This window comes from Helicobacter sp. CaF467b (assembly GCF_022664765.1).
GTDB classification, from domain to species: domain Bacteria; phylum Campylobacterota; class Campylobacteria; order Campylobacterales; family Helicobacteraceae; genus Helicobacter_D; species Helicobacter_D colisuis.
The window spans coordinates 687,768-745,438 of the sequence record NZ_JALAIY010000001.1; the positions used below are offsets into that span (position 1 = coordinate 687,768).

A 57,671-nucleotide genomic window follows, 5' to 3' on the forward strand; every position below is an offset into this window, starting at 1 on the left:
TAATGATCACCAAAGAAGCTCCAAATTACCATATTAGCAATTAATTTAGTGTGATTCTAGTTTATTTTAATAGACTAGAATCTTTTATCTCCCAAAACTTATCTTTATTTCAGAATGGATTACTTGTGCAATAAAAGGTAAAGTTAAGATTCTTGCTTTTATCATTCAATTTTCTTCTCTTTTGAAATATACAATAAATTCACTTCCAACACCTATCTGACTTTTGACTGATATTTGTGCATTATTGTATTTTAAGGCTGATTTGACAATAGATAGCCCAAGCCCACTCCCACCAATTTTTTTGCTTCTACTTTTATCTACACAAAAAAATCTCTCAAAAATTCTTGATAAATATTCCTCAGGGATTCCTATGCCACTATCTTTGATGCTTAGCAAAATCTTATCTTCTTCATTTTGTAAGATAATTTCTACAAATCCTCCCCTTTTATTATATTTAATAGCATTATCACAGAGATTAAAAATACAATTTTCTAAAAGCTCATTTACTCCAAAAATATAACAATCTTCAAGATTACTGAGTATCTTTATTTCATTTTTATTTGCGATAAATTGTAATCTTTTGATTGTGCTTAGCACAATATTTTTTAGATTAATTTTGGTTTTTTTAAAATATTCTTCTTTACATTCATCTAAAAAAGAAATCATTAGAATTTCATCAATCATCTCTAAGAGTCTTTTGGATTCAAGAGCAATCCTATTAATAAAATCCATCAAATCTTCTTTAGCTACCAAATGATTTTTAATCATCTCGCTACTCGCTAAAATAGAAGTAAGTGGGGTTTTAAGTTCGTGGGTTACATTCGCACTGAATTCTTTACGCAAATTTTGTGCAAGCTTTTTTTCTGTGATATTCCGCAAAACAATCACCATACCCTTAAGCTTTTTATTTTTTGAAAAAACAGGTGAAATTACCACTTCACATTCGTATTTTGCAAGTTGTATTTGTAAAATTTGATTATCCAAGTTTTTGCTTTTTTTAAACTCTTTCAAAGATTCTAAAATCATTTTTAAAAATCTTGAATCTTCTAGTTGATAAATACTGCTAATATTTTCAAGGTTTGTAAAATAAGTTTGTGCGCTTTTATTAGTATTTAAAATGTTTCCATAACGATTGAGTAAAATCAAGCCATCACTCATATTTTCTGTTAATAAAAGCATTTCTTGTTGCTTTTGGCGTAGATGCTTGAATTGATTCTTGATAGTTTTATTTTGTGTTTTAATTTTTTTAACAAAGCTATGTAATTCGCTATATAAAGAATCTTCATTCAAATGTTCCAAATCAATCTCTAAAATTGGTTTTAAAATTGTTTTTGTAAGAATATGTGCTAAAAAATATAAAACTACAAGTAAAATAAGAATTTCTAATACAAAATAGGGCACGAATTCTATTAATAATCCCATAATGTAACTTTGTGTGCTTGATAGACGCAAAACAAGATTCTGTTCTTTTAAAAAAAGTGCAAAATATAGTGTCTTTTCTCCTAAAGTATTTGAATGGCGAATTTCCTTAGATATGCCATTTTGAATTGCTTGTTTTATTTCTTCTCTCTTAGCGTGGTTATCCATTTTTAAAATATCAGCTTGATTGTCGTATAAAACTTTTCCTTTTATATCAATTAAACTTAAACGATAAGGATTTTTTCCAAGAAAATCTAAGAAAATTCGCGAATCTTTTTGTAATCCTTTTTGTAAATAGGGCTCTAATTTTTTTGCTTGCCTTTCTAGCTCTACAAACATTTCTTTTTGTAAAAATTGTTCTAAAGCTATTACAAAAAAGATATTCACCAAAATAAGCAAACAAAAACAAGTGCTAAAAATAGAGTAAAAAATCTTTTTTTGCATAGAATCTAAACTTCCCGCACGAATTGATAACCCAAGCCACGAATCGTCTTGATATGATCCCCCCAATCCCCTAATTTTTGCCTCAAAGTTTTGATGTGAATATCCACTCTGCGACTTTCTGAGCTAAAACTATCCCCCCACAAAATCTCTAGAATCTCATCTCGACTAAAAGCGCGTTCTATATTCTTAAGTAATAATCCTAAAATCTCAAATTCCTTTAGGGTTAAAACAATTTTTTTACCTTTTAGCTTTACGCTGTGTTTAGAATAAGAATATTCTAAATCCCCCAAAATAATTTCATCCTTGCCATTTTCTTTTCTGCGCAATAAAGCTCGAATTCTCGCTAGAAGCTCCATTATGCCAAAAGGCTTGGTAATATAATCATCTGCACCAAAATCCAAGCCTTTTACTTTATCTAATTCACCATTTAAAGCACTAAGCATTAAAACTGCAATCTCTTTTGTATTTTTATTTTTTTTGATTTCTTTTAAGATTTCAAATCCACTCATACAAGGCAACATTACATCTAAAATCAGGATTTGTGGTATTTCTTGTTTTAGAGCCTCTTGTAATGCTAATGGCTCACTAAATCCTTTAGCTTTCAAATTTTGGGATTTTAACGCATACAAAACTAATTCCAAAATAGAATTATCATCTTCTAGCACATAAATCATCTCTTTTATTTACCTTATTTTTAAAACAAAATTTTAACATATTATCCAAATCTTCCGCTTACATAATCTTGTGTTTTTTTGTTTTTTGGTTTGTTGAAAATCTTATTAGTATCATCATATTCTATCACTTCGCCAAGCAAGAAAAAAGCTGTTTTATCAGAGATTCTAGCTGCTTGCTGCATATTATGTGTAACAATTATAATGGTGTATTCTTTTTTAAGTCGCATAATTAGTTCTTCAATCTTTAAAGTTGAGATAGGATCTAACGCACTTGTTGGCTCATCCATCAAAATAACTTCCGGATTCACCGCAAGTGTCCTAGCAATACACAGCCTCTGTTGCTGCCCTCCACTAAGCTCTAAGGCACTTTTATCAAGCCTGTCTTTTAAATCGTCCCATAAAGCTGCGTCTTTTAAAGATTGCTCCACGATTTCATCTAGCTTGGATTTTTTTTTAATCCCATGTGTTTTTGGTCCAAAGGTAATATTGTCATAAATGCTCATCGGAAAGGGATTTGGCTTTTGAAATACCATTCCAACGCGTTTGCGTAAGATATTAACATCGTAATCTTTATAAATATTTTTGCCATCAAAAAGTATTTTTCCTTCAATCTTGCAATCCTCTATCAAATCATTCATACGATTAAGACTTTTAATAAAAGTTGATTTTCCACAACCACTAGGACCAATAAAAGCCGTAACTTTCCCTTTATTGATTTGCATATTAATATTTTTTAGGGCTAAAAAATTCCCATAATATAAATTCATTTTTTTAATATCAAAACATTCTTCTTTCATCATTATCCCTTTGTTAGTTTTTTGGCTATTAGATTTGATAGCGCATTAATCACAAGAACAATTAAAATCAAAACCATTGCCGTGCTATAAGCTTGATTGATATGTTGGCCTTCGCTTGAAATTGCATACATATGCACACTCAAGGTTCTCCCAGATTCCATAATTCCAGCGACTTTTGCTACACTTCCTGAAGTATAAAGTAGTGCTGCACTCTCGCCTACGATTCTGCCAATACTTAAAATTACACCTGCTAAGATTCCTGGGATTGCTGCAGGGATGATAATGGCAAAAATTACTCTAAGCTTATCTGCCCCTAGGGCAAAACTTGCCTCCCTAAAACTCATAGGAACACCTTTTAATGCTTCCTCAGAACTTCGCAAAATCAAAGGTAAAATCATAATAGACAAGGTCAAAACTCCAGCTAAAAAACTTGTCCTAAAGCCAAAATAAATTACAAATGCCAAATACCCAAAAAGTCCATACACGATGCTAGGAATCCCAACTAAAGTATCTGAAGCGATTCGCACTAAGTTTAAAATCTTGCTTTTTTTATTCCCATATTCGCTTAAAAAAATAGCTCCAAAAATTCCCAAAGGTAAGGCAAGCACCAAGGATAAAAGCACCATATTAATCGTATTGATAATTGCTGGCATCATAGAAACATTGGTGCTAGTGTATTCCCATTCAAAAAGATCCCAAGACAAATACATAATGCCTTTATAACAAATAAATCCTATTAAAATAAAAAATACAAATAAAACGCTAAATATTGAAATCTTAAGCAACCACGATAAACAAATAGAGAGATAATCCACTCTTTTGGATTTTTTCATCTTGTCTTCCTTTTTAGTGCATTAAAACAAGCATTGATTAATAAAATAAACACAAATAAAACCACCGCATTTGCTATTAAAACTTCTTTGTGTAAATCTGTTGCATAGCCCATTTCAAGCACAATATTTGTGGTTAATGTCCTAACCCCATCAAGCACACTTTCTGGAATTTGCACTTGGTTACCTGCAACCATAATCACTGCCATTGCCTCGCCAATAGCCCTCCCAACACCCAAAATAATCGATGAGAGGATTCCGCTTTTTGCAGCAGGAAGACTAGTAAAAAAAACGCTTCTCTCTTTGCTTGCACCAAGTGCTAATGCACCCTCACAATAACTTTTTGGAACAGAATCTAAAGCGGCTTTTGAGACTAGAATAATCGTTGGGAGAATCATAATTGCCAAAATAATAGAAGCTGCCAAAACACTTTTGCCTGGAATCCCGCTAAAAATATTTGCCAAAATCGGAACAATAACAACTAATCCAAAAAATCCATAAACAACAGAAGGAATCGCGCCCAATAATTCTACTGCTGGGATAATAATTTTCTTAAGTGTTCTGGGGCAAAATGCAGAGATATAAATAGCACTTAAAACACCTATAGGCACTCCAATAAAGATTGCTAAAGCCGTCACATAAAAACTCCCTATAATGATAGGGAAGATTCCAAAAATCTCCTCTGTTGGATACCAATCCATTCCAAAAACAAAATAAATAAATCCAATCTCATGGATTGTGGGGATTGCATTAGCAAACAAAAACAAACAAATCATTCCCACTGCTAGAGTAGAAATGATTGCACAAAAGGCAAAAACTCCTTTAAAAATCTTTTCTTTTAAATACATTATTTAATTTGTTCCCAAGAAGTAATTTCGCCTAAAAATATTTTTTGCACCTCTTCTTTTTTGAGATTATCAATCGGATTTTCCTTATTCACAATCACAGCTAGACCATCAATAGCCAAAACTTGTGCGTCAATCCCCTTTTTAAACTCGCTTTTTTTAATCTCGCGTGAAGCCATACCAATATCTGCAATTCCCTCGACTACAGAATTTACTCCTGTGGTTGAATCAGATTGTTGGATTTCGATTTCTGCATTTGGATTGATTTTTTCATAAGATTCTTTGAGCTTTTCCATCAATGGTGTTACAGAGCTAGAACCTGCAATGATGATTTTCCCACTAGGTTTTATGCTAGTATAGGAATCTTTTGCTATTGAAATATATCCTGCTTTTTCTACAATGCCCTTTGCCTCCAAGGAAAGACTATATTTTAAAAAATCATCAATTAAAGGATTAGTGGCTTTAGTTACGACATTAAAAGGGCGTGAGATTGCATATGTTTTGTTGTTGATATTTTGCACACTAGGAGATACCCCATTGATTTTTACAGCTTTAATTGTGTTATTTAGAGAACCAAGGGAAATATAGCCAATGGAATTTTTAGAATTTGCAATAGTTGTTATCATCACTCCTGTTGAGTTTGTAACCTCTGCTTTTTTGGTGGTTGCATCGATTTTTTTATTTCCCACTTCCTTATGAATTTCAAAAATCTCCACAAAAGCTCCTCTTGTCCCAGAACCCATTTCTCTTGAAATAGGAAAAATATTTTGCGCCATTAATACACCACTTAGTGCACAGCTTACCAATATCCCTAATAAATGCTTTTTCATTTTATACTCCTAAATAAAAATATTTAGAAGTATAAATTAGTATTGTAAAATCTAATTTTTAAGAATGTAAAGATTTTGTAAAGTTTAAGATTTATACTACAATATCTATATTTATTTTTATAAACATTCATACTCAAATGAATATCCTGTATGGTTTTTGCGTAATAACAATCTACATATTAAAGGTAATTAGGGTAATGCTTTAATTTTTAAGGCTTTAAAAGATATTATCAAACAAAGAAGTTTTAAAAATTATTTCGTAAAATTGCAAAGGAGAAATTATTCCTATCAAAAATAAATAGTATAATTTTATTTTAATAAATTTAAGGATTTTTTTATGGTTCAAATTACTGGACTTTCAATGCATTATGCAACTAAAAAATTATTTGAAAATGTCAATTTAAAACTAGACAAAGGGAAGCGCTATGGGCTTATAGGTGCTAATGGTGCTGGTAAATCTACTTTTTTGAAGATTCTAAGTGGTGAAATTGAGCCTAGTAGCGGGGATATTGCCTTTAATACCGGTGCTAGGCTCGGGGTTTTGGGACAAAATCAGTTTGCTTTTGAGGATTTTAGCATTAAAGATTGTGTGCTTTATGGAAATAAACGCCTTTATGAAGCTATTAAAGAAAAAGAAAAGCTTTATGAAGCGGGAGACTTTAGCGATGAGGTTAATGAGCGTTTAGGTGAATTAGAGATTATCTGCGCTGAAGAAGATCCTACTTATGAATATGATGTGCAGATTGAAAAGATTTTAGAAGACTTAGGATTTCCTGCTAAGATTCACAATGATCTTATGAAGACGCTCACAGGTGGAGATAAGTTTAAAGTGCTTTTAGCGCAAGTCTTATTCCCTAAGCCTGACATTTTATTTTTAGATGAGCCAACTAACAATCTTGATTTAAGAGCCATTAGCTATCTTGAAGAGCAGTTAAAACGCCACGAAGGGACTTTAGTGGTTATTAGCCATGATAGGCATTTTTTGAATAGTGTTTGCACTCATATTTTGGATTTAGATTTTAGAAATGTTAGGGAATTTAGTGGGAATTATGATGATTGGTATATTGCATCAACTTTGATTGCCAAACAACAAGAAATGGAGCGAAATAAAAAGCTCAAAGAAAAAGAGGAATTAGAATCTTTTATTGCAAGATTTTCAGCTAATGCTTCTAAAGCCAAACAAGCTACAAGCCGTCAAAAACAGCTAGAAAAGCTAGATATTCAAGCCCTAGAAGTCTCTAGTCGCAGAGACCCAAGCATTGTCTTTAAGGTGAATCGTCAAATTGGTAATGAAGCCTTAAATATAGAGAAACTTCAATTTAGCTATGGTGATTTGTGCGTGTTGAAGGATTTATCGCTTGATATTTTACCCGGTGATAAAATTGCTTTAATTGGCAGAAATGGGATTGGAAAAAGCACCTTTTGTGATCTCATTTGTGAAAAACTCAAACCTCAAAGTGGTGTGATTAAATGGGGAGCAACAATTGAGAGAGGATATTTCCCTCAAAATACTACCGAAGTGATTGGAGGAGAAGAAACGCTTTATGAATATTTGCGTGGATTTGATAAAAAAAGAGAAGCTACAGAGATTCGCAATGCCTTGGGGCGAATGCTATTTAGCGGTGAAGAGCAAGAAAAAAGCGTAGGATCGCTAAGTGGTGGTGAGAAACATCGCATTATGCTTAGTAAATTAATGCTTGAGGGGGGAAACTTTTTAGTTCTCGATGAGCCAACAAACCATTTGGATTTGGAGGCGATTATTGCTTTGGGTGAAGCGCTTTATAAGTATAGTGGCAATGTGATTTGTGTTAGCCACGATAGAGAGCTTATTGATGCGTTTGCAAATCGTATTATTGAATTTAAAGAAAACAATGAGGTGGTGGATTTCCGTGGAAGTTATGAAGAATATCTTGCTTCACAAGGCTTAGCATAAGGGAAGTTTATGGATAATTTGTCTCAAGTCTTAAAAGAATCGTTTCAAAAAAATTCTAATAATATTGCCCTAGAAGTAGAAAAAACAAAGATAACTTATAAGGAATTATATTCTGAAGCTACAATTCTCGCTTCATTGATTTGTAATGTGCGGGAGGGGGGTGGGACTTTAGCAAATGATTCTAGAATCTTAATTTTTGCTTCTAGAAGCATTTTGGTTTATACTTCTATTCTTGCTTGTGTTTTAGCTTATCAAACCTATGTCCCATTAAATCCAAAATTTCCAAGCCAAAGACTTTTGTCTATGATAAGGCGAAGTGAAGCTTCGGTAATGTTTTTGGGAAAGGAATGCTATGATTCTTTTATTGTGATTGCAAAAGAGCTAGAATCAATGGTGATTTTGGTAGAGGAGTTAGGAGATTTACCCAAGAGATTTCCCAAATTACATTTTATAGCCATTCCTAAAGCCCTAAAAAAACAATTAAATATATTTGAAAAATTAAATTTTAACAACGATTCTAGTATTACTGCATACCTGCTTTTTACTTCAGGTAGCACTGGAGAGCCAAAGGGTGTTATGGTAAGCCGTGATAATCTTTTTGTTTATACCATGAGAATGCTTGAAAAATATTGTTTTAATAGCAATGATAGAATCTCTAATTTTTTTGATATTACTTTTGATTTATCAATGCACGATATTTTTTGCGCCTTTTTAAGCGGAGCGACTTTGTGTGTGATTCCCAAGCAATCTTTGTTGAATCCTATCAGGTTTATTGTTCAAAAAAATTTGAGTGTATTCTTTGCTGTGCCCTCTCTTATTTCTTACCTTGTGAAGTTTAAGGCTCTTAAGCCAAATAGTATGCCAAACCTTAGATTGTCTCTTTTTTGTGGTGAGGAGTTTCCAAACTTAAATGCAAAACTTTGGAGCGAAGCTTGTCCAAAAAGTGTAGTAGAAAATCTTTATGGTCCAACAGAAGCAACAATAGCCTTTATGTCTTATAATTATAGAGATTGTAAAGAATCTATTGTTCCTTTAGGGATTCCTTTTAGTGGGCTTTATGCGAGTTTAAGAGATAAAGAGGGTAAAGAGGTGCCAAAGGGACAGAAGGGGGAGATTTGGCTTGGTGGGAATCAAATTGCACAAGGTTATTTAAATGATGCTCAAAAAACTAGGCAGAAATTTGTGTATGAAGAAGGTATTTGGTGGTATAAAACAGGTGATTTAGGGATTTTAAAAAAAGTTTGCGATAAGGAAGTGTATTGCTTTTTGGGTCGTGTTGATTTTCAAGTGAAGATTCAAGGCTTTCGTGTAGAGCTTTTGGAGATTGACAATGTTTTAAGAGAGGCTAGTAAAAATCAAAGTGTGAGCGTGGTAATCAAAAAAGATGGACTTACAAATATTGTGGGTGTAATAGAATCAAATTTAGCAGAAAGTCAAAAAATATTGGATTTTTGTAAAGAAAAACTTCCAAATTATATGATTCCAGTCAAAATTATTGGTCTTGAAAAATTTCCCCTTAATAGCAATGGGAAAATAGATAGAGAGCAAATTAGAAGTCAAGTTGAAGTTATTTTAAGCACAGATCAAAAAAGCATGGAAGCTAAGAATTGCAAACTAAAAGGGCAAAATCTACATCAATCCATCAATCAAAAAGATTTGCAATGTAAGAATAATGAGAATTTAGAGTTTGGAGATCTAATGTATGGGTTTGCTTGCGATATTTTTAAGATTCCGCGATCTTTGAGTGGGAATGGAAATAGAGAGACTTTAAAAGAGGTTAATAAAATTTTAAATGGGAAGTTAAAAGTTTATGAGATTCCAAGTGGAACTAAAGCTTTTGATTGGGAGATTCCAAAGGAATGGAATGTAAAAGAAGCTTATATTGTAACTCCAAATGGAGATAAAATTTGTGATTTCAAAGAAAACAATTTGCATTTAGTTGGGTATTCAATTCCAGTGAGAAAGTATTTGAATTTTAGGGAGTTAGATTTACATTTACACAGCCTAAAGAATCAAAGAGGAGCTATCCCTTATGTTACTTCTTATTATAAAGAATATTGGGGATTTTGCTTGAGTGATGAGCTAAGAGAAGAGTTAGAAAATAAATTTGGCGATTCTAAAGAGAAATTTGAAGTAGTGATTGATTCTGCCTTGGAGGTTGGATCTATGAGTTATGGAGAAGTAGTAATAAAAGGAAAAAGTGAGAAAGAAATTGTGCTTAGCACTTATATCTGTCATCCACAAATGGCAAATAACGAACTCTCTGGAATTTGTGTGGCGACTTATTTGGCAAAATATTTAAATCAGATTCAAAATTACTATACTTATCGCATTTTATTTTTGCCAGAAACTATTGGTGCTATTTATTATTTAAGCCAACATTTAGAAGCATTAAAGAAAAAATGTATAGCAGGATTTGTCTTGACTTGTATAGGTGATGAAGGCGATTATTCTTATCTTGAATCAAGAGAAGGTAATAATTTAGCAGACAGATCAGCAAAGCATTTTTTAAAAACAAAATACCCAAATTATAAACATTATTCTTATTTGCAAAGAGGTAGTGATGAGAGGCAATATTGTGCTCCAGGTGTGGATTTGCCTTTTTGCACTCTAATGCGGAGTAAGTTTGGGGAATACCCTCAATACCATACTTCTCTAGATGATTTATCTTTTATTAGTTCTAAAGGATTGCAGGGTGGATTTGAGATGGTTAGGGATATTTTGAAGCTTATTGAGCTTAATGGTGTTTATAAAAATACTATTTTATGCGAACCCCAACTTGGCAAAAGGGGGCTTTATCCAAATCTTTCCACCAAAGAAACTTTTAATACAATTAAGGATATGAGGAATTTATTGATGTATTGTGATGGTAAGCTAGATTTGATAGAGATTGCTGAAAAATGTGGTTTTTATCTTTTGGATATGGAAGATTGGATTTGTAAATTTGTAGAGAATGGATTGATAAAAAAGGATTAAAATGGAAATAAAGCAAATTGTTTTGGAGTTTTTAAAAGAATGTGATAGAAAATGCGAAGATGGGAAGCTTTTTGGTAATGAAGGACTTGATTCTATTGGGTTTTTAGAGTTACTTGAATTTTTGGAAGAGAGGATTGGAATTGACTTGGATTTAAGTGAATATGAACCAGAAGAATTTAGTAGTCTTGATGGGTTTTGTGAAATTGTCAGAAATATTAAAGAGGCAAAATAATGGAAATTAATTGGAATAGTATTTATAGCAAAGATTTTGTTTCTTTTAAAGATTGTTATTTGACTTGCGATGGTTATTGCTGTAAGAATTTTTTTGGAGATTATTTTAAGTTGCTTCATAAGAAAGCTGTAATATTGCCTATGCTTGAGGGTGAATTTTTATATTACAAAAGTCAAGGTGGGATACAGAATATTACACAAAAATATAGAAAAGAAGAGTTTAGTTTTGGAGATAAGAAATTAGTTTTGTATTATCTTTCTTGTGAGTGTGGGGGGTTGTGTAACCCACATTACTTGAGACCTTTGATTTGTAGAATTTATCCTTATTTTCCTATAGTAAATATTTATGGAGATATTTTAGATTTTTATCCTGCTAGCCTAATGGATTTATTTTTTAGCTCTAGTGCTAACCATCGATGCACTTTAGTTCGCGAGTATCAAGATGATTTAAAAAAACAGTTGAGTGAAAGTTTAAAAGAGCTTTTGTGCTATCCCTTGTTTATATTTATTTTTCAACTTATGGAAATCTTGGCAAGATCTTTGCGCGATTCATTAAATCATCAATGCATTGATCTATTAAGTGAAAAAGAAAAAGTTGATTTCTTAAAAAAAATAGAGTGGAATTTATTGAGCAGAAAGCCTTGGAAGCAATTAAAATTCAAAGAAGAAACTTATCGGATCTATAAAGAAATAGTAGCACATTATGGAGAGTTTTTGTGAGAAAATATACTCAAAATGAAATAAGGCAATTATCTCAGGATTTGTTATTGAATAATAAAATTATTCTTTGTCATAGCGCCTTGCAAAATCTTGGAAAATTAGAGGGAGAAAATTTTAGAGATATACCAAGAATTTGGCTTAATATTTTAAGCGAATATTCAAATAATTTAATAATGCCTTGTTTTAATTATAGTTTTCCAAAAACTAAATTTGCAGATTTAAGGACACTAAAAAGCGAGGTTGGAATCTTGAGTGAAACTTTTAGAAGCCATGGTGTTACAAGAAGCACTCATCCAATGTTTGGTTTTTGTGGCATGGGTCAAGATATACAAGAGATACTTATGCCAAATGAAATAGAAAATAATCCTTTTTGCAAAAATAGCGTTTATGGAAGACTTTTGGAGCAAAATGCGTTGATGATGTTTTTGGGAATAGATATTAGGGTTTGCACTTTTATGGTATTTGTTGAAGCGATATTTGGGGTAAAATATAGATATTTTAAGCCTTTTTTTGGAAAAGTTATTGGGAATTTTGGGGAGGTAGAGGATAGTTTTTATCATTTTTGCCTTCCTTTGGGCGAAACATTAAAGGTAAATTTTTTTCGCGTTCAAGATGAAATGATTGCTAAGGGCATTATTAAAGTGATTGATTTTGGGGGTGGAAAAATTTATCATTTTTATGCGCAACCTTTTTTTGAATATATTACACAAAGGCTTTTAGAATCGCCTTATATTTTACTTCAGAATGCGCCTAGAAGAAATTATGTTTTTAAAGATGGTAAAGAAGTAATTTTGGCGGAAGTGGATTGATTTATCTATGAAGTAATTCATTGGATAAAGATTAAAAGAAATAAAAGCAAAAATGGAGAGCTAAATTATTTTAGGCTCTCCACATAAGCACCGACATCTTCCATATCTTTTTTGGTGTATCTTTGGGCGATTTGATTTTTAATAAAGCGAGATTGTCCTTGGAAGTCTTGATTTTGATAGCTTTTGATTTCATCAGCTATATCTTGTGCGCTCCAAGTGTTAATAGGAGTTTTTTTAGCAACTGCAATTTCTCCTTTTTCTCCATGACAACTAGCACAATCGCGATTATAAAGTTTTTTGCCATTTTCAAGATCATTTTTTTGGTTAGAGGAGGCGACTTCACCTGTCCCAATAAGACTCTCTAAAAAGCTTTTTTCTTGAATGGTTAAATCCGCATCTTCTCTGATAACTTGAATATCTTTAGATCCTAAATTTTTGGAATATTTTTTTAAAATCGCTTTGATTTCTTCCCCAAATTCCCCTTTTAGTTCAAAACATACACATTCATTTGCATTAAGTAAGCTAAGACTTAAAAGGGTAGAAGCAAAAATTTTTTTTATCATAATATTCTCCTAAGATTTTAGTTAAGGTATTGTGCCAAAAAAATACTAATTTTGCAGTTAATTGTTAAAAATTAAAAGCTACTTTTAGCTAGGATGTTTTATAATTTTATTGCCTGAGTGGAACGCGATTTATTTTTTTGGAGTCCAACACATCAAATATTGCTAGTTGTATAGATTCTTTTGTGTGATGGTGTTTTCGCTATTAGTCTCTTAAGTTGAGACGAGAATCTGCCGCCTAATAAAGAACTTATGGCTAGAATCCTTAAATTTTTTAGGGCTTACACAATTATAAGCGCCCACTTGGGTTTTTGCTTTTTATAATTCCTAAGTTTTTAGGTATTGTAAAAATCAAATTCTAAGGGTTGTAAAAGATGGAAATCGTTATTGTTGGAAGTGGTGGCAGAGAGTATTCTATTGGTTTAGCGTTGCAGAGAGAATGTCGAATCGATGGGATTTATTTTTATCCGGGAAATGGAGCGACAAGTAAGCTTGGCAAAAATATTGATTTTAAAGATGATGATGAGTTTGTTGAATTTGCAATTACGCAGAAAATTGGTTTGGTGATTATTGGACCTGAAGCGCCTTTAGTGGAGGGGTTGGCAGATAAATTGCGAGAGAATGGAATCTTAACCTTTGGTCCAAGTCAAGCAGCTGCTAGATTGGAGGGTTCTAAAGCTTATATGAAAGAGTTTGCAAAAAAATATGAAATCCCAACAGCGCAATTTATCCAAACGCAAGACTATGAGGAAGCGTGTGATTTTATTGATTCTTTAAATTTGCCTATTGTTGTAAAAGCAGATGGCTTGTGTGCAGGAAAAGGTGTGGTAATCGCACAAAGTTATGAGGAAGCCAAAAGTGTAGTGCAAGATATGCTTGAGGGCAAGAGTTTTGGAGATTCTGGCAAAAAGGTGGTGATTGAGGAATTTTTAGATGGTTTTGAGTTATCGGTTTTTGCAATGTGTGATGGCAAGGATTTTATTGTTTTGCCTGCTGCGCAAGATCACAAGAGATTATTAGATGGAGATAAAGGTCCAAATACTGGTGGAATGGGGGCTTATGCACCTTCTCCACTTGCTAGTTCTGAATTAATTAAAGCAGTAAAAGAGAGCATTATTTTACCAACTTTAGCAGGAATGGAAAAGGAGGGAAATCCTTTTAGTGGTGCTTTGTTTTGTGGGATTATGGTAGTTAAAGATAAGCCTTATTTGTTAGAATTTAATGTTCGTTTTGGCGATCCTGAGTGTGAAGTGCTAATGCCACTTTTTAAAAGTGGTTTGCTAGATTGCTTTTTGGGTTGTGCAAGTGGGGATTTAAAATCTGTCCATTATGAATTAGAAGATAGTGTTTGTGTGGGGGTTGTGGTGGCTTCTAAAGATTATCCTTATAAAAGCTCTAAAAAAGCAAAAATTACGATTTTAGAAAATCATTCCAAAGATTCTCTTATTTCTTTTGCAGGAGTGAATAGTGAGAATGGAGAGCTTATTGCTAGTGGTGGGAGAGTTTTGGTTTGTGTAGGAAAGGGTCAAAGTGTCCAAGAAGCAGTAAAGAATGCCTATGTTAAAGTAAGTGAAGTTCATTTTGAGGGTATGCAATATCGTAAAGATATTGCATATCAAGTGTTAGGAAAGTAATGGATATTGAAAAAATTGAAGAAACACTTGCAAGAGAAGAGATAAAGCTTGCGCCCTTGTGGAAAAGATTTGTTGCCTTTATGGTTGATGATTTATTGGTTTCTATGATTCTTATAGGGATTAATTGGGATAGAATCGCACAAAATGCGCAAGACACAGAGGCAATGTTAAGTATTGTTTCAAGCTCTTGGATGGCGCTGTATCTCATTAAACTTCTTTATCAATGGTTTTTTGTGCATTTTTATGGAGCTACCATAGGAAAAATAGTAGTAAGAATCCGCGTTATAGAAGTTGAATTGCTGGATAATCCTAAGATGAAACAAGCCTTTATTAGATCATTTTTTAGGCTTTTGAGTGAAATTTTAATGTATTTACCCTTTTTGTTGATTTTTGAAAACAGAATCAGACAAGCTTTGCACGATAAGGTTGCAAAAACTATTGTAGTTAGTCTCTAAAGTATGTTAATGATAATAAAAAAGGAAATTTTTGCATTGAGTTTGGTTGCCGCTCTTGCTTTGATTTCAAGTGATGTGGAAGCAAGGGCGGCTATCAAACAATTTAATAATAAACAAGAATCAATTTTTGAATTTTTAGCCGATGATATGGAATATAGCAAAACGGAAATTATCGGTAAAGGGCATGTAACTATTATCAATCTTGATTATTTTGTTACGGCAAATAAGGCTGTTTATGATACACAAAATCAAGAAATTATTTTAAGTGGGAATGTTAATGCTTATAAAGGAAATTCACTTTATCTAAAATCTGAAGAAGTTAAAATTAAACTCCAAGAAGATTATTCGTTTTTAGAGCCTTTTTATTTGCAGGATTCTGAGAGTGGTTTGTGGGTGGATTCTCAAAGTGCGGAATTTAATAACAATGTCTATCAAATTAAAGAGGCTAATGTTTCTACTTGTAGCGTGAATAATCCCATATGGAAAATCAAGGCAAAAGAGGGAGAATATGATGCCAATCAAGAATGGCTAACAATTTGGCATCCATACCTTTGCGTTTATGATGTGCCTGTGCTTTATTTTCCTTATTTGTCTTTTTCGCTAGGCTATAAAAGAAAATCAGGTTTGCTTTATCCTATTGTTGGGAATTCTAGTGATGATGGATTGATTTATTCGCAACCTGTTTTCATAGCCCCAGATGATAATTGGGATATGACTTTTGCGCCACAGATTCGAACTAAAAGGGGTGGTGGATTTTATAATGAATTTCGTATTATTGATGATAAAGATGAGATTTTATGGGCTAATTTAGGGTTTTTTGCTAATAGTAAATCTTATCAACAAACCTATGATTTAGAGAATCGTGAGCATTATGGATTTCAATTAAAATATGGTCGCGAGAAACTTTTTTCTAAAGAATCTGATTATTTTTATGAAGATGGGTTATATCTTGATATTTCACAGATTTCAGATATTGATTATTTTAGATTGCAAGATAAGAATGCTCAAAATACAGCGGATTTACAAGGAAATTTACTCACTTCTAGAATGAATTATTATCTTAAAAGCAGTGAAGATTATTTGGGATTTTCTGCGAGATATTATTCGGATTTGGAGCAAACAAGTAATGCTAGAACTCTGCAAACTTTACCGCAGATTCAATATCATCGCCAAATTGAAAATGTTTTAATAGATAATTTATACTACACTTTTGATTACAAAGCAAATCATTTTACGCGTCCTATTGGTTATCGTGCTATCCAGCAAGAAGCCAAGTTGCCTATTATTTACACACAGAGTTTGTGGAATGATTTTGCTAATTTTTCGCTTTCACCTACTTTTTATGGCACGAGTGTGGATTATTCTAATGTGGGAAATGGGTTGCATTTAAAAGATGGCAGGTATTTAAGTCAATATTATCAAATCAAACTCAATACAGATTTGGTTAAAAAATACGATCATTTTGGGCACACGCTTAGCTTGGAGGCAGAATATATTTTGCCTGGATTTGAAAATAAGGCAGGTGATTTTACAAACTTTTTTACTTTGCCTGGGGAGAGACAAGAGCTAAGAGTAAGTGGAAAGCAGCATTTTTATACTTTAGATAATTCTTTGATTTTATCTCACAAGATGGAGCAATATTTTTATTTGAAAGATGGTGGAGAAAAATTAGGAGAACTAGAAAATGAAGTTCAGTATTTTTTAGATTATCAATGGAGCTTTTTAAGTGATATTTTTTATTCGCACAAAAAGGGAAGAATCTCTGAAGCAACACATCAAATAAACTATGAAAGTGATTATGTTAATGTAAGTTTTGGACACTTTATGCGAGAGGATTTTGCGCATGAGGATTTGTTAAATGGCAGGTTTGGAGAGGCAAATTATATTAATGCAAACTTTAGAAAAGAATTTGAAAGTTTTGATTTGTTTGCAGGTGCTGGTTATGACTATAAAGAACGCTATTTTAAAACTTGGCAGGTTGGAATTGATACGCAAATTCGGTGCTTTTCCTTTGGAATAAAATATGTGAGTGAAATTTATCCTGTGCTAACCTCAAGGGGGGTTGAAGCAAGAGATGATAAATATGTTCTCTTAACTATCAAATTTGTTCCGCTCTTAAGCAGTGATGTGAAATTAGGAAATTAGCTAGTAATGGAGAAATTATGGGCGGTATGACACATTCTTTAATGCGCAAGGCATTGTTTGAAAATCGCAATGATGCATTGCAAAAATTACTCAATAATATGCCACTTAGCTTTTTTGAAAATCAAGATTGTATTGTGGTTGGAATCTCTTTTAATGGAATCTTGTTGGCAAACTCCTTAGCACAAGCTATCAAAGCACCTTTGGCATTTCTCTTTACTGCTCCAATTCTTGCTCCTAATAATCCTGAGTGTGAAATTGCTATGGCAACAGAAACTCACGATGTTGTTATTAGTGAAGCATTAGTGCGTTCTTTTGGGATTAGTTTGGACTATATTTATGGGGAAGTGCAACGGCAATATGAAGATAAAATGCTTCCACTTATCTATCAATATCGCAAGGGAAATCCGCTTATTTCACTTAAAAATAAGCGCGTTTTGTTAGTAGATGATGGGATTGATAGTGGTTTAACAGCACTTTCTGCAATAAAATCTGTTACGACTTTACAAGCAAAAACAATTTATTTTGCAACACCAGTGGCACCCTATGAAGTTGCTAAGGCAATGGAGGAAGTAACTGATGGGGTATTTTGTCTTTATAAAACAAAAACATTTGTAGATATTGACTATTACTACAAGGATTATCCGCCTGTTAAACCAAGTATGATAGAAGAAATTTTTTCAAAAATACAATCATAAGCCTAAGGAGTAAAAATGGGACAAGTAACTTTATCGTTTTTAGAAAAAGAAGAAAAATATATTTTTGATAAGTTTGCAAAACAATGCAGTGGTAGTGTTTATTTGCAAAGTGGAAATAATGTTGTATTGGCAACTATAGCCATTGACACGCAAGAAGTTATAGAAGAAGATTTTTTGCCCTTAACAGTTCAATACATTGAAAAAGCTTATGCAGCAGGGAAGTTTCCTGGTGGTTACATCAAAAGAGAAGCTAAGCCTGGTGATTTTGAAACTTTGAGTGCTAGAATTGTAGATCGAAGTTTAAGACCGCTTTTCCCAAAAGATTATTGTTATCCTACACAAATTACCCTTATGGTTTTGAGTGCTGATGAAGATGCGGATTTACAGCTTTTAGCGCTAAATGCTGCAAGTGCAGCACTTTATGTGAGTGAGATTCCGCTAAGTTTTCCTGTGAGTGCTGTGAGGATTGGGAGAATAGGGGGCGAGTTTGTGATAAATCCTAGCTTAAAAGAGCTAGAAGAGAGCACATTAGATTTATTTGTAAGTGGCGTTAGAGAAGAATTATTGATGATTGAAATGAGAAGTTTTGGGGGAGTTGCTATTCATCGAGAGAATGCAGAGTTTAGTGCTAATGAATTGAGCGAAGAAGAAATGATTGAAGTTTTGGAAATGGCTAAAAAGGCAATTTCTCAAAGAAGTCAAGCGCTTGAGGAATCTTTTAAAGAATTTGTGAAAACTCCAATAGTTTTAGAAAATAAAAGAAAAAGTTTTGTTTCAAGTGAGATTGTGGGATACATTAAAGAATCACATTTAGAAGAACTAAAAAGTATTATTCAAAGTCTCTCTAAGACAGAACGCAATAGCCTTTTACACGCTTTTGCCAAAAAAATCCAAAAAGAATGGGAAGAGAAGAATCTAAAAGAGATAGAATCGCTTGAAAAATGTGTGTTAGAGAGTGTGTTAAAAATTAAGCGAGAGATTATTAGGGCAATGATTTTAGAAGAATCCAAAAGGGCTGATGGGAGAGGATTAAAAGAAGTGCGTCCAATTAGTATTGAAACAAATTTTCTGCCTAATGCGCATTCAAGTGCGCTTTTTACGCGTGGGCAAACACAGGCTTTGGTAGTGGCTACTTTGGGTGGAGAAATGGATGCACAAAGTTATGAATTACTTACGGATAAAGCACCACTAAAAGAGCGTTTTATGGTGCATTATAACTTCCCGCCCTTTAGCGTTGGGGAGGCAAGTAGTATTTCTGCGCCTGGTAGAAGAGAGCTAGGACACGGGAATCTTGCTAAAAGAGCCTTGGAAGCAAGTGTGATTAATGGAGATTTAAAGACGATTCGCCTTGTTTCTGAAATTTTAGAATCCAATGGTTCTTCATCTATGGCAACAGTTTGTGGTGGATCTTTAGCGTTAGCTGCTGCTGGGATTAAATGCACAAGTTTAATTGCCGGAGTGGCAATGGGACTTGTATGTGAGAATGATAAATATGCGATTTTAACTGATATTATGGGTTTAGAAGATCACGATGGTGATATGGACTTTAAGATTGCTGGTTCTAGGAGAGGAATCACAGCAATGCAAATGGATATTAAGATAGGTGGGCTTAAGAGTGAAATTTTGCAAAAGGCATTAACACAAGCCAAAGAAGCGCGGAATCATATTTTGGATTTAATGGAAGAGGCAAAAGAAAAAATCGTACTTAATGAATCGGTTTTGCCAAGCTTGCAAATTTTTTCAATTGAGCCTAGTAAAATTATTGATGTGATTGGACAAGCAGGGAGAACGATTAAAGAAATTATTGAAAAATTTAGCGTTGCAGTGGATTTGAATCGTGAAAATGGTGAAGTAAAAGTCAGTGGAAGCAATAAAGAAAAAGTAGAAGCGGCTAAAATGCACATTTTAAAAATCATAAAAAATCCTCAAGAGCTTTATAAGATTGGTGATATTTATCAAGGTAAAGTGAAAAAGATTGTGGAGTTTGGTGCATTTGTGGAGTTACCAAAAGGCTATGATGGACTATTGCATATTTCAAAAATCACGAATAATCGCGAACAAAAAGTTTCTGATGTTTTAAAAGAGGGCGATAATGTGGAAGTTGAAGTGTTATCGCTTAGTAAAAACAAAGTGGAGTTAAAACTATTGCAGATTCTAGCCTAATTTCATTTTGGGCTTAGATAATATATTCACAATCCATTTTTGTAAATTTATCCAAAAATTGCCTAGCCCTTTGTGTTTTGGGTTTTGTAAAAAATTCTTCGGGAGTTGCATCTTCTAGAATCTCCCCATCAGCCATAAAGAGGATTCTATCTGCTATTTTCCTTGCAAAATTAAGCTCGTGCGTTACTAGAATCATTGTTTTGTTTTGAATCATTTTGATAACATTTAAGACTTCATCTACAAGCTCAGGATCAAGTGCGGAAGTTGGCTCATCAAAGAGTATAACCTCAGGATTAAAAGCTAAAGCTCTAGCTATGCCTATTCTTTGTTGCTGTCCTCCACTTAGCATACTAGGATAGCGATTAGCTTTATCTTCTAAACCAACCATTTTTAAATATCCATAAGCAATATTTTCTGCTTCAGCCTTGCTGTATTGATGCACTGTGATTAGAGATTGTGTGATATTTTGGAGTGCAGTTTTGTTAGCAAAAAGATTGTAATTTTGAAAAACCATTCCCGTATTTTTTCTAATTTTAATTAAGTCCTGCTTTTTGATTTTATGGGAGAAGTCAATTTTAATATTATTTAAAAGCATAGTTCCACTATCAGCGCATTCAAGGAGATTGATACATCTTAAAAGTGTGCTTTTTCCCGATCCACTAGGTCCTAAAATAGCATAAGTTTTATTTTTTTGGATATTTAAAGAAATATCTTTTAAAACTAAATGACTATGAAAGCTCTTAGTTAAATTCTGAATGCTTATCATGATTTCCCCATAACTTTTTTATAAGAGATGAGTTTTGCTTCAAGTATGGCAAAGCTTTTTTCCAAAACAATGCTAATAACCCAATAAATAAGTGCAGCTATGATATAGACTTCCAAAAATTTAGAACTTCTATCAGCTTCTAATGTTGCTATGCCCATTATTTCTGGAACTGAAGCAGCAAATACCAACGAAGTTTCTTTGATAAGCATAATAAAAAAATTTAAAATATTAGGCAAGGCTAAAAGCATACTTTGTGGTAGAATAATAATAAATAATGCTTGGGTGGTGCTCATTCCAACGCTATAAGCGGCTTCTAATTGTCCTTTGTCTATGCTTAAGATGGAGCTTCTAAAAATCTCACTAAGGTATGCAGAACAATATAACGCATACACAAGATACATAAAATAAATAGCATCGATACCCGAAATATCAATGTTTAAATTATATTGATAATTAAAATACCTAAGCACTAAGGGGATACCATAATAGGCTAGAAAGATTTGAACTAAGACAGGAATTCCCCTAAAAAAAGAAATATAAAGTGTTGCCAATTGAAATAAAATAGGAATTCTATAAATTCTTATTAAACTTAAGATTAATCCTAAAATAGCACCCAATATAAAGCCAACAATGGCGATGGCTAAGGAGATTGGAACTCCTTTTAATAAAGTGGGAATGGCACTTAGAGCATAGTCGAAGTCAAATAATTGCATTTTACTGACTTTGATCTACCCCAAAGTATTTTATGGAAAGATCGTGTAGTTTTCCTGATTCTTTTGCTTTTGTTAGCGCAGCATCTACTTTTTCAATGAGCTCTTTGGATTGATTCTCTTTTCTGAAAGTGAGATAAACTGGACTTTGAGAGATACGCTCATCAAGCACTTTAAGATTCAATTTTTGTTCTTTGATGATATCAGCAATAGAGGCAGGATCATTTAAATGAATATCTATGCGCTTATTAACTAAATCTTGTAGAAGTGGTATTAAATCTTTGTAATATCGTATTTCTAAGACATTTCCATTTTTATTATTCCATTCTTCAAGGATTTTTGTGTGTGCAGATCCTACAACGCATCCTGCAATCTTTCCTTTTAAATCTGAGGTTGTGTTAATATCTGTATTATCAGCTTTAGCAACAAATTGCGAAGTGCTTACAAAATAGCTCTCTTTACTAAAGAGGTATTTTTCTTCTCTTTCTTGTGTTTTGATGATTTGGTTAGCAAGCATATCAAATCTAGCAGAATCTAAGCCTAAAAATAGAGCATTCCAAGGTGCATAATTAAAACTAAAATTCAAAGATGGATCAATTTCTTGTAAGATTCTAACAACTTCAACATCATAGCCTGTTATTTTTCCATCTTTATCCACATAAGAAAAGGGTTTATAAGCGCCCTCACTACCTACTTTTATGCTTTGTTGGTTTTCTGTATTAGAACAAGCATTTAAAAGAAATGCGATTAATGCTATTAGTAATAATTTAATTTTCATAAAATTCCTTTAAATTTTATTTAATGCAAAGTCTAGGGCTGATATTAAATCCTCTTCCTCTTCTAATCCCACTGAGAATCTTAGGAGATTTTTAGTAATATTCATTTGCTTTTTGATATTTTCATCAACACTACCATGACTCATATAATAAGGGCAACCAAAAAGACTCTCAACGCCACCCAAACTTTCTGCTAGAATAAATAAATCTAGGTTTTGAGCAAAACGCTTCATTCCTTCTTCATCTGTATCCAAATAGGCACTTACGACAGCACCAAATAAGCCATTCATTTGCTCTTTAGCCAAAGCATGTTGAGGGTGAGAATCTAAGCCTGGATATAAAACTTTTTTAATTTTTTTATGTTTCTCCAAGAAACTAGCCACAGCAAAGGCATTCTCACATTGTTTTTGCACACGCAATTTTAAAGTTTTAACACCCCTTGCATTGAGATAAGAATCAAAAGGGCTTAAAATCATTCCTGTGCTGTTTGAAACAAAGCGAAGTTTTTCATAAAGTTTTTCATCATTAAGACAAATAGCACCGGCAATGCTATCGCTATGCCCATTGATATATTTGGTCAAGCTATGCAAAACTACATCAGCGCCAAGATCTAATGGTCGTTGTAAAAATGGTGTAGCAAAGGTATTATCAACTATGCTTAAGACATTGTGTTCTTTTGCAAGATTGCAAATTGCTTTAATATCGCATATTTGCAAGAGCGGATTTGTAGGCGATTCAAGCCAAATGGCTTTAGTGTTTGCATTTATAGCGTTTTTGATATTTTCTATCTTTGTCATATCGACATAAGTTACCTTAATGCCAAAATGATTAAACACAAAACTAAGCAATCTTCTAGTTCCGCCATAAATATCATTAAAGCAAATGACTTCATCGCCACTTTTAAGAAAACTAAGAATAGCTACACTTTCTGCAGCTTGACCACTAGCATAGGCGATACAATGTTTTGCATTTTCTAAAGCCGCCACCTTTTTTTCTAAGACTTCTCTTGTTGGGTTTGTTAGTCTGGAGTAGCTAAAGCCTTTAATATTATTTTCATAATCAGGTTTTGCAAAAGTGCTAGAGAGATGTATGGGAGAAATAACATCGCTTGAAGTGTGTCCGCTTAGATTTGGATTTTCAGCTGTAGTAATAGCTTTGGTACTAAAGTTCATAAAAAACCTTTTGTTTATAATCTATAATGTTTAAAATAGACTGAAATTATATTAATAGAAAATAAATATAAACTTAAATTTAAGATTCAATTAAATATAAAAGGTATTGCGTGATAATATTGCTTAGTTATTTTTCAGATTAAAACTAAGAACAAAAAGTTTCTGATGTTTTAAAAGAGGGCGATAATGTGGAAGTTGAAGTGTTCGCTTAGTAAAAACAAAGTGGAGTTAAAACTATTGCAGATTCTAGCCTAAAATTTTTAGGCTTGTTTTGTGAATCTGCCTAGAAATGCTTAAAAAAGGTATTTTTTCAATACCTCTTGTTTTTGAGATTGTAAAAGCGGAAGTGCAGAATCTAAAAAAGAAATTTGAGATTGGATTGTCTCGATGCTTTGTGTGATTTTGGTTTGAATCTCAAGCGGTGGAAGGGGGATTTGTATATTGGCTATATTTTCATTGTAGAGTCTTTCTATTACGCTTCCACTTGTTTTGTATTGTTGCCAGTCTATCTTTTGATAAACTACAAAAAGATAGTTATTTAATGCTTTGGTTTCATTATTGCTAATCCACACAATGTTCGAATCTTGGAAATATGCCGATTCTCCATTATAGATGACTGATTTACCAAGAGTTCCAGCTGCAGAAATTAGCACCTCACCTTTTTTGGGATATGGGTATTTTTGTTTATAGTTTTCAAATTTCTCTTTATCTATGTAAGTGGTTGCCTTACCGCCGAAAGTTCCTATTTTGTAGAATGGTATGCCATCAACTTCGTTTGTTTCGTGCTTAAAAATTCTTTTGCACATACTTATCTTTCCGATACTTCCCAATTTTACTTTTTCCCATCCATTGCTTGGTGGAGTTGGGAGAGTGTTTAGGGTATTTGTTAGATTCTGCAAAAATGCTTTAGAATCTTGTTTTGTCTTTCCTAAAAGCTCAAAGTCAAGTTTGGATTCTAACTCTGCTAAAGACATTAGGATAGAATCAAAATCTTTTGTAGATTCTGTAGTAATCCCACAATGCCAAAGAATTGCTTTAATGAGTTCTTGGTATGCCTTGATACTTTGCTCTATTGTGTTGCATTGTGATTCTAGGCTTTCACATTCTGCAACGATTTGTGTTTGAATCTCAAGCGGTGGAAGCGGGATTTTAATGTTTTCTTTCAAGATTGTGCTGTTTAAACTTTTTCCAAAGGCATTATTGCCTCTTATTAAATTTAGATTTAATATTTTGCTTTGAAAAAAATATAAAAGATATTTATCAAGAATCTTTTCTTCGTGTATCGGAATAAGTCCAGCTATGGCTTCATTTGTATATAAATCTTTTCCTGCTATTGCAGTTTTTCCGATGCTTAATTTAAAGCTCAATAATGTTGTATTTTTTGGTATGAGCTTAACATTTGATTTTTTGATAGCTTCATCTGTAATTTTTTCTTTGGTATCTAAAATAATTTGTCCATTCATTTCTGCAATGGAAACCCAAAGATTATTGCCCTTAAAATAGTCAGGATTGCTTCTAGAAGGAGTTCCACCTATTAAAATATTGCATACTTCCCCTAACTTCACCAACTCATACTTAGAGTTTTCAAAAGGATTTTGTGCCTTGCCCTCACCTTGTGAATTGATAGGATTTAAACTTATCGCCTTATTAAACTCCACTTTGCTAAAATCTATCATATCAATTAGTCTTGCCTTTGTGGCGTAGGGTTGCAATTCTTGTGGGATAGAATCAAGCGTATTGTCAAAAGATTTGCGTATCAAGGTGTTTAGTTTAAAATCATTGTGTGGATTGTCGCGTTCAAAAAGTGGGCTTTCATAAGGGCTTGATAATTCTTTTAAGCCCTCATCGCCTTTGCGATTACTCCATTCATAGCCTAAGAATCGCTTTTGTTCTTTTATATCGCTTGGGGCTTTGATGATAAGCACTTCTTGATTGAGACTTAGAGAGAAATAAAGCAATTTGTCTTTTTCAATCTTTTGGGCGTAGGATATAAAATATGTGCGTTCTAGGGAGATTTTGTCTTCATCTTTAGAATCTCTATAAGTTTTAGATTCGGTAAGTTTTTTGTATTCACTTGTTTGCTTAAACGCATTGAGATATTCTTTGAAAGTATCAAGCTTTAGAATCTCATCATTAAGATTTCCCTCCAAAAAGCTTAAAAAATGCTCTTTGTTAAACTCTCTAAAATCACAATATGCACTTAGATAATTTTGATAAAAATCATCATTGTCTTGTAGATTTTCTGATTCTAAGCGTTCTTTTATAAGGCTGTAGTCTTGGGAGACAACGCTTTCTTCTTGTCTAAAAGTTTCTTTTTTGCGTAAAAATAAAATAATAGTGTTTGTGCCTGTTGCACCAAAGGTTTGGCTTCCAAGCTCTGCAATAGCGATAAAATCAAAGTTTTGGAAAAGTATTTCTCGTGTGGATTTGTAGATAGAATCTTTGTTTAAAATGGAGCTTGGCAAAATGATAGCGGCTTTTGCATTGTCTTTTAGAATCTGTTTGGCTCTCTCGATAAAAAAGCATTCAATGGAATTGTTAGATTCTATATTGATGTCGGCATTAAAAAGCTCATAGGTTTTTCTGGATTTTGGGCTTAGCGTTTCTAGGAAGCCTTTGACAGAATAGGGTGGATTGGCGATGAGTACATCAAAGCTGTGGTTGTCAATTTGTGGCTTTTGCTTGTTGCCTTTATCTGTTTTTGGATTTTCTAGTTCATAGGTGGCAAGGGCATCGGCGTAGAGGATATTGATTTCATTTTGCCCATACATAGCACTTGAGACTTTGGAAACCTTGCTTAGGCGATATTCTTTTTCGATTCCATAGATGTTTTTGTAATGCTCTTTTAAATCTTGTGTATTGATGTAGCGTTTAATCTCATTGGCATAAGTGTTTAGAAAATGTCCTGCACCACACGCATAGTCAATGACTTTTAGAGGTTTTGTGCTTAGCATAGAATCTAAGGGGAGAGAATACACGATAAATTCGCAAATTTGCATAGGGGTGAAAAACTGCCCCTCATCTTGCTTCATACCTTTTTGTAAAAACAATTCAAAGAGATTGCCTAAAAATTGATTGGTAGAGTTTTGTGTGAGTTTGTAGGGTGCAAAAAGCTCAACGATTTCTTTTAAAACAAGGGCATTTTTTAAAAATAATTCTTTGTTATGCACTTCAAGGAATGCAAAGTCGTTGTTAGAGTAGAATTTTAGTTCTTTGATGTAGTTTTGCATTGTTGCTTTGAGGGCTTTGACTTTGAGTTTTTTGAAGTCTTTTTCTATGTCTTCATTAGAGACAAAAGTGATTTTTTCGCCCAAAAATTCTCTCATTGCTTCTTTGTAAAGCCACATTAACCTATCTTGCATACTCGCATAAGTATCTGCCATTACGCCGCGATAGCCAAATTTTAGATTGTCTTTATAAAAACTCTCATCATAAATTTTGCAAAGAAAAATATTGACTAGCTTATCAAAGGCATTTTCTTTGCCTGAAATATTGTGTTTGCGTAAGATTTTAGCAAATTCGTGGTATTTGCCCTCTTCTTTGAGCTCTTTGAGGTTTTCAAAGGTTGGGGTTGTTTGTAGAATCTTATAAGCGTTGATATTGTTTTCAAAAATACCTTGCTTTTCGTGGTGAAATTCATAGCTTTCTTTCCATACAGAAAAAAGTTCAAGATTGTTGGTTGCTTTTGTATAGGATTTTTCTAATTCTTTTTCGTTTAGGTATTCTTGGTTATCAAAGGCTTGTATGATGTAGTTTTGATATTTGAGAGTATCATCTATAAAGTCGCTTGTGTAGAGACATAGATATTTCACGCCTCTTTCTTGTTGAAAATAGGAGAAAAGTTGTCCGCCATTTTCTAGCATTTTTGCCCATTCTTTGGCAAACTCGCTATTTTTAGAATCTGTGGTTTTGCACTCGATGAGTAAATAAGGACTGCCTTGATGATCTCGCACCAAAATATCTGCTTTCCCACCTTTTGCCTCTCGCCCTAGATTCCACCTTGGCTCTAGCTCTAAGTGTTCTGGCTTATAACCCTTTTGTAATAGCCTATGCACACATTCAAAAACGACGAAATTTTCTGGGTGAGAAAAGTTTGAGGTGGTTTTGTCGTGGATTGTGATTTGCGTGGGGTAGATGATTTCTTGTTTGGCACAATCTACCCCTATGGTTATATCGCCTATGGTTTTTGTATAAACCTTGTCATTTTGTATAAATCCTAGAGAATCTAAAAGTGATTCTATATTTTGTTTTGTAATCATTTCGCACCTTTTGCATTCACCGCATAAAGTGTTAATTCTAACTTTTTGTTGCTTAGAAAAGAGATTCTTTTGGTGTAAATAGATGAATATTTGTATTTTGCTTTAAAGCACAAATTTAATGCGAGAATCTTTTTGTAAATCTGCAAAGATTTTATCTCTTTCTTCTTTGGTTTCTACATTAATTTCTAAGTTGATACTATGGTATTTTCCACCGCTACTTTCTTTGCCTAGAGTGTGAATGAATTCTTTTTCAATGATTTCAAAAGCAGCTTCTATGAGTTCTTCTTTGCTGTTACCGATGATTCGATAATGCCAAGCGCAAGGGTATTGAATTTCGTTTTTGTTTTCCATAAAATTTCCTAGTGTGAGATTTGAAAGATTTCTTTTGCCCATTGTGGAATCTTAGTGATTCTTTGAGTGGTGGTTTCAAGACAAACAAGCGTGATAATGGCGGCAAAAATAGGCTTAGAATCTAATTTTTCAAGGCTATTTTTTTGCAAAGAATCTCTAAAGATAGTCTGTTTTAGAGTAATAGAGGCGTTTTTTTGCTCTAGAATCTCGGTGTGAATTGTTAGTAAATCTCCAAGTTTGGCTGGAGAAAGAAACTCTAAAGCCATATTTTTTACTACAAATCCGATATTGTTTTGTTGTGGCAAAATGCCTTGAGAAAAAAACCATTCACTCCTTGCTCTTTCGCAATATTTAAGGTAGTTTGAGTGATAGACAATTCCGCCACAATCTGTGTCTTCATAATAGATTCTTGTTTGATACATTTGGCTTCCTTCCATTTTGTAAAGGGTATTTTATCTTTTTGGTTGTTTAAAAGCAAATTGAGAAGTTTGAAAACTAGAAAGTTTGAAAATGGATTTTAAAAGTTTGGGGCTTAAAATAAAGATGGTGCGGAAAAGAGGACTTGAACCTCCATGCCTTGCGGCGCCAGATCCTAAGTCTGGTGCGTCTGCCAGTTTCGCCATTTCCGCAATTGAGAGAATGAAATTCTATCTAAAATAACTTAATCTAAAATGAAAAGCCAAAAAATTATTGAAATTTTTTGAGCGCTTCATAATTTAGAGTGCCTTTTGGGAATTGCATAGAAATGCAATGGAGGCTTCCGTGTTGTCGGATTAGGACAGAACAATCAATGGGGATAATTTTATGCTTTGGAAGTGCTTTTTGGAGAATCTTAATTGCCTTGTTGTCATTTTTGTCGTGATAAATTGGCAATAAAACGGCACCATTTAAAAATAAGAAATTAGCATAGGTTGCAGGAAGTCGCTCATTATGAAAATACTTAGCCTCACAAAAGGGTAAAGAGACAAGTTTAAAGGGCTTTTGATTGAGATTTTTTAGTTTTTTTAGTTCTTTTTCCATTTTGGCTAAGGCTTGATAATGTTCATCATTTTTGTCTTCACATTTGAGATAAGCAATGGTGTTTTTATCAATAAATCTAGCTAAGGTATCGATATGGCTATCGGTGTCATCTCCTGCTAAATAGCCGTAGTTAAGCCATAGAATCTTTTTGGCTCCAAAATCTTTTTTAAGGATTTTTTCAATCTTGTTTTGGGAATAGGCTGGATTGCGATTTGATTCTAAGAGACATTGAGTGTTTGTAAGTATGATTCCCTCGCCATTTGATTCGATGCTTCCACCCTCTAAGATGATTTTTTTGGTTTTAATTTGTTTAAAAATCCCTAGTTTATGGAGTTGTTTGGTGATGTTGTTGTCATAATTGGCTGCAAATTTTAATCCCCAACCATTAAACCCATAATCTAGTACAAGATTTTGCCCTTGATAGTTAATGGTGATTCCCCCAAAATCTCTAGCCCAAGTATCATTAGTTGGTATCTCTATAAGATAGAGATTTTTTAAATATTTAAGATTCCATTGAGAGTTTTTGGCATAACTTTTGATAATTTGCTTTACTTCTTCTTTGTTTTGACATAAAACAAGACAGGATTGGATTTGAATGATTTCATAAATGATTTGACAATAAACTTCCCTAACTTCTGCCAAATATTCTCTCCAATCAGAATCTTGATGAGGGAAAGCTAGGAGAATACCATCTTGTTTAGTCCATTCGGCATAAAATTTTTTCATTGTTGCTCTTTTTTAAAAAAATGTCGATATTATTATATACAAATTTTTGGTCAAGGAGGACAATATGTCAATACAATCTCTTAAAAGTGGTGTTGATTATACGCAAGAATTACAATCAGCAATGAGTTCTAGTCCGCTATCAAAGGAAACTTCTAGCGCAGAAGAGAGACAAAAAAAGATTCAAGAAGTCGCTTCAAAGGTTGATGCAAAATCAGTAATGACTGGCTATATTGTGCAATTTCAAATGGAAATAAGCATAGTAGCTAAAAATAATTTTGGTGCGCAAGGCGCTACTGGGTTTATGGGGACAAGTGCCTCTGAAGATCCTGCTAAGCTCAATAGCATTTTAAGTGGATTAGATTTAGAGGAGATTGGCTATGATGGGAAGGCATTGCAAGATTTAACGACGCAGGAAGCCAAAGATTTAATTAGTGAAGAGGGATTTTTTGGGGTTAGTCAAACTTCAGAGAGAATTGCTGATTTTGTTTTGGCGGGTGCAGGTGATGATGTCAAAAAACTTCAAGCGGGGAGAGAGGGAATTATACGCGGTTATGAACAAGCAGAAAAGACTTGGGGTGGGGAATTACCAGATATTAGTAAAGAAACCCTGCAAAAAGCTTTAGAAAAAATTGATAAAAAACTTTCAGAGCTTGGTGCAAATGTCTTAGAGCAGGAAGTGTAGAGTTAATTTAACAAAAATAAGGGGTAAGTATTTGATTTTAAGTATTGAGAGTAGTTGTGATGATAGTTCGATTGCTATCACGCAAATCAAAGATAAAAAGATTGTTTTTCATCAAAAAATCTCACAAGAAAGGGAGCATTCTAGTTATGGAGGAGTGGTCCCTGAGATTGCAAGTCGTTTGCATGCAGAGATTCTTCCGCAAATTTTAGAGCACACTCAACCTTATTTTAAAGACTTAAAAGCCATTGCAGTTACGACAGAGCCGGGGTTAAATATTACTTTAATGGAAGGCTTAATGATGGCAAAAACCCTAAGCTTTGCACTTGAAATTCCTCTTATTAGCGTAAATCACCTTAAAGGACATTTGTATTCGCTCTTTTTAGAGCAAGAAGCGATTTTTCCCTTGGGGGCTTTGTTGGTTTCTGGTGGCCATACAATGCTGCTTGAAGCAAGAAGTTTTAATGAAATTAATATCATTGCGCAAACTATTGATGATAGCTTTGGAGAAAGCTTTGATAAGGTTTCAAAAATGCTTGGGCTTGGTTATCCTGGAGGTCCTATTGTGGAGTGCTATGCAAAAAAAGGTAATGATAGGGCTTTTGAATTGCCTTTACCCCTCAAAAGCAAAAAGGATTTTGCTTTTAGTTTCTCTGGGTTAAAAAATGCTGTGCGACTAGTCATACAAAAACAAGAATCGCCAAATGAAGCTTTTATGGGAGATGTTTGTGCAAGTTTTCAAAGAGTGGCAATTGAACATTTGAGTAAAAAAACTCAAATATTTTTTGAGAAAAATTCTAAAAGTGCTGATTCTTGGAAATATTTTGGAGTTATTGGCGGGGCTAGTGCAAATCTTGTGTTGCGTAATGAGATTCAAAAAATATGTGATTATTATGGAGTTACATTGCTTTTAGTACCTTTGGAGTATTGTTCGGATAATGCAGCAATGATAGGCAGAGTTGCCTTAGAATCATACTTTAGAGGTGAGTGGAGTGATTTTAATTTGCAAGTGAAACCTAGAGTGTCAAGTCTCTAGATTTAATTAAAAACAAAATTACTTAAGAATATCTGCAATTTTTTCTAGGGAAAGTTGATTTTGTTGTTCTCCGTTTTGCATATTTTTTAGTGAAGCGCTATGGGTGGCTTGTTCGCTTTCTCCAGTTATAATAACCCATTTGTAGCCTTTGTTGTTGGCGTATTTAAAAGCCTTTTGTGGTTTAATAATTTCTGGATAAACTTCAATTTTTATTCCAAGTTCTCTCAAGTTTTTTGCAGTGGCATAAGCATATTGGAGATTGTCAAGTGGAATTAAAATAGCTTTGGCAGGTGTGCTAGAAGTAATCAGTTCTAATTCTTCTAATCCCGCTAAAAGCCTATCAAGTCCAATGCTTGCGCCCACCCCACTCATTTTTTCATTAGAAAAGTTTTGCGTGAGATTATCATATCTACCTCCAGAACAAACCGAACCCAAAGAGGGTAAATCCCCTAATGTAGTTTCATAAATAATTCCTGTGTAATAGCCTAAACCCCTTGCAATAGAAAGATTAATTTGATAAAAGTTTTGAGGGATTAGGGAGGCTAGAATCTCACAAAGTGCTTCTAATTCTTCTAAGCCTTCTTTGAGTGTTTGATTATAAGTCTTATAAGGAGAAAGCAAGGAAAGGAATTTAAGAGAATCGCCCTCTTGTTTGAGTGCAATAAATTCAAGCAAAGTTTGGATTTGAGTTGGTGTGAGCGAAGTTTTTTCTTGGAGCTCTTTGCTTACGGAATCTTGCCCAATTTTATCAATTTTATCGATGATTCTTAGGATTTCAGTGGTATCCTCTTTAGCATTTAGCGATTCACATAAGCCATTAAAAATTTTGCGATTGTTGATATGGATTGTGAAGTTTTTTAAGCCCAAATCACTTAAGCTTTGGAAAATTACTTGTATAATCTCTGCATCACTTCCAATGCTTTGTGTTCCAATGAAATCAAAATCGCATTGTGTGAATTCTCTATAACGCCCTTTTTGTGCTCTTTCTCCGCGAAAGACATTTCCAATACAATAGCGCTTAAAGGGTAATCCAAGTTCATTTTTGTATTGAGAAATAAATCGAGCAAGTGGCAAAGTTAAGTCAAATCGCAATGCCACTTCACGACCACCATGATCAATGAAATGATACATTTCTTTTTGGATTTCATCACTTCCTTGTTTTTTTAGAATCTCGGCATATTCTAAATGTGGGGTTTCAATAGGGGTAAAGCCAAACTTTTCAAAGGAAGTTACAATACTTTTTAGCATCTGTGATTTAGCATAAGCTTCTTTGGGAAGTCTGTCTTTAAAACCGCTAAGTGTGCGAGGTGTGATAGGCATTTTACACTCCAAATTCGATAGAATTTAAAACAGAAATTTTAGCAAGAAAAAAAAGAATAAAAAATAAAAAAGAATGGTTTTACATAAAATTTTATAAAAATATGCTATGATTACAGCTTTAATTTGTATTTGAAAACATAACATAAAGAAAGGTTAGTTGAATGAAAAAAGGAATTCACCCAGAATATGTGCCTTGTAAAGTAACTTGTGTTACAAGCGGAAAAGAGATTGAAGTAATGAGTGTTAAGCCAGAGTTGAGAATTGATATTTCTTCTTTTTGCCATCCTTTTTATACAGGTTCTGATAAAGTTGTAGATACTGCAGGTAGGGTAGAGAAGTTTAAACAAAGATATAATCTTAAATAACCATATTAAAATGGTTACTTTTCTTCCTACTCCAATAGGAAATTTACAAGATATTTCATTCCATACTTTAGAGGTTTTAGAGAGATGTGAAGTGCTTTTGTGTGAAGATACAAGAGTTACTAAAAAACTTCTCTCTTTGCTGGTAGAGCGTGGTTTTTTAAAAAACAAAATTTATCAATATATTCCCTTTCATACACACAATCAAGCTGAATTTTTAAAACAAGTTTCTTTGGATTTTTTTTCACAAGACATTGCTTTTTTGAGTGATGCAGGTATGCCTTGTATTAGCGACCCTGGAGTGGAGTTGGTGCGATTTTTACAAATCAATGCTTTGGAATATGAGGTGGTAGGTGGTATTAGCGCTTTAACTTTGGCGGTGGCTTTTAGTGGAATTGTAGAGAAAGAATTTACTTTTTTGGGATTCCCCCCTCATAAGAAAAAGGAGCGTTTAGAAAATTTTGCAGAAAATTTTAAAAGTGCTTACCCACTTATTTATTATGAATCGCCTCATCGTTTGCTAGAAACACTAGAGATGATGTGCGAAGTGGATAGTCAAAGAGTGGTTTTTTTGGCAAAAGAACTCACTAAAAAATATCAACAAACTTATAAAGGCACACTTCAAGAAGTTTTAAAAGAATTACAAAAAACTTCTATTAAGGGAGAATGGGTTGTGGTGCTAGAAAATAAAAAAGAGATAGAAAAAGAAAAAACACTCACTCAAGAAATGATTTATTTATTAGACATACCTCCAAAAATCAAAGCAAAAATATTGTCAAAATTAAACAATAAACCAGCAAGTGAATATTATGATTTGCTGTGTCAAAAATAAATAAGTAGAAAAACAATGAAAATAGGATAAAATTAATGGTTGTTTATGGAAAGCGTATTGTTGAGCTAATTTTGGCGCAGCATCAAGAAAGAATTATTAATATTTATTTGGCTAAAGAAATTGATAAAGCTTTTTTCAATCGCTTAAAAAAAACACAAAAACCAATTTTAAGGTTGGATTCTAAAAAAGCACAAGCAATGGCAAAGGGCGGGAATCACCAAGGGTATTTGCTAGAGATTGAAGCCCTAGAGCCAGTAGAATTTCGCTCCATTAAGTCTATGGATTTTGTGCTTGTTTTATGTGGAATTAGCGATGTTGGGAATTTGGGCTCTTTGTTTCGTAGTGCTTATGGGCTTGGCGTGGATGGTATTGTGATTTGTGGGATTCATGACTTCAAGCAAGAAGGTGTTTTGAGAGTGAGTTCAGGGGCAATGCTTGGAATGCCTTTTTGCGTGGTATACAATCCTTTGGATGTTTTTCATGAACTAAAACAGGCAGGTTTTGTATTGCTTGGGACAAGTTTGCAAGGGCAAAATTTACCGATTTCTTTAGAGGGTAAAAAAGCATTAGTTTTAGGTAATGAGGGCGAAGGGCTTTCAAAAAAGGTCTTAGCAAAAATGGATTATAATCTTACAATCCCTATGAAAAGAGATTTTGATTCGCTTAATGTGGGCGTAGCGGGAGCAATTTTAATAGATAGGATAATCAATGGAAGAGATTGAAAAGTTAAAACAAATTGGTGCAAAGGAAATCGCTAACAAAACTCATATCGCATTAAATAAAATCGAAAAGATTTTAAAAATGGATTTTGAAGGATTAAGAGATAGAGTAACTACCATTGGTTTAATTCATATTTTAGAGCGCGAATATCAGATTGATTTGCAAAAATGGTGTGAGGAATATGAGAATTTCTTAAAAGAGAACAAAGAAGAAAAAGAAAAGACAGAGGCAAATATTAATTTTAAAATTATGCACGAAGCAACACAGCAAAATGATTTTAACAATGGTTTGATTATCACTGCGGTAGTAGTCATTCTACTTGCAATTGGAGCTTATTTTTATTTTAATTTTAATTTTAATTTCATGAATAATTCTGTTGAATCTGTAGAGCAAAATAGCACACAAGAACTAGATATGAAAGAATCGCGCAATGAAGTGATGGATAAAAGAATAATACAGGAAAATACAGAAGTAGAAAACAATGCAACGCAAAATTTAGAAATTGCACCTAATCTCAATCTTGATTCCTCTGCTTCAACGCCTTTAGAAGATACCCTTAAAACAAATAGCAACCAAGAAATTCTTACTGAAGAAAATCCTTTAGAAGAAGTAGCACCACAAGTTGAGGCTAAAGTTGAAATTCATCCCTTGTCTAATGTGTGGATGGGAATTATATATTTAGACACTAAACAAAGAGAAACAATGATTGTGGATAAGACTTTTAAAGTGGATTTAAAAAGACCACAAACTATTATTACAGGGCATGGAATGCTAGAGGTGAAAAATAAAGACAAGATGGATAACTATAATCTAGCAAGGCGAATGTATTTTATGGTGAATGATAAGGGGGAGTTTGTGGAGATTAATAGCGCTCAATATCGTCAATATAGCGGAGGTTTGGAGTGGTAAAAAGAATCTTTTTTGCTTTATTATTGATTTTTTTTGCTAATTCTAAACTTTTTTGTAATTCTTTAGATTTTCACATTATCTCACTTGTTGGAGTGCAGGATTATCGTGTGAATCAAAAATTCATACAGAGGCTTTTTGATAATCAAGATGAATTTTTAGATGGAGTTGGACAGCCTAATTTGTATAAAATCTCTAAAGTTCTCAAAGAAAATGGATTGCTAAAGCTGACTTTTGGAATACCTATGGAACTTGAAGTTTCATTTGAGATTAGGCAAAATCCAGCAGCTTTTATGAGTGTGCTTTCTGATGTTTTGGGAGCGATGGGATATTATTATTTTTTAGTAAAGCAAAGCATGCTTGATAGTGAGAAATATCGTTTTGTTTTGTCGATGAATACAGAATATGCCATTGACCCTGTGTTATTGCAAGAAAAGTTGCGTGATTATGGGTATAATGTTTCAAAAATTGAGAGACAAAATGTTAAGCAGTGGGTGTATGTGATTACTCAAGATATTTTAAAATACCCTAAGGCTGTGTTGTTAGAAAAGGGGATAGTTCAAAAAAATGCAAATCTTAAAGGCGAATATTGGTATTCTCTAAAAGAGGGGGGTAAATTATCCATAAGTAGCTTGGGCAATGTTTTGTGGTATCCTAAGATTGTTTTTTTTGATGAGAATTTGGGGATTATCAAAGTGGATTCTTTGGAAGATTCAGTTAATAGAACAAGTGTGATGATTCCAAGTGGGACGGCTTTTGTTAAAATTAGTGATAACTATTTACCGATTGTTATTAAGGGTGGTTTGAGCGTAACTTTAGAATAAAGGAGTTTAAATGTTTGATGAAATTGAGTTTGAGAGAATAAAAAGATTACCAAAATATGTGTTTGCCGCTATCAATGAGATTAAGTTGCAAATGCGACAAAATGGTGAAGATGTCATTGATTTTAGTATGGGAAATCCTGATGGTCCCACTCCAAATCATATTATTGAAAAGCTTTGTGAAGCAGCCCATAAGCCAAAAAACCACGGATATTCTGCAAGCAAAGGAATCTATAAGTTACGACTAGCAATCGCAGATACTTATAAGCGTAAATATGGGGTGGAATTAAATCCAGATACACAAGTGTGCGTGTCAATGGGTTCTAAAGAGGGTTATGTGCATTTGGTGCAAGCTATTACCAATCCAGGTGATACAGCAGTTGTTGCAGAGCCAGCTTATCCTATTCATTACTATGCCTTTATTTTATCGGGTGCAAATGTTGCAACTTTTGGGTTAAAATGGAATGAGGATTATGAATTGGATATGGAATCATATTTTCAATCGCTCAAAAACGCACTACACAATACAATGCCTAAGCCAAAATTTGTTGTAACAAATTTTCCACACAATCCAACGACTGTTGTAGTGTATAAGGAGTTTTATGAAAGATTGGTAGCATTAGCCAAACAAGAGCGATTTTATATTATTAATGATATTGCCTATGCGGATTTGAGTTTTGATGGCTATGTGGCGCCTTCTATTTTTGAAGTGGATGGAGCCTTGGATGTTGCTGTTGAGGGTTATACACTCTCAAAAAGTTATAATATGGCAGGTTGGCGTGTGGGTTGTTTTGTGGGGAATGAAAGATTAATTGGCGCATTACAAAAAATTAAAAGTTGGCTAGATTATGGGATTTATACTCCTATTCAAATTGCTTCTACTATCGCACTTAATGGGAATCAAGAATGTGTTAAAGAAATTGCAGATAAATATGAAAAGAGAATGGAAGTTTTAATAGAGAGTTTTGGGGCAGCTGGATGGAAAATGAAAAAGCCTAAAGCAAGCATGTTTATTTGGGCAGAAATTCCTGAATGTGTAAAGCATTTAGGAAGTATGGAGTTTTCTAAACAATTATTGCAAGAAGCAAAAATTGCTGTAAGTCCGGGGATTGGATTTGGGCATGAAGGGGATAATTATGTGCGAATTGCATTGATTGAAAATGAAAATAGAATCCGCCAAGCCGCTAGAAATCTCAAAAAGTTTTTATCACAATTTAAAGCATAAATAGGCGATGACTAAAAGGTGTTGTGATCATTGTCGTTTAGAGTTTGATGAATCAGTTTTAATTCAAACAGAAATTGCTAATCAAAAAAAATATTTTTGTTGCAGGGGTTGTGAGGGGGTTTATAGATTATTGCAAATTCAAGGTTTGGAGGATTTTTACTCCAAACTAGGCGATCAAAAATTAGAACCCATTCAAGAAAATAAAAACACGGATTTTATGCAGTATGATTCGGTATCTTTTTTGGAGCATTATGGAGAAAAAAAGGGGGATTTTTTTGAAATCTCTTTGATTTTGGAAAGGATTCACTGCATTGCTTGTGTGTGGCTAAATGAAAAAATTCTCTCTCAACAAGAAGGGATTGTTGAAGTTCATATTAATTATACGAACAATAAAGCAACAATCTTATTTGATCCTACTTTAATAAAAGTCTCACAAATTATCCAAATAATTCAACAAATCGGTTATGATGCGCATTTTTATGATTCAAGATTGCAAGAAACCTATGCCAAAAAAGAAAAAAAAGACTATTATATAAAAATGGTCGTTGGAATCTTTTGCGTGATGAATATTATGTGGATTGCTGTGGCGCAATATGCAGGGTATTTTTCAGGAATCTCACAAGAAATGCGAAATATTTTAAACATTGCCGGATTTATTTTAGCAACTCCTGTATTATTTTTTAGTGGCGGAGTATTTTGGCGTGGGGCTTATATGGCTTTTAAATACAAGTCTCCCAATATGGATTTGCTTGTTATTAGTGGTGCTACTTTGGCTTATATTTATTCAATTTATGCAAGTTTTAGGGGTGGAGAAACTTACTTTGAATCAGTGGCGATGATTATTACTTTTGTTTTGATTGGGAAGTTTTTGGAGATTCGGGGTAAAAAAAGTGCCATAGATAGCTTAGATAAACTTAATGCGCAAATACCATTTAGTGTTATGGTGAAAGTGGGTGAAAATTTTCAAGAAAAATCCATAGAATCAGTGGAAGTAGGAGATGTTATACAAGTTAAAGTGGGTGATAGGGTAGCACTTGATGGGATTTTACTCTCCAAAGAAGCCTTGTGTGATGAGAGTGCTTTGAGTGGGGAATCATTACCGCAAGAAAAAATAAAAGGACAAAATATCTATTCTGGTTCTTTGGCGTTAAATAAAAGCTTTATTTATGAAGTTACTAAGGTTTTTAAAGAATCTTTAATGACAAAAATTGTGAATTTAGTTGAAGATTCTTTAAATGCGCGTCCAAAAATTCAAGAAGTGGCAAATAAGATTTCGCGTTATTTTTCATCTGTGATTCTTTTGTTTGCTTTGATAACTTTTGGGTTGTGGTATTTAGTTTGGGAAGTGAGTTTTGATAAAAGTTTAATGGTGATGATTTCTGTGATTATCATTGCTTGTCCTTGTGCTTTGGCTTTGGCTACACCTATTGCTTCTTTGGTTGGACTTGGAGAGGCTTTTAAACAAAAGGTGCTTTTTAAGGAAGCAAGATTTTTAGAAGTGATTGCTAAGGCAAATACTTTAGTGGTGGATAAAACAGGCACACTAACAGAAGGCAAATTGCGAGTTATTGGATTAAGGGATTTTGGTGCAGAGATGAGTGATTTTGAGATTTTGTATGGAATGGTAGAAAAAAGCTCTCATCCAATTAGTGTGGCGTTATTAGGGTATTTTGAAAAATCGTATAAAAAAGCACAGATAGAGAGTGTGGAGCAAATTAGCGCTAGGGGGATTAAAGCAGAAATTAATGGTAAATGCTATGTAGGTGGAAATTTAGAGCTACTTAAAGAAAGTGGTGTGGCATTGCCAAAGGATTTGCAAGAATCGCAAAATAGTGTTTTTTATTTTGCTAGAGAGGATCGCCTTTTGGCGGAATTTTCATTGGAAGATACACTTAAAAAAGATGCAAAAGAATCCATAGAAAAGATTCAAAAAATGGGAATCAAAGTAATTTTGCTAAGTGGTGATAATAGAAGTGTTTGCCAAAGGGTAGCGCAAAGTCTTGGGATTAGCGAATATTATGCTAAGCAAAACCCTATTAACAAAGCAGATTTTATTGATAAACTTCACAAAGAAGGTCAGGTGGTGGTTATGGCAGGGGATGGGATTAATGATTCTATTGCTTTTGGGCGAAGTGATATTGCTATTGCAATGGGCAGTGGGATTGATGTTGCCATTAGCATTAGCGATATAGTGGTGCTTGATGATAGGGTAGGTGGTATTGCTGAGGCTTTTAGAATCGGAAAAAGAACCTTTAAATTTATCAAACAAAATCTTTGGATTTCGTTGCTATATAATGCTTTTATGATTCCACTTGCAATGTTAGGTTATGTTATTCCACTTGTTGCAGCGCTTTCTATGTCTTTAAGTTCTCTTGTTGTTGTGGGTAATAGTCTGCGAATAAAAAGATAAATTATAGTTTGAATATTTTTTTGAGATTTTTTAAGTGTGGATTTGGTTAAGGTGTTTGTGCGTTATGGTAAGCACTCTATGCCATTTTTTAGAAAAACTGAAATTAGCGATGAAGAATTGCAATATTTAGGAGAATATCTCAGTAGAAATTACAAATAAAATACAAAGCTTTCTAGGAAAGATTATTTTTCCTAGAAATTTTGAGTAAAAAGCGAACAATTTCTCCCACAATAATAACACTAAAACCTACAAATAATATTTTTATCCACATTATCAAATCCAATGGTGTTGTCTTGAAAGCTTCTCCTCCAAATTCTACAATTAAGACTTGCAAAGCAAAAGTAAGAATAAAAACTCCAAGCATAAGGCGATTGTTGGTAAGGTTTTTAAAAATACTTTGATTATGCAGTTCTCTTGCGTTAAATGCGTTAAAGAGTTGAAAAATAACAAAAAGCGTAAAAAGAACAGAGCTTTTTTCTTTAGGAGTTGCGCCTAAGAAATTTGTAAAATATTGCAAGAGGCATACAAAAGCAATGAATACTCCATTAATTATAATAAGAATTAGCATATCTTTAGTTATAATATTGGCATTTCGCTTAATAGGTTTTTGGGCTAAAAGGTTTTTTGAAATAGGCTCTAATCCTAAGGTTAGCGCAGGTGGTCCATCCATAATGAGATTTACCCATAAAAGTTGCAAAGCACTAAAGGGTGCTGTTAATCCTGCGATAACTGCAAACAAAACAATTATTACAGAGGAAAGATTGACGGTGAGTTGGAATTGAATGAAGCGTTGGAAATTTTGATAGATGCCTCGCCCCCATTCAATAGCTTTAACAATGGTTGCAAAACTATCATTAAGTAAGATAATATCACTAGCTGCTTTGGAGACTTCTGTCCCGCTAATTCCCATAGCGATTCCAACATCGGCATTTTTAAGGGCTGGAGCATCGTTAATTCCATCTCCGCTTAACGCTACAACATTACCTTGAGATTTTAGAATATTAACAATTTGCATCTTGGTGTCTGGTGTGGATCGCGCAATGATTTTGATTTTTGGGAGAATTTGAAGTAATTCTTTTTGGTTTAAATTTTCTAGCTCACTAGCTTCAATGGCAATAGAATTATGATCTAGTAAATGTAGTTGATTTCCAATGGCTTTAGCAGTAGATAGGTTGTCTCCTGTTAGAATCTTAACATCAATTCCTGCTTTTTTGCAGTTCATAATAGCTTCATATACTTCAGGACGCAATGGATCAGAAATCGCTACAAAGCCATCAAAAATCATTTCAGATTCAAGCAATTCTCTATTTTTAAAATCCCCATCATCTGCAATTTCTTTGTGTGCAAAGGCAATAACCCGATAGGCAAGATTTTGGAAGTAAAGAATTTGTTTGTTAATCTTTAGTGTTTCTTGGCAAGGCATCATCTTGCATTGACTTAGGATTTTTTCGGGACTTCCTTTGCTTAGGCAAAGAACTTTTCCTTTGAATTCTACTAGGCTTGTCATATTTTTTGTTTGGGAAGAAAAAGGAAAGGAATGTAAGATTTTAAAATTCTTGCGTATTTCTTTATAGTGGAATCCTATTTTCTCTCCAAAAACAAGTAGAGCGCATTCGGTTGGATTGCCAATGAAATCGTATTTTTCTCCTTTTTGAGTAATATCGGCAGTGGAATTTAATGCGGCATTATGAAGCATAAAAAAAGCAGAATCTTTAATGGGGCTTGTTTGGAGATTTTGTAGAGAGTGAGAATGGAATTCAAAGATTCTATCTTGAATAAAGGAATGTTCTACACTCATTTGATTTTGAGTAAGTGTTCCAGTTTTATCACTGCAAATAATATTAACACAGCCAATTGTTTCACAAGCAATAAGTTTTTTAATGAGGGCATTTTGTTTAGACATTTTAATAATATTAAGAGCTAATGATATGGCTACAATGGTAGGCAAACCTTCAGGGACAGAGGCAACAATAAGAACAACGCTTGAAATAAAAGCTTGTGTAATGTTTTCAAAACTAATAGTGTCTCTTAGGACAAAAAAGACAACCTGTATGAGAAAGGCTAAAAATGCAGCACTTGCTCCAAAAATCGTGATTCTTCCACTAAGTTTTTGGAGTTTTTCTTGTAAGGGTGTTGTGGTTTGGATTGTTTGATCAAGAGCTTTTGCTATTTTTCCAAATTCAGTGTGATTTCCAACAGCTACGCAAATAGCTTTTGCATTGCCTTGAGTAATAAAGCAACCGCTATAAAGCATATTTTCATAAGTATTATTAGGAGTGTGATTAGAGAGAATAGGATTTTTGATGCTTGGCATACTTTCACCTGTAAGGCTTGATTCGTTGCACATTAGACTTTGAGAATGTATAATGCGACAATCGCAGGGAATCTTATTGCCAGTTTCCAAAAGTAAAATATCGCCATTGACAATCTCTTCTTGCGGGATAAGCTTAACTTCTCCATCACGCAAAGTTTTTATGGTATTGCCTTGAGTGATAGCATTGAGAGTTTCAAAGGCTTTTTGGCTTTTATTTTCCATAATAAGCGTAATAGCTACAGAAATAAATATAGCAATAAAGATGCCAATACATTCTAAAAAGTTTGATTGATTGTGGTAGAGATATTCATAGGTATTAATTCCAAGAGCAAGAAGGGCAGCAAAAATAAGCAATAAAACCATAGGTTCTTTGAGTGCTTCTAAGAGTTGCTTTGTAAGTGTAGGTGGAGGGGATTTTTCAAAGATATTTGCACCAAATTTTTGTTTGTTTTCTAGGGCTTGTGTGGAAGTTAATCCATTTTCTTGATCACTTTGAAATTTGGTAAAGAGTTCTTGTAGCGGAATATTGTGAAACATTTAGCTCCTTTTTGGCTATATACAAAGCTAAATTTTAGGAAGTTTTAAGAATCATATATAGCTATAAGTTATATATGAGTCTCATAATTTAAGGCAAAACCAGATGAGAATCATCAGTATGTTGGTTTGCCACAAGTAAAAAACTTGCTTACTACTCCCTCATGTTTTCAAAATTATAGCAAAAAAAATTTAAGAAAACAAAAGAAAATATGAAAGAATATTGTAAGTAGCCCCTAAAGGCTACTTTTGCTTTAAGATTTTTTAAGCGTGGAGAGAGTTCATATAGAAATTTACAGAGTTTAATCCTTCTTTTTTTGCCCATTCTAATGATTTAGAAACAAAATCCCAGTGAATGTGGCTAAAGAATTTTTCTAAGTAAGCAGGTCTAGCATTTCTGTAATCTACATAATAAGCGTGTTCCCAAACATCAACCACTAAAACAGGAATCAAGCCTTGTGTAACAGGAGTTTGTGCATTGCTTGTTTGAACAATTTCTAGTTTTTTAGAGTTTGGATTATACACAACCCAACACCAACCAGAACCAAAAAGTGTAGTGGCAGATTGCAAGAAAGTTTCTTTGAATTTATCAAAACTTTCAAAGCTTTCATTGATAGCTTCTTGCAATTCGCTACTTAATGGAGTTTCTTTGGGTGAGAGGCAATCCCAATAAAAATCGTGATTATAAACTTGTGCAGCGTTGTTAAAGATTCCGCCTTGTGCTTTTGTAACAATTTCAAATAAAGAAGCCGATTCAAATTCTGTTCCTTTAATAAGATTGTTAAGATTATTAATATAAGTTTGGTGGTGTTTTCCATAATGGAATTCACAGGTTTCTTTGCTAATAAAGCCTTGGATTTCATTAAAAGGTAATGCGCGTAAATTAAACATATTTTTCCTTTAATTTTTTAATATTTTAGACTTTTAAAGTCAGTTAGAATTTTACAAAATAAAAATAAAAAAATGCATTAAATTGAAATATTTAAGTGCTGAATCAATCCATTCTCATCAGTTTGAATTTCATCTTGAGAATCTTCTTGTGTTTCTAGTGTTTTTGTTGTTTCTTGATTCTCTTTTTCTTGATCTTGCTTACCATTATCTTCTTTATCTTCATTGGTTTTTGGGGTTTCTTCAGTTGGGCGCACTTCTTGGACTTCATTTTCTTTATCTTGCATTTCTTGGAGACTAATCATAGCTTGAAAATCTAATTTAACTTGATTATTTGCTTGTTGAATTGAGCCAACTTGTGAGTTTTGATTAATAAAATTTACATTGCTAATTGGAGAGACTGCCATTTTTTCTCCTTTATTCCTTTGTGATTTGGAGTGTTTGTTCCTTTCCGTAGATTACATTTGCGCCTTGAGTAATTTTTACAAATTTTCTTTTGGTGTAATCCACCTCATAATTCCCACTAAAGCTTTTCAAAAAGCCTACTAAAATCTTAGCAGCTTTTTGCAAGATTATATCAGGAATCTTATTTTTTCCACAATGAATAATAAGATGAGAGCTTGGAATATCGCGGATATGCATCCAAATATCATCGGCTTTTGCTTCTTTAAGTAAAGCGATATTTTCTTTTTCGCTTTTACCAATAGAGACTTTAAAACCTTCGATAAAAAAGCTCTCAAAGGACTTGGAAATTTTTTTTTGTTTGATTTCTTTTTGGGAGTTTGAATCCAAAATTTGCAAATCATTGAGATTTGTTACATTTTGAACCATTTCTAAAAGTTTAGAATAAAAGGTGATTTTATCTTGCAAATTCTCTTCTTGAAGATGGATATTTTGTGCTTTTTTGCTTAGTTTTTTGGAGTTTTCAAAGAAAATTTGTGCGGCATGGCTTAGAGAAGTGGCTTTTGGTGGAAGCGTGATTTTGGTATCTTGGAGAATAATTTTTGTGCCTTTGAAATTGGGATAAAGATAGAGATTTTGGAGAATGAGTTTTCCATAATTTGATTCGTTTTGCGCGGTTTTTTCTAGCTCTTGTTTGTTTTCTAAATTTTTTAAAAAATATTGAAGTTGCTTGATTTTTTGAGTGATATGGGTGCTTGATTTTTGGATTTTTTGTTTTAATTCGTTTTCTTTAATTTTTAAAAAATTATTCTTTAGAGTTTCTAAAAGCTCACCTTCATCTTTTAAAATTGGCTTTTTATTGGGCTGTGGGAGAGGTAAAAGAGGGCGTGAGATTTTAACTTCGCGGAAAGATTGATCTTTTGTGATGTGTCGCAAAGCATCAATAACAATGAAGTCTGGAGTAAGTAAAATAAGATTGGTATAACAGCCTGTAAATTCAGCTTGCAAAAGAGTGATATTGGTTTTGTAACTATTTTGTGTTTCTAAGAAAAGCTGTAAAATTCGATTGTCTCCATCAACTTTGGCGTTTTTGATTTGAGCGTTATAGCAGAGTTTTTGGAGACTTTTATCAAAAGGAGCATTATAGAGTTTAGGAGGGATTAGTTGATCTTGTGTGAGATAAATGCTGCTTTTGGATTTGCTTAGATCAAAATAAAAGATTTCTCCGCTAATGTCAAGTTTAAAAAGATTATCCCCAATGCGCTTAATGGAGCGGAGTTTTTTGGGAGAATCGTTGAGATAAATGGCAAATTTTTTTAGAGTGTTTAGATTCATAGCTTGTCTTTTAGAGATTTTGAAGTCGTTTGGTGGCAAAATCGATGGCTTCTTGTGTGATTTCACTACCGCTAATCATTCGCGCAATCTCATGGATTCTGCCTTCCTTATTAAGCAAGGTGATTTGCGATCCTTGGGGCTGTTTTTGGACGAGAAAGTGGGAGTGCGCTAGGCTTGGCATATGAGATTGGTGAGAGATAGCAAAGATTTGATAATTTTGTGAGAGTTGATATAGGACTTCTGCAACACCTTGAGATTCTTCTCCACTTAAGTTTGCATCAATTTCATCTAAAATAATAATAGATTGATTTTTTGTCTGTGTGTTTTGAGTGAGCAAAAGGGCTAGGGAGAATCGATTAAATTCTCCGGCGCTTAAATTTTTTAATTCCGTGTTAAGGGTGATATTAAAATTAACATTCCCCAAAATTCCCCATAAATCAGGTGAAATTTCTTGAAGTGAGATATTAGCAGGGGGCATTTTTAGATTTTTTAAAGTGGTATTTAGGGCTTGAGTGAAAGAAGCAAGATGAGTATTTCTTGATTCTAAGAGTGTTTTGGCATTTTTTTTGAGTGATTGTTGGCATTGGTTTAAGGTATTTTGAGATTCTTTTAAGAGAATGTCTAAGTTTTCATATTTGGCAAGTTCTTGTTTTTTGTTTTTTAAAGTTTCTATGGCTTCATCTACTCCGCCATAGCGATGTTTTAAAGCACTTAAAGCTTCAATTCTATTAAGAATCATTTCAGGATCAATAGATTCAATTTCGTTTAATCGCTCACTTTCTTGCTGACAAATTGTTTCTAATTCATTGAGTGCATTCAAAATAGAATCGTTTTTACAATCAATAAGGTTAAGAAAATTTGAGATTTTATGGGTTTGACTTAAGAAACTTTGAATCTCTTGCAAACTTTGGGCTATTTTTTCTTTTTTGGAAAATTCTTTTTTAAGCACTAAAAGTTCTTCATATTCGCCTTTTTTGGGATTAAGCGTTTCTAGCTTTTGGATTTCAAATTGCAAAAATTCTTTGAGTTCATTGACTTTGAGCGATTCTTCTTGGAGTTTTTTGAGTGCATTTTTAGCATTTTGGTATGCGCCAAAGGCATTTTGGTAGTCCTCTAAAAAGTTTTTGTGTTTTGAATCTTGAGCGTTGCAAAATGAATCTAAAGCAAAAAAAAGATTCTCTTCTTTAAAAGAATTATAAGATTTTGTGCCTAAGTGTTTTAAAAATGGAGCAAAAATTTCAGTAATTTTCTTTTTAGGAATATTTTGCGCATTTAAAAAATAGCGGATTTTGTCTTTTTTGGTAAGTGTTAAGATAACTTCGCCCTCATCAATTAAGCCTTGAAATTCTTCTGGGATTCCATAGAGTTCTAGCGTGGCTTCTAGGGTTTGTGCGTTGCTTTCTTTTAATCCAAAAAGAGCTAGGATTGATTCCATTAAAACAGACTTTCCAGCCCCACTTGCTCCACTAAAAACATTAAAAAAGGGTGAGGGTTCAAAACAAGCAACTTTAAAGGCAGGAGAATCTTTGATAACGATTTTTTTGATTAAGATTTTTTGCATTATTCATAATCTCCCCAATGAAATTTTTCTTTGAGAATTTTAAAATAATCCCAATGAATGTTGTGAATGAGCTTGGCTCCATCTTTTTGGGTTTTTATGGAGATTTTTTGCCCGGATTTGAGAGTTTTATTTTCTTGTCCATCAATAACAATATTGCAAATCCCCTGTTCTCCAAGCTCTATATCAATGGTAAAATTTGCAGGTAGAATTAGAGGTCTTTGGGTTAAAGAATGCGCACAAATAGGGGTTAAAAGTAGATTGTGAGAGAAAGGATAGACAACGGCGCCACCCGCGCTAATATTATAAGCTGTAGAGCCTGTTGGGGTAGCAAGAATCAAACCATCTCCATAGTAAGAATTAAAGTAATTTCCATCAATATAGGCTTTGAGATGAATCATAGAAGCATCATTAGGACGGGCTAAAATAATATCATTGAGTGCAAAAAAGCTTGTTTTATCATCAATTTTTCCTTCAAGCATCATATGATTGGTGATATTGTAGTTTCCAGTTTTAAGATTTGGCAAAAAAGATTGAACTTCGTGTTTTTGTAAATCTGTAAGGAATCCTAAATGCCCCATATTGATTCCCAAAATTGGCTTTTGATATGAAAAAGATCGTCTAGCAGTGGAGATGAGTGTGCCATCACCTCCAATAGAAATTAAAGCATCGCAATATTGGCAGAGATCTTGGAAGTTTAAACCATTTCTATTAATCATACCACCACTAATAGAATCTAGCAAAACTTCAAAGCCAAGTGAATGGGCAAGGCTTTGAAACTCCAAAAAATATTCTTTGAGTTCGGGGGTTGAGGGGCGTAAGATTACACCTAAAGTGTGAATTTCTTTCATTCTACGAAATAAGCTTTGATTCTATAGCCTCGTTTGTCTTTTGATTCTAAACTTGGACCTTCAAAGGCAGTAACATTTGGTAGCTTTTTGTTAATTTCTCTAATTGCATTCCACGCTCTAAAACTAGCTAAACCTTCTTGCTTGAGTTCAGGAGAAAGACCTTTATAGGGGTTGTTATCAACAATTCCTTGCACTTCAAAGGCAACAACTTTTTTGTCATTTTCTAGTTCTTTGCTAATTTTAGTAGCAAGAGAAAGGAGGCAGCCTTGTGGAATCTCCCATTTTCCAGTTTGCATTGAAAAGCACTCTGCTATGATTTGTTTTTTAGGTTTGATGGTATAGCGTAATTGCAGTGTTGTTGGCTTTTGTGTTGAGTTGCTTAGAGATTGAGAGAGTCTTTGAAGCTCTTTTTCTTTTTGAATAAGGGCGTTTTGTAGGCGTTCAATCTCTTCATCTTTGGCGTATTCTTGTGTGTGTTCTTCATTAGCAGGTTGCATTTCTTTTTTGTTTAGTGAGTTTTGTAGATTGCTGATGATATTTTTGCCCACTCCGTTATTAAGGAAATAGTAACCTAAGCTAAAAATAATGGCAATAAGTAAGATTAGCAATAACAGATAAGTTAAAAAATGGCTTTTTTTAGGCTTTTCTTCAAGATTTAATTCAACAGATTCATTTTCTTGCGACATTTTAACTCCTTAAATAGCATTTAAAGTTTGATTTAATGTTTTCATAGGCTTCATTAATAATGCGGAATTTTTCAGAGTAACCTTCGATAATTTTAGAATCTTGCCCATAAACATTATCAGGATGATAAATTTTTGCAAGTTCAATGTAGCGATTTTTTACACTTTCAAACTCATCGTCTTCTCTGCAACCTAAGATTCTATAACTTCTCTTAAGCAATCTTTCTTCCTTGGTAGTGTAGGGCTCAAAGCATTCAAAAGTGTTGTTGGTTTTGAAAGTTTCATAATCAAAATCCAAAACAACATTGTGGATAATTTTTTGAGAGAGCATTGCAATGAGTTTTTCCCAAAAATAAGAGCTACTTGAATCTAAAAAAATTTCTTGCTTAGTGTAGCTAATAAGAAAATCTTGAAATAAGGAAGTCAAATAGCGTCTTGCAAGACGATTTGGGCGATTTAGTCGCAAACAAACTTGCGCTCTTGCTAGGCTACTATGCAGGATTTGCAAAGAAACAATGATATGCTCTAAAATAGCCTTGTTTTCAATCATTTTAATGCGGATTGGAAGGTGGCTACTATCGATGATGGATTGGAAGCTTGGATTGTCTTTTTTATTTTCTTCTTGCATAGCGACATGATAAGCCCAATTTAAAAAATAATCCTTTTTATAGCGTTCCCCATCATCTAAAATCAATACTGAACTAGAGAGGCGATAGGCTTTGGAGAAGTGCTTGTATGCAAAATCAATAGCGCGTTTTAAAAAGCGCGATTCTTTTTCAATGCTAATTTGAATGTATGGCTCTAAGAGCTCTACTTTCATTTAAACTTCCTTGTTTTTAGTGTCTTGTCTGCTTATAAGCAACTCTGGTTCCATATTCATAAATTTTTTGATAATTTGTAGATTTTTTATAATTTTATCAATTTCTGTCTTAAGATTTGTCATTTGATCATTAATGAGTTGAATTTTATCGCGCGTGAGATTCTCCAAGCCTTTTAAAAATTGAGAATGGGTTTTTTTAAGTAGATTCATAGGTCCAAATAATTGAGCTTGTAAGGGTTCAAAACAAAAAGATTCATTAAGATAATCGCGGATATTTTCTAGGGTGGGTGAAAAAATTGCAAAATCTTGATTTTCTTGATGTTTGGCAATGGAGTTTTTAAGTTTTAAATCAAGCTTGTTGAGTGCCGATTCAATTGCGTTATTATAATTTAGTGTTAGAAAATGGCTTAAGAAGTGAAGTTGGCTTTGGAGATTGGAGGTGGCTAGTAAGTCATTTTTATCAAAATCAGTTATAAGGCATTCGTAATATTGCTGTGAAAAATGTTGCAAGTCTTTGAAGCTTTGGCTATTTGGGGCGTATTTATAAATCTCTTGTTTTTGAACTTCTTTGTCTTGCCATTGCTTGGTTTTGGATTTTAAATCTTTTGAGAATTCTTCCACTAAATCTCGGAATAAATTACAAAAATTATGGATTTGTGCGCTTAAGGCTTTGAAATCTTTTTGAAAAGGTGAATCTTGATTTTGGAGGCGGATTTTAATTTGCTCTAATGGTAGCGACACAACTTCCTTATTTTGTAAAATAATTTTTTCTTTAAAAAGTGATTTTTGCTTAATGGGAAAATTAAGAGTGATTTTTTCTAGGTTGTTATAGATATTTTGTGCAAGAGAATCCAAAAGCAAATCTAAGGTTTTATAGAGATTGTTGAAAATTTGCTGTTGCTTTTCTTGGTGAGTTTGGCTTTTTAGAGTGGTATTGTGGAGATGATTAATAAATATTTTAGTTAAAGATTTGTAGCAAAGTAAAGTTTTGTGGTATTGGTAATGAAGTAAAATATGCATTTCTTTAAGTTTTTTAAGAGTGCTGTATTCTTTAGAAAGGGTTGCTTTGGGCTTGATAGTATGTGTTATGAAATCAAAGATAGCTTGCATATTGGATTGTTTGATGAGGTTTATATAGTCAGTATTGTTTTGGCTTGTGCTTTGAATGGATTTTGAAGTGAATTGAAAATCAGATTCTAAGGTGCTTAAAAGTGTTTCTTTATTTTCTATGTGAATGAGATTTTGAATCTTTGAAGAGAGATTGGAGAGAAGATTTTTTAGGATTTTTTGAGGGGAGTTTAGATTGGCTTGAAGTCCTATTTTTGCAGAAATTGGAATGACTTCTGCAAAGATTCCATTAAAGGCTTCTTTGGCATATTGAATGCTTAAATTGATTTCTTCTTGAGATTTTAAGCGATCTTTTTGATTTAAAACACAAAGGCTTTTTTGTGCATAATGTTTGATGAATTCCTTAAGGAGCTGTTTTTCGCTATTTTTTCCAGCATTATCAATAAGCGTTAGCCAAATAATTCCATCCACATTTTCTAGAATTTTTAAAGTTGTATTGGTGTCTTCTTGATTTTGGGAGTTAAACCCTGGAGTGTCAAGAAAATTAATTTCTTTTAAGAGTAAAATAGGTGCATAAAGGCAAAAATAATCAATGTTTTGAGAATTTTGTCTTGTAAGCTTGTGGAGAAAATCAATATTTTGTGGAATCTTATGCCCATTTTTATAAACAACCTCCAAAATATATTCATCTCCATAACAGATTTTGCAGACTTTTGAAGTTATTGGTGTGATTCCAGTTGGCAAGATATTTTCACCCAAAAGAGCATTTAAAAAGGTGCTTTTACCGCTTGAGAATTGCCCAATAATAGCAATTTGCATAGCTTCTTGATTTTTATCATAAAGATCACGAAAAAATTCTAGGGAGTAGTCATTTGGATTAAGATTGTTTTGGCAATCTAAAAGTAACTTTTGGATTGGGGTGGTTTGTGAGTTTTTTTGTAGAATCTCTTGGCATTCTTTTAGGAATTGTTTAAGCATTGGAAATCCTTGTTGCGTATTCTTGGATATTTTGGAGTTGGTTTAGGTGATTTTTGATTTGTTCTTGAAGGGCAAGAATTTCTTGTTCTTTTTTGACTTTGTTTTCTGAATTATTTTGTGAATCTTCAAGGCTTTTTTGGAGAATCTTTTCTTTAGTTTGCAAAATAAGTTCTGATTCTTCTAAAATCTCATTAAAGTGATTTTGGAGATTTAAAAAGAGCTGCGATTGGATAGTTTTGCTTTGGTTATAGATGGATTCTTTAAAAGATTCAAAACCTAAAGAAAAAGCATTTTGTAGCGAATTTAAGAGTTTTGCATCTTTGTGTTTTAATGAAATATGACTTAAAATTTGTATTTTAATCTTAAGAATCAAAGTCTCATTAAGCTTGATTTGTGAGAGTTTTAAGCTGTGATTTAGGGTAAATTGGCTGATGAGTTGAGAGATTTTTTGAGAAAAATTATACTGATAAACTCTTAGAATATCAATTAAAAAATCTTTTAAGCCTTGCAGGAGAATTTTTTCTACTCGTTCTTTACTTGGTGTTTTGTTTTGATTGTAATCATACATAATGTCTTCAAAGATTCGTTCAATGAGTATGTTTTGTGCTTCAAGAAGCTTTTGGGAGAGCAGGTTTGTTGCTGTGTTGGCATAATCTTGTAATTGTTGCTGTATGGCTTGTAGTTTTTGCTTGGTGGAGTTTAGCTCATCTTTAGCCTTTTGTGTCTCTTGTTTAGTGCTTTCAATAAGAGAGAGAATGGATTCTCTTGAGCTAAAAAGCAGTGTTTTTTCAAGATTGAGATTTTCTTGCAAAGCAAGAAAGGCTTTTTTAAAGCCTTGCGTAGCTAGATAAATGAGATCTTTTGCTTTGGTGCTATTGCTTCCTATGAGAGTTTTTTGTAAATATTCAATGAGAGCATTAAAATTGGATTCTTGGAGGGTGTATCCTAACTCTTTAGCTTTTTGGGGATTAGTTTGGCAAAGAAGTGCAGGATAGCTTGCAAGGCAAAGAAAATCTAGGCGCTTTATCAACAGAGTACCATCTTGGAGTGTAGAGATTTGGCTTTGTATAGTTTCTTTAGTGTAATCTAGGGCTTGAAGTAGATCTTTTTTTGAGAGTAAATCAGCGTGGGTTAAGATAATAAGAATCCTTGAAATATTGGAGTTTTGCAAAGCTTCTAAAATAAAGTTAATATCTAATTGGGTGGCGCTTTGTGAGGCATTCATCGCGTGAATGAGTAAATCGCATTGGTAAAGATAATTCTTGGTGATTTCTTCTCTTTGGATAATAGGATCATCAAGTCCTGGAGTATCAACAATTTCCACTTGATTTTGCAAGAATTGCAAGGGCGTAAAGAGCGTGGTTTCTTTGATAAGATTGCAAAGTTTGCTAGGAGAGTTCGCAGAAGTGAATTTTGGTAGCTCTTCAAGTGGAATCTCAAGGCTTTGTTTGGGATTAGAATCTAAAATATATTGAGAAAGAAAGCTTTGGAATTCTTGGTTTTGTAATAAAGATTCAAGATAGTTTGGTTCTAGGGTGTTTTTTAAATCTTCCCATTCTTGTTTGCTCCAAAAATTTATTTTTGCATAGGAAGTTTTGTTGTATTTGAGAGTTGTTAGACTTGCAGTTTCTGGTATAGTGGAGCTGCCTAGAATCTCTTTGCCCAAAAGCGCATTTAATAAAGTGCTTTTGCCTGCACTTAATACTCCTGTGATTCCTATGGAGAAATGTTGAGACTTGGTTTTTGTTAAAAGATTTTGTAATGAGCTTTGAATATCTGCAAACATAGGGATAGAGTGCATTTGATTTTCTAAAATTGCAAGGCTTTCTTCAAAGAAATTTTCAAAATGTTGTATGGAAGAAGTGGGTGGGGTAGTTTTGGTTTGTTGAGAATCTAAAGGGATTTTTGAGAGAAATTGAAAAAGATGTTTGAAGTGGGCTTCTTCAATGATTTGATTTTGATTGAGAATTTTAAGTTTATTTAGAGTTTCTTGGAGAATGGTTTTGATTTTTGGGTTATTAGATGAGTGTTGTAGCTGAAGTAATAGACTAAGTTGAGCTTGTTTAATAAGTTTAAAGTTTAAATTTTCTTGGAGATAATTTTGGCAAATATTTTGCAGGGTTTGGGATTGCCAAAAAAGATTAAAACTTTTTGGACTAAGGCTAAGTAAAATAGCTAAAATATCACTGCAAGAATTTGGCGGTAAGTTAAGGATATTTAGATTACCTAAAGGGTTTATTTGATCATAATTTTCTTTTAGCCATTCCATAGATTTATCCTTTGATAAAATGTTTTTTAGATTGATAAAAAATCAAAGCACTTACAAACAAAATAATCCCTAGAATCAAACAAAGAGTATTCCAGCCAAAAGGGCGATAAATGTAAGTGGGCAATGTTGTCCCAAGTGCGCCACCTGCATAGTATGAAGCAAGATACAAGCCATTGGTGATTCCCTTTTGCTTGGTGGAGATTGTATTGATTAATGCAGAAAGAGTGGAGTTAATGATAAACATACCGGCACTTAACACAAACACTGCAAAAAAGAGTTGCCAAAAATCTCCATAAAGCATCATAAGACACGCACAAGAAAAAATCACAAAACCGATGCTGATAGTTTTTATTTCTCCGCCAATAAATTTGATAATTTTTTGCGAAAAAAGAGCGGCTAGAATACCAATGATATATCCAAGATACATAAAGCCAATTTGTGCTGCAGTAGTGCTTGGATCAAGTGAGGAAACATAAAGGGGCATAAAATTAAGAGTGCCTTGAAAACAAAAGAGGATTAAAAATGCTGCAAAATACAACAAGAAAAAGCGTTTGTCTGTTAAAAAATCTAAAAAGATTCTAAAGGTGATTTTTGTATTTTTAATTTTTTTGTTAGTATTTGGGAGCTTTGTAATAAGTGCTGCAATCACAAGACTTGTAATTCCAAGGGCTAAAAAAGTGAATTTCCAAGAAAAAATAGTCGTCAAAATTCCACCACCAACGCGAGAGAGAACACCGCCAAAAATTGTAGAAGCAATATAGGCGCCAATGTATTTATTGCTAGAATCAATGCGTGTAAGGCAAGTAACGGTTGCTGTAAGTGCCGCAGGAATAGCAAGTGATTCTCCAATTCTAAGGATTAGAAAACTGCTATATTGTTGGCTTAAACACAAAAGGCATTGAAAGATTCCAAGCAAGGCTAGTGAAATAATTAAAATAAGTCGAGTATCAAACTTTTCTAATAAATAACCATAAAAAATAGGGGCGATGGCTAACATAAAAAGGGGAATGGAAGTAAAAAGGGTAACTTGAGTGGTAGAAATAGAAAACTCTTTAATTAATAAAGGCTGTATGGGCTGTGTGATATAAAGTGTTGAAATAGTAACCATTGCACTTAACATAATGATAAAAAGATGATAGTTTTTTTGCATAAGAAATTCTTTATCAATTTTGTTTAGGTTTAGGTTTAGGGTTAAAAAATTTTTGTATCATATTCTTAGAAACTTTAAAAAAGTATAAAATAATTAAACTATTTTTTATTTTTGGCAATAAAAGCAAAAAACTGAAATATTCTCTTATTGTTTATTTAATAAAAAATGTTAAAATTTCAAAAATTTAAGGAGTATCGATGAAAGTATTATTATTGCGAGATGTGAAAGCATTAGGAAAAAAAGGTGAAATTTGCGAAGTAAAAGATGGGTATGGAAAGAATTTTTTAATTGCTAAGGGAATGGCAGATTTTGCAACTAATGAAGTGATTAATCGCTACAAAGCAACACAAAAAAAGATGGCACAACAAGCAGCAGAAAATAGAGCTTTAATGGAAATGGCAGCCAAGAAGATTGAGGAAATTACTCTAAAAATTTCTCAAAAAGTTGGTGCAAATGGTTCTCTTTATGGTGCAATTACCAAAGAAGATATTGCAGAAGAGCTTGCTAGAGCGCATCGTTTGGAGATTGACAAAAAAAGTATTGAGCTTAAAAGTCCAATTAAATCTACAGGGGTTTATGAAGTAGAAATTAAATTAGGCGGTGGAATCCACGCAAATTTGAAAATTGATGTAGAGGCGCTGTAATGTTTGAAGCAACAACGATATTAGCCTATAAAACAGAAAATGGGGCAGTCATTGGCGGAGATGGACAAGTTACTTTTGGAAATTGTGTCTTAAAGGGTAATGCTACTAAGATTCGCACACTTTATCACGGACAGATTTTAAGTGGCTTTGCAGGAAGTACAGCAGATGCTTTTAGCCTTTTTGATATGTTTGAGGGAATCTTAGAAAACAAAAAAGGGGATTTGCTTAAATCAGTGATAGAGTTTTCTAAAGAATGGCGTAAAGACAAGTATTTAAGGCGTTTAGAGGCGATGATGATTGTTTTAAATAAAGAGAAAATTTTTATTTTAAGTGGCACAGGCGATGTGGTAGAGCCAGAAGATGGAAGAATTGCTGCTATTGGTAGTGGCGGAAATTATGCACTCTCGGCTGCTAGAGCTTTGGATAGATTTGGTGGTGGGCAAATGCAACCAAAAGATTTGGTTTTAGAATCGCTTAAAATTGCAGGAGAGCTTTGCATTTATACTAATCAGAATATTAAGATTTTAGAACTTTAAAATAAGGAACAAAAGTAGGAAAAATGGAAAATTACATTGCGATGACACCAAAAGAGATTGTGAGTTATTTGGATGAATATATTATTGGGCAAAATGATGCTAAAAAAATTGTCGCTATTGCATTGAGAAATCGTTATCGGAGATTGCAACTTCCAAAAGAGATTCAAGAAGAAGTTATGCCCAAAAATATTTTGATGATTGGTTCAACAGGAGTTGGTAAAACTGAAATTGCAAGACGCATGGCTAAAATGATGGGATTGCCTTTTGTTAAAGTAGAAGCTAGCAAATACACGGAAGTGGGATTTGTGGGAAGAGATGTTGAATCAATGGTAAGAGATTTGGTGGTGGCTTCTATCAATCTGGTTAAAGAAGAGCATCGCCAAAAAAATGCACAAGGGATTCAAAAATATGTTTTAGATAAGATTGTAGAAAAATTAATCCCTCCGCTTCCTAAAGGTGCTAGTGAGCAAAAAATAGAAGAATATGAAAAAGCTTCAGAAAAGATGAGACAAAAGGTAGAAAATGGAGAAGTCGATCATCTAAAAATTGAGATTGAAGTTCCAAAACGCGCCTTTGAGATTGAAGATGGAAATATGCCAGCAGAGTTTGCAAAAGTGCAAGAGACTATTGCTAGGGTTTTTATTGCTTCACCTAAAGAAAATCCCAAAAAAGAAGTGAGTATCAAAGAGGCAAAAGAGATTCTAAAGATTGAAGCAAGTGAAGCCCTATTAGATTTAGAAAGCATTAAGCAAGAGGGGCTAAAAAGAGCGGAGAATAGCGGTATTATCTTTATTGATGAAATTGATAAAGTTGCTGTGAGCTCTAATGCTCAAGGCAGACAAGATCCAAGCAAAGAAGGAGTTCAGAGGGATTTGCTACCTATTGTAGAGGGAAGTATTGTAAATACCAAATATGGAAGTATTAAAACTGATCATATTTTATTTATTGCTGCAGGGGCTTTTAGTTTGAGTAAGCCTAGTGATTTGATTGCAGAATTACAAGGAAGATTTCCTTTGCGTGTTGAGCTAAATAGCCTTGATGAAGAAGTGCTTTATAAAATATTAACTCAAACTAAAAATTCAATTTTAAAGCAATATGAAGCACTTTTAGCAGTTGAAGAAGTAACTTTAAAATTTAGTGAAGAAGCCATTAGGGCTTTGGCGCATTATTCTCAACTAGCTAATGAAAAAACAGAGGATATTGGGGCTAGAAGATTGCACACGGTTGTAGAGCAAGTTATTGAAGAAATTAGCTTTGAAGCAGAAAATTACAAGGGTCAGGAAGTGGAAATCACAGAATCTCTTGTCAAAGAAAAGCTAGATAATCTTGTGGCTAATAGTGATATTGCACGATATATTTTATAGGGTTTTTCTTGGAAAGTAGAGCAGGA

50 protein-coding genes, 1 tRNA gene and 1 pseudogene (1 of these 52 only partly in view) are annotated in these 57,671 nt (G+C 33.3%); 24 read left to right on the forward strand and 28 right to left on the reverse strand.

Annotation, left to right across the window (positions count from 1 at the left end; genetic code table 11):
- Positions 1–165: 165 nt before the first annotated feature.
- Genes MKD52_RS03600 through MKD52_RS03625 form a run of 6 tightly spaced genes read right to left on the reverse strand, consistent with a single transcriptional unit; the run spans position 166 to position 5,839 of the window.
- Complete coding sequence (locus tag MKD52_RS03600) at positions 166–1,929, reverse strand: ATP-binding protein (RefSeq protein ID WP_242099274.1); 1,764 nt, start codon at positions 1,927–1,929, stop codon at positions 166–168.
- Complete coding sequence (locus MKD52_RS03605; RefSeq protein ID WP_112056946.1) at positions 1,869–2,537, reverse strand: response regulator transcription factor; 669 nt, start codon at positions 2,535–2,537, stop codon at positions 1,869–1,871. Before MKD52_RS03605 ends, MKD52_RS03600 begins: the two co-directional genes overlap by 61 nt.
- Positions 2,538–2,578: 41 nt before the next feature.
- On the reverse strand, positions 2,579–3,337 hold the full coding sequence (gene pstB / locus MKD52_RS03610; protein ID WP_112056945.1) for a phosphate ABC transporter ATP-binding protein PstB: 759 nt from the start codon (positions 3,335–3,337) through the stop codon (positions 2,579–2,581).
- Positions 3,337–4,167: a phosphate ABC transporter permease PstA gene (gene pstA / locus MKD52_RS03615; RefSeq protein ID WP_242099275.1), complete on the reverse strand. Its 831-nt coding sequence runs from the start codon at positions 4,165–4,167 to the stop codon at positions 3,337–3,339. The genes pstB and pstA overlap by 1 nt, the downstream gene beginning before the upstream one ends.
- On the reverse strand, positions 4,164–5,012 hold the full coding sequence (gene pstC / locus MKD52_RS03620; protein WP_242099276.1) for a phosphate ABC transporter permease subunit PstC: 849 nt from the start codon (positions 5,010–5,012) through the stop codon (positions 4,164–4,166). The genes pstA and pstC overlap by 4 nt, the downstream gene beginning before the upstream one ends.
- The gene (locus MKD52_RS03625; protein WP_242099277.1) at positions 5,012–5,839 is read right to left on the reverse strand and encodes a substrate-binding domain-containing protein; all 828 of its coding nucleotides are present in this window, start codon (positions 5,837–5,839) and stop codon (positions 5,012–5,014) included. Before MKD52_RS03625 ends, pstC begins: the two co-directional genes overlap by 1 nt.
- Positions 5,840–6,176: 337 nt before the next feature.
- Between MKD52_RS03625 and MKD52_RS03630 the strand changes: the two genes are divergently transcribed.
- Genes MKD52_RS03630 through MKD52_RS03650 form a run of 5 tightly spaced genes read left to right on the forward strand, consistent with a single transcriptional unit; the run spans position 6,177 to position 12,508 of the window.
- Positions 6,177–7,772 carry an ABC-F family ATP-binding cassette domain-containing protein gene (locus tag MKD52_RS03630; protein ID WP_242099278.1) on the forward strand — a complete coding sequence of 532 codons (1,596 nt, stop codon included), beginning with the start codon at positions 6,177–6,179 and terminating at the stop codon, positions 7,770–7,772.
- A 9-nt stretch (positions 7,773–7,781) separates the two neighbouring features.
- Positions 7,782–10,748, forward strand: a complete 2,967-nt coding sequence (locus tag MKD52_RS03635; protein WP_242099279.1) for a DUF4910 domain-containing protein — start codon at positions 7,782–7,784, stop codon at positions 10,746–10,748.
- A gap of 1 nt (position 10,749) precedes the next feature.
- Positions 10,750–10,980 (forward strand): phosphopantetheine-binding protein, encoded by a 231-nt coding sequence (locus MKD52_RS03640; RefSeq protein ID WP_112056940.1) that lies wholly within the window; start codon positions 10,750–10,752, stop codon positions 10,978–10,980.
- Positions 10,980–11,699 carry a hypothetical protein gene (locus tag MKD52_RS03645; RefSeq protein WP_242099280.1) on the forward strand — a complete coding sequence of 240 codons (720 nt, stop codon included), beginning with the start codon at positions 10,980–10,982 and terminating at the stop codon, positions 11,697–11,699. Before MKD52_RS03640 ends, MKD52_RS03645 begins: the two co-directional genes overlap by 1 nt.
- A gap of 47 nt (positions 11,700–11,746) precedes the next feature.
- Complete coding sequence (locus MKD52_RS03650) at positions 11,747–12,508, forward strand: AAC(3) family N-acetyltransferase (protein ID WP_242099281.1); 762 nt, start codon at positions 11,747–11,749, stop codon at positions 12,506–12,508.
- Positions 12,509–12,573: 65 nt separating this feature from the next.
- Here MKD52_RS03650 and MKD52_RS03655 read toward each other — a convergent pair whose 3' ends face one another.
- Positions 12,574–13,071: a c-type cytochrome gene (locus MKD52_RS03655; protein WP_112056938.1), complete on the reverse strand. Its 498-nt coding sequence runs from the start codon at positions 13,069–13,071 to the stop codon at positions 12,574–12,576.
- Positions 13,072–13,442: 371 nt separating this feature from the next.
- Here MKD52_RS03655 and purD point away from each other — a divergent pair, with 371 nt between their 5' ends.
- From purD to MKD52_RS03680, 5 genes are read left to right on the forward strand one after another with little or no spacing between them, the layout of a single operon-like run.
- Positions 13,443–14,702: a phosphoribosylamine--glycine ligase gene (gene purD, locus MKD52_RS03660; protein WP_242099282.1), complete on the forward strand. Its 1,260-nt coding sequence runs from the start codon at positions 13,443–13,445 to the stop codon at positions 14,700–14,702.
- Positions 14,702–15,157, forward strand: coding sequence for an RDD family protein (locus MKD52_RS03665; protein WP_242099283.1), 456 nt, complete (start codon positions 14,702–14,704; stop codon positions 15,155–15,157). The genes purD and MKD52_RS03665 overlap by 1 nt, the downstream gene beginning before the upstream one ends.
- 36 nt (positions 15,158–15,193) lie before the next feature.
- Complete coding sequence (lptD, locus tag MKD52_RS03670) at positions 15,194–17,302, forward strand: LPS assembly protein LptD (RefSeq protein ID WP_242099284.1); 2,109 nt, start codon at positions 15,194–15,196, stop codon at positions 17,300–17,302.
- A 17-nt stretch (positions 17,303–17,319) separates the two neighbouring features.
- Positions 17,320–17,997 carry a phosphoribosyltransferase family protein gene (locus tag MKD52_RS03675; RefSeq protein ID WP_112056934.1) on the forward strand — a complete coding sequence of 226 codons (678 nt, stop codon included), beginning with the start codon at positions 17,320–17,322 and terminating at the stop codon, positions 17,995–17,997.
- Between the two features lie 15 nt (positions 17,998–18,012).
- Positions 18,013–20,160 carry a polyribonucleotide nucleotidyltransferase gene (locus MKD52_RS03680; RefSeq protein ID WP_242099285.1) on the forward strand — a complete coding sequence of 716 codons (2,148 nt, stop codon included), beginning with the start codon at positions 18,013–18,015 and terminating at the stop codon, positions 20,158–20,160.
- Positions 20,161–20,173: 13 nt separating this feature from the next.
- Here the strand turns inward: MKD52_RS03680 and MKD52_RS03685 are convergent, their stop codons facing one another.
- The 9 genes from MKD52_RS03685 to MKD52_RS03725 form a co-directional block, all read right to left on the reverse strand.
- Entirely contained in the window at positions 20,174–20,926 is a 753-nt protein-coding gene (locus tag MKD52_RS03685; RefSeq protein ID WP_112056932.1) for an amino acid ABC transporter ATP-binding protein, read from the reverse strand.
- Entirely contained in the window at positions 20,923–21,639 is a 717-nt protein-coding gene (locus MKD52_RS03690) for an amino acid ABC transporter permease (RefSeq protein ID WP_242099286.1), read from the reverse strand. The genes MKD52_RS03685 and MKD52_RS03690 overlap by 4 nt, the downstream gene beginning before the upstream one ends.
- A 1-nt stretch (position 21,640) precedes the next feature.
- Complete coding sequence (locus tag MKD52_RS03695) at positions 21,641–22,414, reverse strand: transporter substrate-binding domain-containing protein (RefSeq protein WP_242099287.1); 774 nt, start codon at positions 22,412–22,414, stop codon at positions 21,641–21,643.
- A gap of 9 nt (positions 22,415–22,423) precedes the next feature.
- Positions 22,424–23,584: a PLP-dependent aspartate aminotransferase family protein gene (locus MKD52_RS03700; protein ID WP_242099288.1), complete on the reverse strand. Its 1,161-nt coding sequence runs from the start codon at positions 23,582–23,584 to the stop codon at positions 22,424–22,426.
- A 293-nt stretch (positions 23,585–23,877) separates the two neighbouring features.
- Positions 23,878–27,843 carry a restriction endonuclease subunit S gene (locus tag MKD52_RS03705; RefSeq protein WP_242099289.1) on the reverse strand — a complete coding sequence of 1,322 codons (3,966 nt, stop codon included), beginning with the start codon at positions 27,841–27,843 and terminating at the stop codon, positions 23,878–23,880.
- 102 nt (positions 27,844–27,945) lie between these two features.
- Positions 27,946–28,194 (reverse strand): DUF493 domain-containing protein, encoded by a 249-nt coding sequence (locus MKD52_RS03710; protein ID WP_181566522.1) that lies wholly within the window; start codon positions 28,192–28,194, stop codon positions 27,946–27,948.
- 8 nt (positions 28,195–28,202) lie between these two features.
- Positions 28,203–28,616 (reverse strand): YbgC/FadM family acyl-CoA thioesterase, encoded by a 414-nt coding sequence (locus tag MKD52_RS03715; RefSeq protein WP_242099290.1) that lies wholly within the window; start codon positions 28,614–28,616, stop codon positions 28,203–28,205.
- Between the two features lie 122 nt (positions 28,617–28,738).
- Positions 28,739–28,823: transfer RNA gene (locus MKD52_RS03720), tRNA-Leu, on the reverse strand.
- A 58-nt stretch (positions 28,824–28,881) separates the two neighbouring features.
- Positions 28,882–29,940: an agmatine deiminase family protein gene (locus tag MKD52_RS03725; RefSeq protein ID WP_112056923.1), complete on the reverse strand. Its 1,059-nt coding sequence runs from the start codon at positions 29,938–29,940 to the stop codon at positions 28,882–28,884.
- 64 nt (positions 29,941–30,004) lie between these two features.
- Here MKD52_RS03725 and MKD52_RS03730 point away from each other — a divergent pair, with 64 nt between their 5' ends.
- Positions 30,005–30,622 (forward strand): hydrogenase-4 component G, encoded by a 618-nt coding sequence (locus tag MKD52_RS03730; protein ID WP_242099291.1) that lies wholly within the window; start codon positions 30,005–30,007, stop codon positions 30,620–30,622.
- Between the two features lie 31 nt (positions 30,623–30,653).
- The gene (gene tsaD / locus MKD52_RS03735) at positions 30,654–31,655 is read left to right on the forward strand and encodes a tRNA (adenosine(37)-N6)-threonylcarbamoyltransferase complex transferase subunit TsaD (protein WP_242099292.1); all 1,002 of its coding nucleotides are present in this window, start codon (positions 30,654–30,656) and stop codon (positions 31,653–31,655) included.
- An 18-nt stretch (positions 31,656–31,673) separates the two neighbouring features.
- Here tsaD and hisS read toward each other — a convergent pair whose 3' ends face one another.
- On the reverse strand, positions 31,674–32,975 hold the full coding sequence (gene hisS, locus MKD52_RS03740; RefSeq protein WP_242099293.1) for a histidine--tRNA ligase: 1,302 nt from the start codon (positions 32,973–32,975) through the stop codon (positions 31,674–31,676).
- 161 nt (positions 32,976–33,136) lie between these two features.
- Here hisS and rpmE point away from each other — a divergent pair, with 161 nt between their 5' ends.
- From rpmE to MKD52_RS03780, 8 genes and pseudogenes are all read left to right on the forward strand, one after another.
- Positions 33,137–33,340 carry a 50S ribosomal protein L31 gene (gene rpmE, locus MKD52_RS03745; RefSeq protein WP_005020629.1) on the forward strand — a complete coding sequence of 68 codons (204 nt, stop codon included), beginning with the start codon at positions 33,137–33,139 and terminating at the stop codon, positions 33,338–33,340.
- Positions 33,341–33,350: 10 nt separating this feature from the next.
- Positions 33,351–34,169: a 16S rRNA (cytidine(1402)-2'-O)-methyltransferase gene (rsmI, locus tag MKD52_RS03750; protein WP_242099294.1), complete on the forward strand. Its 819-nt coding sequence runs from the start codon at positions 33,351–33,353 to the stop codon at positions 34,167–34,169.
- Between the two features lie 35 nt (positions 34,170–34,204).
- Positions 34,205–34,891 carry a 23S rRNA (guanosine(2251)-2'-O)-methyltransferase RlmB gene (rlmB, locus tag MKD52_RS03755; protein WP_242099295.1) on the forward strand — a complete coding sequence of 229 codons (687 nt, stop codon included), beginning with the start codon at positions 34,205–34,207 and terminating at the stop codon, positions 34,889–34,891.
- Complete coding sequence (locus MKD52_RS03760) at positions 34,878–35,798, forward strand: hypothetical protein (RefSeq protein WP_242099296.1); 921 nt, start codon at positions 34,878–34,880, stop codon at positions 35,796–35,798. The genes rlmB and MKD52_RS03760 overlap by 14 nt, the downstream gene beginning before the upstream one ends.
- Positions 35,792–36,619 (forward strand): hypothetical protein, encoded by an 828-nt coding sequence (locus tag MKD52_RS03765; RefSeq protein WP_242099297.1) that lies wholly within the window; start codon positions 35,792–35,794, stop codon positions 36,617–36,619. Before MKD52_RS03760 ends, MKD52_RS03765 begins: the two co-directional genes overlap by 7 nt.
- Before the next feature lie 10 nt (positions 36,620–36,629).
- Positions 36,630–37,841 carry an LL-diaminopimelate aminotransferase gene (locus MKD52_RS03770; RefSeq protein ID WP_242099298.1) on the forward strand — a complete coding sequence of 404 codons (1,212 nt, stop codon included), beginning with the start codon at positions 36,630–36,632 and terminating at the stop codon, positions 37,839–37,841.
- Positions 37,842–37,848: 7 nt separating this feature from the next.
- Complete coding sequence (locus tag MKD52_RS03775) at positions 37,849–40,251, forward strand: heavy metal translocating P-type ATPase (RefSeq protein ID WP_242099299.1); 2,403 nt, start codon at positions 37,849–37,851, stop codon at positions 40,249–40,251.
- A gap of 30 nt (positions 40,252–40,281) precedes the next feature.
- A pseudogene (locus MKD52_RS03780) lies at positions 40,282–40,410 on the forward strand (cytochrome c); the annotation flags it as partial.
- 13 nt (positions 40,411–40,423) lie between these two features.
- Here the strand turns inward: MKD52_RS03780 and MKD52_RS03785 are convergent.
- The 11 genes from MKD52_RS03785 to MKD52_RS03835 form a co-directional block, all read right to left on the reverse strand.
- Positions 40,424–43,102, reverse strand: a complete 2,679-nt coding sequence (locus tag MKD52_RS03785) for a calcium-translocating P-type ATPase, PMCA-type (RefSeq protein ID WP_242099300.1) — start codon at positions 43,100–43,102, stop codon at positions 40,424–40,426.
- 261 nt (positions 43,103–43,363) lie between these two features.
- Positions 43,364–43,990, reverse strand: coding sequence for a superoxide dismutase (locus tag MKD52_RS03790; protein ID WP_242099301.1), 627 nt, complete (start codon positions 43,988–43,990; stop codon positions 43,364–43,366).
- Between the two features lie 77 nt (positions 43,991–44,067).
- Positions 44,068–44,394 carry a hypothetical protein gene (locus tag MKD52_RS03795; protein WP_242099302.1) on the reverse strand — a complete coding sequence of 109 codons (327 nt, stop codon included), beginning with the start codon at positions 44,392–44,394 and terminating at the stop codon, positions 44,068–44,070.
- Positions 44,395–44,404: 10 nt separating this feature from the next.
- Entirely contained in the window at positions 44,405–45,790 is a 1,386-nt protein-coding gene (locus MKD52_RS03800) for an NFACT family protein (protein ID WP_242099303.1), read from the reverse strand.
- Complete coding sequence (locus MKD52_RS03805; RefSeq protein WP_242099304.1) at positions 45,735–47,285, reverse strand: DNA repair protein; 1,551 nt, start codon at positions 47,283–47,285, stop codon at positions 45,735–45,737. Before MKD52_RS03805 ends, MKD52_RS03800 begins: the two co-directional genes overlap by 56 nt.
- Positions 47,285–48,133 (reverse strand): NAD(+)/NADH kinase, encoded by an 849-nt coding sequence (locus MKD52_RS03810; protein ID WP_112056907.1) that lies wholly within the window; start codon positions 48,131–48,133, stop codon positions 47,285–47,287. The genes MKD52_RS03805 and MKD52_RS03810 overlap by 1 nt, the downstream gene beginning before the upstream one ends.
- The gene (locus tag MKD52_RS03815) at positions 48,130–48,819 is read right to left on the reverse strand and encodes a hypothetical protein (RefSeq protein WP_242099305.1); all 690 of its coding nucleotides are present in this window, start codon (positions 48,817–48,819) and stop codon (positions 48,130–48,132) included. The genes MKD52_RS03810 and MKD52_RS03815 overlap by 4 nt, the downstream gene beginning before the upstream one ends.
- Before the next feature lies 1 nt (position 48,820).
- Entirely contained in the window at positions 48,821–49,636 is an 816-nt protein-coding gene (locus MKD52_RS03820; RefSeq protein WP_112056905.1) for a J domain-containing protein, read from the reverse strand.
- Entirely contained in the window at positions 49,637–51,682 is a 2,046-nt protein-coding gene (locus MKD52_RS03825) for a dynamin family protein (RefSeq protein ID WP_242099306.1), read from the reverse strand.
- Positions 51,675–53,951 carry a dynamin family protein gene (locus MKD52_RS03830; RefSeq protein WP_242099307.1) on the reverse strand — a complete coding sequence of 759 codons (2,277 nt, stop codon included), beginning with the start codon at positions 53,949–53,951 and terminating at the stop codon, positions 51,675–51,677. Before MKD52_RS03830 ends, MKD52_RS03825 begins: the two co-directional genes overlap by 8 nt.
- Positions 53,952–53,955: 4 nt before the next feature.
- Positions 53,956–55,101, reverse strand: a complete 1,146-nt coding sequence (locus MKD52_RS03835) for an MFS transporter (protein ID WP_242099308.1) — start codon at positions 55,099–55,101, stop codon at positions 53,956–53,958.
- A 197-nt stretch (positions 55,102–55,298) separates the two neighbouring features.
- Here MKD52_RS03835 and rplI point away from each other — a divergent pair, with 197 nt between their 5' ends.
- The 4 genes in view from rplI to era are tightly spaced (at most 41 nt apart) and all read left to right on the forward strand, a layout consistent with a single transcriptional unit that may run on beyond the window.
- A complete protein-coding gene (gene rplI, locus MKD52_RS03840) occupies positions 55,299–55,745 on the forward strand; it encodes a 50S ribosomal protein L9 (protein ID WP_242099309.1) in 447 nt (148 codons plus the stop codon).
- Positions 55,745–56,281: an ATP-dependent protease subunit HslV gene (hslV, locus tag MKD52_RS03845; protein WP_006655486.1), complete on the forward strand. Its 537-nt coding sequence runs from the start codon at positions 55,745–55,747 to the stop codon at positions 56,279–56,281. Before rplI ends, hslV begins: the two co-directional genes overlap by 1 nt.
- 41 nt (positions 56,282–56,322) lie before the next feature.
- Entirely contained in the window at positions 56,323–57,645 is a 1,323-nt protein-coding gene (gene hslU, locus MKD52_RS03850; protein WP_242099903.1) for an HslU--HslV peptidase ATPase subunit, read from the forward strand.
- 8 nt (positions 57,646–57,653) lie between these two features.
- On the forward strand, positions 57,654–57,671 hold the start of the coding sequence (era, locus tag MKD52_RS03855) for a GTPase Era (protein WP_242099310.1). It continues 867 nt past the right edge of the window; 18 of the gene's 885 nt are visible here — the first part of the coding sequence; its start codon is at positions 57,654–57,656; its stop codon lies off the right edge, out of view.

Bases quoted from the DNA above. Each gene is read 5' to 3' on its own strand.
- MKD52_RS03605 (WP_112056946.1), bottom strand. From the start codon at position 2,537: ATGATTTATGTGCTAGAAGATGATAATTCTATTTTGGAATTAGTTTTG.
- pstB (WP_112056945.1), bottom strand. From the start codon at position 3,337: ATGATGAAAGAAGAATGTTTTGATATTAAAAAAATGAATTTATATTAT.
- pstA (WP_242099275.1), bottom strand. From the start codon at position 4,167: ATGAAAAAATCCAAAAGAGTGGATTATCTCTCTATTTGTTTATCGTGG.
- pstC (WP_242099276.1), bottom strand. From the start codon at position 5,012: ATGTATTTAAAAGAAAAGATTTTTAAAGGAGTTTTTGCCTTTTGTGCA.
- MKD52_RS03625 (WP_242099277.1), bottom strand. From the start codon at position 5,839: ATGAAAAAGCATTTATTAGGGATATTGGTAAGCTGTGCACTAAGTGGT.
- MKD52_RS03630 (WP_242099278.1), top strand. From the start codon at position 6,177: ATGGTTCAAATTACTGGACTTTCAATGCATTATGCAACTAAAAAATTA.
- MKD52_RS03635 (WP_242099279.1), top strand. From the start codon at position 7,782: ATGGATAATTTGTCTCAAGTCTTAAAAGAATCGTTTCAAAAAAATTCT.
- MKD52_RS03640 (WP_112056940.1), top strand. From the start codon at position 10,750: ATGGAAATAAAGCAAATTGTTTTGGAGTTTTTAAAAGAATGTGATAGA.
- MKD52_RS03645 (WP_242099280.1), top strand. From the start codon at position 10,980: ATGGAAATTAATTGGAATAGTATTTATAGCAAAGATTTTGTTTCTTTT.
- MKD52_RS03655 (WP_112056938.1), bottom strand. From the start codon at position 13,071: ATGATAAAAAAAATTTTTGCTTCTACCCTTTTAAGTCTTAGCTTACTT.
- purD (WP_242099282.1), top strand. From the start codon at position 13,443: ATGGAAATCGTTATTGTTGGAAGTGGTGGCAGAGAGTATTCTATTGGT.
- MKD52_RS03665 (WP_242099283.1), top strand. From the start codon at position 14,702: ATGGATATTGAAAAAATTGAAGAAACACTTGCAAGAGAAGAGATAAAG.
- MKD52_RS03675 (WP_112056934.1), top strand. From the start codon at position 17,320: ATGGGCGGTATGACACATTCTTTAATGCGCAAGGCATTGTTTGAAAAT.
- MKD52_RS03680 (WP_242099285.1), top strand. From the start codon at position 18,013: ATGGGACAAGTAACTTTATCGTTTTTAGAAAAAGAAGAAAAATATATT.
- MKD52_RS03685 (WP_112056932.1), bottom strand. From the start codon at position 20,926: ATGATAAGCATTCAGAATTTAACTAAGAGCTTTCATAGTCATTTAGTT.
- MKD52_RS03690 (WP_242099286.1), bottom strand. From the start codon at position 21,639: ATGCAATTATTTGACTTCGACTATGCTCTAAGTGCCATTCCCACTTTA.
- MKD52_RS03695 (WP_242099287.1), bottom strand. From the start codon at position 22,414: ATGAAAATTAAATTATTACTAATAGCATTAATCGCATTTCTTTTAAAT.
- MKD52_RS03700 (WP_242099288.1), bottom strand. From the start codon at position 23,584: ATGAACTTTAGTACCAAAGCTATTACTACAGCTGAAAATCCAAATCTA.
- MKD52_RS03705 (WP_242099289.1), bottom strand. From the start codon at position 27,843: ATGATTACAAAACAAAATATAGAATCACTTTTAGATTCTCTAGGATTT.
- MKD52_RS03710 (WP_181566522.1), bottom strand. From the start codon at position 28,194: ATGGAAAACAAAAACGAAATTCAATACCCTTGCGCTTGGCATTATCGA.
- MKD52_RS03715 (WP_242099290.1), bottom strand. From the start codon at position 28,616: ATGTATCAAACAAGAATCTATTATGAAGACACAGATTGTGGCGGAATT.
- MKD52_RS03725 (WP_112056923.1), bottom strand. From the start codon at position 29,940: ATGAAAAAATTTTATGCCGAATGGACTAAACAAGATGGTATTCTCCTA.
- MKD52_RS03730 (WP_242099291.1), top strand. From the start codon at position 30,005: ATGTCAATACAATCTCTTAAAAGTGGTGTTGATTATACGCAAGAATTA.
- hisS (WP_242099293.1), bottom strand. From the start codon at position 32,975: ATGCCTATCACACCTCGCACACTTAGCGGTTTTAAAGACAGACTTCCC.
- rpmE (WP_005020629.1), top strand. From the start codon at position 33,137: ATGAAAAAAGGAATTCACCCAGAATATGTGCCTTGTAAAGTAACTTGT.
- rsmI (WP_242099294.1), top strand. From the start codon at position 33,351: ATGGTTACTTTTCTTCCTACTCCAATAGGAAATTTACAAGATATTTCA.
- rlmB (WP_242099295.1), top strand. From the start codon at position 34,205: ATGGTTGTTTATGGAAAGCGTATTGTTGAGCTAATTTTGGCGCAGCAT.
- MKD52_RS03760 (WP_242099296.1), top strand. From the start codon at position 34,878: ATGGAAGAGATTGAAAAGTTAAAACAAATTGGTGCAAAGGAAATCGCT.
- MKD52_RS03770 (WP_242099298.1), top strand. From the start codon at position 36,630: ATGTTTGATGAAATTGAGTTTGAGAGAATAAAAAGATTACCAAAATAT.
- MKD52_RS03775 (WP_242099299.1), top strand. From the start codon at position 37,849: ATGACTAAAAGGTGTTGTGATCATTGTCGTTTAGAGTTTGATGAATCA.
- MKD52_RS03785 (WP_242099300.1), bottom strand. From the start codon at position 43,102: ATGTTTCACAATATTCCGCTACAAGAACTCTTTACCAAATTTCAAAGT.
- MKD52_RS03790 (WP_242099301.1), bottom strand. From the start codon at position 43,990: ATGTTTAATTTACGCGCATTACCTTTTAATGAAATCCAAGGCTTTATT.
- MKD52_RS03795 (WP_242099302.1), bottom strand. From the start codon at position 44,394: ATGGCAGTCTCTCCAATTAGCAATGTAAATTTTATTAATCAAAACTCA.
- MKD52_RS03805 (WP_242099304.1), bottom strand. From the start codon at position 47,285: ATGCAAAAAATCTTAATCAAAAAAATCGTTATCAAAGATTCTCCTGCC.
- MKD52_RS03810 (WP_112056907.1), bottom strand. From the start codon at position 48,133: ATGAAAGAAATTCACACTTTAGGTGTAATCTTACGCCCCTCAACCCCC.
- MKD52_RS03815 (WP_242099305.1), bottom strand. From the start codon at position 48,819: ATGTCGCAAGAAAATGAATCTGTTGAATTAAATCTTGAAGAAAAGCCT.
- MKD52_RS03820 (WP_112056905.1), bottom strand. From the start codon at position 49,636: ATGAAAGTAGAGCTCTTAGAGCCATACATTCAAATTAGCATTGAAAAA.
- MKD52_RS03825 (WP_242099306.1), bottom strand. From the start codon at position 51,682: ATGCTTAAACAATTCCTAAAAGAATGCCAAGAGATTCTACAAAAAAAC.
- MKD52_RS03830 (WP_242099307.1), bottom strand. From the start codon at position 53,951: ATGGAATGGCTAAAAGAAAATTATGATCAAATAAACCCTTTAGGTAAT.
- MKD52_RS03835 (WP_242099308.1), bottom strand. From the start codon at position 55,101: ATGCAAAAAAACTATCATCTTTTTATCATTATGTTAAGTGCAATGGTT.
- rplI (WP_242099309.1), top strand. From the start codon at position 55,299: ATGAAAGTATTATTATTGCGAGATGTGAAAGCATTAGGAAAAAAAGGT.
- hslV (WP_006655486.1), top strand. From the start codon at position 55,745: ATGTTTGAAGCAACAACGATATTAGCCTATAAAACAGAAAATGGGGCA.
- hslU (WP_242099903.1), top strand. From the start codon at position 56,323: ATGACACCAAAAGAGATTGTGAGTTATTTGGATGAATATATTATTGGG.